This window comes from Streptomyces argenteolus (assembly GCF_042902585.1).
In the GTDB taxonomy this organism is placed as follows: Bacteria; Actinomycetota; Actinomycetes; order Streptomycetales; family Streptomycetaceae; genus Streptomyces; species Streptomyces argenteolus.
Map to the genome: position 1 here is coordinate 173,014 of NZ_JBIBEG010000011.1, position 57,671 is coordinate 230,684.

The 57,671-nt window shown below is 72.0% G+C and carries 12 protein-coding genes (2 of these 12 only partly in view); 6 read left to right on the plus strand and 6 right to left on the minus strand.

Going from position 1 to position 57,671, the window contains the following annotated elements; genetic code table 11:
- From ACFY8O_RS30475 to ACFY8O_RS30495, 5 genes are all read right to left on the minus strand, one after another.
- On the minus strand, positions 1-3,426 hold the start of the coding sequence (locus ACFY8O_RS30475; RefSeq protein WP_387908060.1) for an SDR family NAD(P)-dependent oxidoreductase. The gene continues 5,673 nt to the left of window position 1, outside the view; only the first 3,426 of its 9,099 coding nucleotides appear in the window; it begins with the start codon at positions 3,424-3,426; the stop codon falls past the left edge of the window.
- Positions 3,419-12,097 carry an SDR family NAD(P)-dependent oxidoreductase gene (locus tag ACFY8O_RS30480; RefSeq protein ID WP_387908062.1) on the minus strand — a complete coding sequence of 2,893 codons (8,679 nt, stop codon included), beginning with the start codon at positions 12,095-12,097 and terminating at the stop codon, positions 3,419-3,421. Before ACFY8O_RS30480 ends, ACFY8O_RS30475 begins: the two co-directional genes overlap by 8 nt.
- Positions 12,094-25,788: an SDR family NAD(P)-dependent oxidoreductase gene (locus tag ACFY8O_RS30485; RefSeq protein WP_387908065.1), complete on the minus strand. Its 13,695-nt coding sequence runs from the start codon at positions 25,786-25,788 to the stop codon at positions 12,094-12,096. The genes ACFY8O_RS30480 and ACFY8O_RS30485 overlap by 4 nt, the downstream gene beginning before the upstream one ends.
- Positions 25,789-25,790: 2 nt before the next feature.
- Positions 25,791-49,151 (minus strand): SDR family NAD(P)-dependent oxidoreductase, encoded by a 23,361-nt coding sequence (locus tag ACFY8O_RS30490; RefSeq protein ID WP_387908068.1) that lies wholly within the window; start codon positions 49,149-49,151, stop codon positions 25,791-25,793.
- 507 nt (positions 49,152-49,658) lie between these two features.
- Positions 49,659-50,039: a DUF4180 domain-containing protein gene (locus tag ACFY8O_RS30495; RefSeq protein ID WP_387908071.1), complete on the minus strand. Its 381-nt coding sequence runs from the start codon at positions 50,037-50,039 to the stop codon at positions 49,659-49,661.
- A gap of 691 nt (positions 50,040-50,730) precedes the next feature.
- Between ACFY8O_RS30495 and ACFY8O_RS30500 the strand changes: the two genes are divergently transcribed.
- The 6 genes from ACFY8O_RS30500 (at position 50,731) to ACFY8O_RS30525 (ending at position 57,096) form a co-directional block, all read left to right on the plus strand.
- Positions 50,731-51,960, plus strand: a complete 1,230-nt coding sequence (locus ACFY8O_RS30500) for a cytochrome P450 family protein (RefSeq protein WP_387908074.1) — start codon at positions 50,731-50,733, stop codon at positions 51,958-51,960.
- Between the two features lie 545 nt (positions 51,961-52,505).
- Complete coding sequence (locus tag ACFY8O_RS30505; RefSeq protein ID WP_387908076.1) at positions 52,506-53,201, plus strand: formylglycine-generating enzyme family protein; 696 nt, start codon at positions 52,506-52,508, stop codon at positions 53,199-53,201.
- Between the two features lie 55 nt (positions 53,202-53,256).
- On the plus strand, positions 53,257-53,925 hold the full coding sequence (locus ACFY8O_RS30510) for a 4'-phosphopantetheinyl transferase family protein (protein ID WP_387908079.1): 669 nt from the start codon (positions 53,257-53,259) through the stop codon (positions 53,923-53,925).
- Between the two features lie 1,065 nt (positions 53,926-54,990).
- Entirely contained in the window at positions 54,991-55,827 is an 837-nt protein-coding gene (locus ACFY8O_RS30515; RefSeq protein ID WP_387908082.1) for a helix-turn-helix domain-containing protein, read from the plus strand.
- 82 nt (positions 55,828-55,909) lie between these two features.
- Positions 55,910-56,380 (plus strand): cupin domain-containing protein, encoded by a 471-nt coding sequence (locus tag ACFY8O_RS30520; RefSeq protein WP_387908084.1) that lies wholly within the window; start codon positions 55,910-55,912, stop codon positions 56,378-56,380.
- Positions 56,377-57,096 carry an SGNH/GDSL hydrolase family protein gene (locus ACFY8O_RS30525; protein ID WP_387908087.1) on the plus strand — a complete coding sequence of 240 codons (720 nt, stop codon included), beginning with the start codon at positions 56,377-56,379 and terminating at the stop codon, positions 57,094-57,096. The genes ACFY8O_RS30520 and ACFY8O_RS30525 overlap by 4 nt, the downstream gene beginning before the upstream one ends.
- A 375-nt stretch (positions 57,097-57,471) precedes the next feature.
- Here ACFY8O_RS30525 and ACFY8O_RS30530 read toward each other — a convergent pair whose 3' ends face one another.
- On the minus strand, positions 57,472-57,671 hold the end of the coding sequence (locus tag ACFY8O_RS30530; RefSeq protein ID WP_387908089.1) for a hypothetical protein. 466 nt of this gene lie beyond the right edge of the window; the window shows 200 of its 666 coding nt (coding positions 467-666); the start codon falls outside the window, past its right edge; it ends in the stop codon at positions 57,472-57,474.

Below are 57,671 nucleotides of genomic sequence, written 5' to 3' on the forward strand. Positions count from 1 at the left end.
GCGCTCCTGCGGGTCGGTGAACTCCGCCTCGCGCGGTGACATGTTGAAGAACAGCGGGTCGAACCGGTCGACGTCATCGAGGAAGCCGCCCCACGAACTCGTCCCACCGGGCTCGGAGCGGTCCGCGTCGTGGTAGGCACCGACGTCCCAGCGGTCCTCGGGGACTTCGGTGACGCTGTCCCGGCCCTCGGCGAGGTTGCGCCAGAACGTCCGCAGGTCGGGTGCCTGCGGGTAGCGCCCGCCCAGGCCGATGACCGCGATCTCCGTGCCGCGCGCTGCGGATCGGGACGGGGGCGGCACGTCGTCCGCCGGCGGGGTGCGCAGGACCGCCGCCGCCCTTCCGGGGGCGGCGTACTCGGCGGACGGCTCTTCCGGTGCGGCGGGAGTGGGTGCCGTGGCGGCCAGGCCGTCCGGTCCCCGCAGCTCCCGCAGCCGGTCCTGGTGGACCTCCAGGAAGTAACGGCTCAGCTCGTTGACGTTCCGGTACTCGAAGAACAGCGTCTTCGGCAGGTTCCCGAAGGACGCCTCGAGCCGGGCGGTGAGGTTGATGGCCTGGATGGAGTCGATGCCGTAGCGCTCCAGCCGGCTGCCCGCTTCCAGGCGCTCGGCGGGCACCTTCAACACCTCCGCCAGCAGCGAGGTGATGTACGTGACGGTCCACCCCTCCAGGCCGTCGTCCGGGGCCGGTGCCGGCGGGCAGGCGGCTCCGGTGGTCACAGGTGCCGTGTGCTCTCCGGCGTGCTGCATCGTCAGCGCCTTCCTGATCCGGTCGGTGTGCCCAGCGGCAACGAGTACCTGGCGATGGTGCGTATGGAGGCACCGGGCGAAGGCTGCGATGCCGGCACGGCGCCCCAGCGGGGAGATCCCGAAGCGGTCGTACAGCACCGTCCTGGTGTCGGCGTCGGCACCCATGCCGCCCTCGGCCCACAGCGGCCAGTTGATCGACAGGGTGCGGCCCGAGCGGTGCCCGTCGGCCACGAGACCCTGGCGGTACCCCGCGAACCCGTCCATGAACGCGTTGGCCGCGGCGTAGTCGGCCTGACCGACGTTGCCCGTGACGGCGGCGCCGGAGGAGAACGCCACGAAGAAGTCCAGATCGAGATCCCGGGTCGCTTCGTCGAGGTTCACCAGACCGTTCACCTTCGGTGCCAGCACCTCGCGGAACGTCCGGTGGGACTTCCGCAGGATGAAGTCGTCCTCGACCACCCCGGCGCTGTGGATCACGCCGTGGATGGTCCCCGCGGTACGCCGGATCCTGTCGACCAGCGCCTTGACCGCGCCGCGATCGGCGACGTCGACCGGTTCGTAGGACACGTTCGCGCCCGAGGCCCGCAGCTGTTCCAGGACCCGGCGGGACTGTTCCCCCTCTGCGGAGCGGCCGACGAGGACGAGCGTGGCGTCCGTCACCTGCCCGGCGATCTCCTCCGCGAAGATGCGACCGAGGCCGCCCATGCCGCCGGTGATGAGGTAGACGCCCCCGGCCCGCCACGGCGAGCCGGAGGGCGCCTCCGGGAACTCCTCGTCCCAGGTGAGCACTTCACGTGTGGCTCCGCGCAGGCGCACGATGGCGTCGACGGGGTCCCGCCGCTCCCGCGCGAGGAGTTCGAGCCGTGCCGCGACGGGTGTCTCTGCTGCTACCACCACGACCTGTCCGGTGATCCGCGGGTTCTCCAGAGCCGCGGTCCTCAGCAGGGCGCCGAGACCGGCCAGCACACGGGACTCCGGCCGGTCGGTCAGCACGATCTGCAGGACGTACTTCTCCTGCGTGCCGTCCCGCAGCAGCTTCTGCGTGGTCTCGAACACCTTGAGTGCGTAATCCGTGTAGCGGGCGTCGGCGGTGGGGCCCGGGGAGCTGAGCGTCACCGTCTCGCAGTCCGGATCCGCCGCGGCACCGGCCGCGAGTGCACCTTCCTCGGCGATCACCACGGCCCGCCCGCTGACGGAAGGAACAGCCGTGCCGGGCAACGCCCGGTGCCGCCAGCGCGGAACGGCGAACACCTCGCCGCCCGCCCGCGCGGCGGGTGCCCCCTCGGGAGCCGTCTCCGGGCGCGTCGCCCGTACCGTCAGGCCCCGGACGCGCACCTGGACCCGTCCGGCGTCGTCGCACAGATCGAGGTCGAAGGAACGGGTGTCCCCGCCCGCCGTGTCCCGGGCACCGCGTCGGGCCCAGACCCACAGGGCTCGGCCAGGGGCGGCTAGCACCTCGACCCGGTCCACCCCGAACGGCACGAACACCTGCCGGCGGGCGTCCGGCTCCCCGGCCGTCAGGCCCGCGCAGGCCTGGAAAGCCGCATCGAGCAGGCTCGCCGGCAGACAGCAGCCGGCCGCGTCTCCGCGCGCCGCTGCGGGCAGCACCAGGCGCGCGAGCACCTGGGACTCGCCCAGGAGCAGATGGTCGATACCCCGGAACGTCTCGCCGTACGAGAGACCGGCCGACCGGAAGGCGGGGTAGATCTCCGCCGCCTCCAACCGCCCGCCGTCGCAGGCGGCGTGCAGCCCCGCCAGGTCCACGGTGGCCGGTGCCGTCGCGCACGGCCCCACCGAACCCGTGCACAGCACGGCGGCGTCGGCGCCCTCGTCGGCGACGGACATCTCGAAGGGGACCGCGTCCGCGGAGTCGGGCCCGAGCACCACCTGCAGGTCGCGCGGCGACGTGTCGACGCGCAGCGGCCGGATCCACACCACGTCCGTGAGGGCGACGCCGGCGCTGTCGGCCACCGGCCGTCCCGCGACGGCGGCAGCCCCCGCGAGGGCCAGCTCCAGGTACGCGGCACCAGGCAGCGTCCGCACCCCGTGCACCAGGTGGTCCCTCAGCAAGGGCTCGTCGCCGCTGAAGGTCGAGCGGTAACGCCGGCCCCCGGATTCGGAGGCCGCACGGTGCAGCAGCGGATGGAGGGGGACGGCTGCCTGCGACGGTACGGATCCGGACCGCCCTGGTGGCCCCGCCGCCACCCAGTACCTCTCCTTGGCGAACGGGTATGTGGGAAGGGGGATACGAAAGGGCCTCTGCGGGGCGTACACCTGGGCCCAGTCGACGGCACGGCCGCCGACCCAGGCCTCCGCGACGCGTCCCCACGCGCGGGCGGCGACCAACGACGTGACCAGGTCGCTGTCGGCCTCGCTCTGCTCCTCCCACGTCGGCGACTCGAGTGCCCGGCCGCGGAAGAGTTCGACCCTGCCCTGTCCCAGGTGGGTCCTCAGCCCCTGGACCACCCCGTCGAGGCAGTCAGCGGTGAAGGCCAACCGCCAGTCCAGCGCGGCCCGCCCCTCCTGGAGCGAGAAGGCCAGGTTCATCAGATCGAGCTGCGGCTGCTCCTCCACGAAGGCGAGCAGATCGCGTACCCGGGTGTCCAACTGCTCTTCCGCCGCTGCCGACAGGATGATCACGGCAGTCGATGACTCGGCCTGCTGTCGCGTGTCACGCATAGCGATACTCCTCCAGCACCACGTGGGCGTTCGTCCCGCTGAATCCGAAAGAGCTCACGGCGGCCCGCCTCAGCTCGTGGCCGTTCCGTGCCTCCCAGAACTGGAGGTCCTTGCTGACCGACAGCGGGCAGTCGTCGGCGTCGAGGAGTTCGTTGGGTGTGTCGACGTGGAGCGACGGTACGAGCAGCCCGTGACGCAGGCCGAGCAGTACCTTGTGGACGCCGGCGATGCCGGCGGCGGCGGACGTGTGTCCGATGTTGCTCTTCACCGAGCCGATGGCGCAGGATCCCGCGGCCACGCCCCGTTCGCGGTAGACCGTGCTCAGGGCGTCGAGTTCGATCGCGTCCCCGAGTCTCGTCCCCGTACCGTGCGTCTCGACGTAGCCGATCGAGGCCGCGTCGACACCGTGCCGGTCGTAGACCGAGCGGAACAGTTCCATCTGGCTGTTGGCGCTGGGCGCCGTGATGCCGTTGGTCTTGCCGTCCTGGTTCGTACCGGACGCCAGGACCACGCCGTAGATGTGATCGTGACCGGCTTCGGCGTCGCTCAGCCGCTTCAGCACCAGGGCGCCGACGCCCTCGCCCGGCACGAACCCGTCGGCCCCCTGGTCGAAGGACCGGCACTGCCCGCGCGCCGACAGCATCTGCGCCCCCGACATCCTGACGTAGGAGCCCGCCAGCAGGTAGAGCGAGACGCCTCCGACCAGGGCGATGTCGATCTCACCGCTGGCCAACGCCTGCTGGGCGAGATGCAACGCGACGAGCGAGGACGAGCATGCGGTGTCCAGGGCGATCGCCGGGCCCTTGAGGTTGAGGAAGTAGGCGATGCGTGCCGCGGCGATCGCGTTGCTGCTGCTCGTCGCGACGGTGTCCTCCTCGCTCCGGTTGGCTGCTGCCAGGAAGCTGTACTCGTTGCCGCTGATGCCCAGATAGACGCCGCACTTCTTCTTGCTCAGCGACCCGGGGTCGTAGCCGGCGTCCTCGAAGGCCCGGTAGGCCTCCTGCAGGAACAGACGGTGCTGGGGGTCGATGCCTTCCGCTTCGGCCGGCGAGATGTTGAAGAACAGCGGGTCGAAACAGTCCGCGTCCTCCAGATAGCCCATCGACTTGCAGTAGGTCTTTCCTTTTCGGCCGGGTCGGGGGTCGTAGTAGCGGGACACGTCCCACCGGTCGGCGGGCACTTCCCGGACGGAGTCACGGCCGTCGCGGAGGTTGGCCCAGTACTGCCGGAGGTTGTCCGCGTCCGGGTAGCGCCCGGACATTCCGACCACGGCCGCGCGGTCACCGCGACCTGCGGCGGGCGGAGCGTCCCCGGCCGGCGCTGCGGGCCCGGTGGCCGCCTCCCTCGGATGCTCGCGCGTCCCGGGGGAACGGTGCCGCGGAGGCACGGTTGCCGACGGGGACGTCCGTACCGGCTCAGGCACGGGCACGGGCACGGGTGCGGGCACCCGCGCTCTCACCGGCTCGGGTACGGGCTCGGGTAGGGGCACCGGCGCCGGTGGGTGAGGCGGCTCCGGGTCCGGGTCAGGGTCCGCCTGCGCCGCCGGCGCGGGGGTCTCCCGGGCCGGCATCAACTGCGCCACGTAGGCGGCCAACTCCGTCACCGTCGGGTAGTCGTACAGCCGTGTCGCCGTCAACGACGTCCCGTACGCCTTGTTGATCGCCTTGACCCACTCCACCCCGATGATGGAGTCCAGACCCAGCTCCACGAAGTTGCGCCGGGCATCGATCTCGCCCTCCGACAGGTACAGCACTCCGGCGAGCCCCGCCCTCAACTCCTCCCGCAGCACTTGCAAGGAGTAACCCGGCCCGCCATCCCGCTCCCCCGCCACCGGCGAAGTGGCCACCGGAGACACCGGAGAGGCCGAAGGGCCACCCGGCTCCGGCACGAACCCCGGCTCCGGCTCCAGGTCCGTGCCCGGGCCCGGGTCCGGCTCCGCCGCCGGCGCATCGGCCTCCCCGGCCGGCATCAACTGCGCCACGTAGGCGGCCAACTCCGTCACCGTCGGGTAGTCGTACAGCCGCGTCGCCGTCAACGACGTCCCGTACGCCTTGTTGATCGCCTTGACCCACTCCACCCCGATGATGGAGTCCAGACCCAGCTCCACGAAGTTGCGCCGGGGATCGATCTCGCCCTCCGACAGGAACAGCACCGCCGCGAGTCCCGCCCTCAACTCCTCCCGCAGCGCACTCGACGGACGCCCCGGCCCGCCGGCCCGCTCCGCCGCCACCGGCCGCGTGGCCACCGGGGAGACCGGAGAGGGGGAGGGAGCCGGGGACACGGAAACGGAAGGGGCGGGGGTCACCGGAGGAACCGCCCGCGCCTCCGCGCCACCGGTGTCGGTCAGTACGACACCGCGGGGCTTGGCCGGCGCAGCCGTCGCCGGGGCGACCGCTGCGCCCGCGTCCTGGAGCAGGATCCGCGGCTTCTTCCCCGGGACGACGGCACCCGGTGCGGGGAGCGCTGCGGGCGCCCGCAGCGCCACCGGTGCGGCCGGCTCCTTCGGTTTCCGTGCCGGTGCGCTCGCCCGCGCGGGCGCCCCTGCCGGAGCACGCCGTCCGTCCGTGGCCCAGTGCGGCGAGCGCGCGAAGGAGTAGCCGGGCAGCGTGACGGTCCGGGGCCTGTCGCCGGTGAACAGCGCCGGCCAGTCCGGGGATGCGCCCTGGCAGTAGAGCTCGGCCAGGACACAGCACACCTCCTGGTACCGCTCCGCCGGTACGCCGGGGGCCCGGATCACGTCCAGGAGCGCCCGCACCTGGACCTCCAGCAGCGAACGGTCCTGGTCGCGTGGTGCCTCGCCGCGCCTCACCAGGGGATGTTCCTGGCCCCTCCCCGCGGCGGACAGCACGGAGAGGGCGTCCGCCGCGCTGACGACGACTGCACAGCGGTAGGTGAAGTGGTGTCTGCCCTCCTGGAGGGTGTAGGCCGTGTCCCTCAGCCGCGGGTGGTCGAGCTCTCCCTGGGCTAGCGCCGACCGGAGCTCCTGGAGGTGCCTCCGCAGTCCGTCGGGAGTCTTGGCGGACACGAGCAGCAGCACCGGGGCCTGGGGGACCGGGGCCTGCGGGACCGGGGCCTGCGGGACCGGGGCCTGCGGGACCGGAGCCTGCGGGACCGGAGCGCGGCGGGCGGCTTCGGGGTAACTCTCCACCACCATGTGGACGTTGGTCCCGCTCATCCCGAACGAGCTCACCGCACCGAGCCTGGTGTCCGTGGGCCCGGCCGGCCAGGTCCTGGTCTCCTTGTTGACGTAGAAGGGGCTGTCCCTCCACGCGATGTAGTCGCTGTCCTGGTCGCAGTGCAGACTCGCCGGGACGACGCCGTGCCGGACCGACTGGACCAGGGTGATCAGGCCGACCAGTCCGGACGCCGCCAGGGTGTGACCGACGTTCGTCTTGGTGGAGGTCAGCGCGCAGAAGCCGGTCCTGTCGGTGAGCTCCCGGTACGCCTCGTTCAGGGCGTTCACCTCGACCGGATCGCCGAGCGGTGTTCCCGTGCCGTGCGCCACGATGTGCTCGATGCGCCCGGGGTCGATGCGGTGCCGGTCGTAGACCTGGCGGTAGAGCCGCGCCTGAGCCGCCCCGCTCGGCGCGGTGATGCCGTTCGTCCGCCCGTCGTAGTTCATACCGCTGCCGCGGATCACCGCCAGAATGCGATCGCCGTCGGCCTCAGCCCGGGACAGGCGCTTGAGGACGAGGGCGGGAACGGCCTCACCGAGGACCATGCCGTCGGCGCCCTTGCCGAAGGCGTGGCAGACGCCGCTCTCGGAGAGCATGCCCGCCTTGCTCATCTCGGTGTAGCCGCGTGCGGTGGTCGCCAGGCTCACTCCGGCGACCAACGCCGTGTCGCATTCGCCGCCGCGCAGGCTCGCGCAGGCCTGGTGGGCGGCTGTCAGCCCCGAGGAACAGGCGGTGTTGACGGCCAGCACCGGCCCGGAGAAGTCGAGGAGGTAGGCCAGACGCGAAGCCATGACCGCCTCGTGCTGGGCGGTGATGCCGCCCTCGCCTCCGGTCAGCTCGGGGTAGTCGCCCTGCTCGGCACCGACGAACATGCCGATCGTCCCGGCACGCAGCTTGCGTTCGCCGTAGCCCGCGTCCTCCAGGGCACGCCAGGCCTCCTGGAGCAGCAGTCGCTGGCGCGGGTCCAGGGTGCGTGCCTCGCGCGGCGAGATCTCGAAGAACGCGGCGTCGAACTCCGCGATGCCGGGGACGAAACCGCAGCGGACGGCCTCCTGCTGCTCCGCCTCCAGCCCGTCCCAGTCGGTGCGCCGGTCCTCCGGGACGGCGGTCAGCGCGTCCTTGCCCTGCAGGAGGTTCTCCCAGAACTCGTCGACGGACCGGGCGCCGGGGAAACGGCCGCTCATGCCGATGACAGCGATCGGTTCCGGTTCCGTGGGCGCCCCGGACCGCTGTGCCGGGGCGGTCGCGGACCGCTCGTCGGCTGCGGCGCCGGAGACCTCGGCGTCCGGAGTCCGGGAAGCGGCCGGGGCGCTGTCCGCGGCTGCGCCCCCCGCCGCGCCGGGCCTGCGCAGAGCCTCGCGGTGCTCGGCGACCAGATGCCCGACCAGCTTCTGCGGGGTGGGGTGGGAGAAGAAGACCGAGGGCAGCACCTCGATCGCGAGACTCTCCTCCAGGGTCCGGGCCAGCTTGACCAGGCTGACCGAGTCGAAGCCGAGCTCGGAGAGGCTCTCGTCGGCGTGGATCTGCTCGCGGGGTACCCGAAGTACGTCGACGATCGCCGTCTTGAGGGCCGCGAGCACCAGTGGTGCGAGGTCCGCGTCCTCGCCGGTCTTCGGCTCCGGAACGTCCGTACGGCGGGACGCGCCTGCGGGGGTGGCGGGTGCGGGGGTGGTGGGTGCGGCAGCGGGGACGTCGCGTCGTGCTGCCGCCGGCCCGGGCTCCGCGTCGAGCATGCGCCGTACGCGGGCCGGATCGCCGGCCATCACGATCTGCTGGGTCTGCCCCTGCCCCAGGAGCTGTTCGAAGAGCGTCAGTCCCTCGGCTTCCCCCAGCAGGCGCAGCCCGCTGGAGGAGAGGTACAGCTCGACGCCCTCCGCGTCGTCGAACCCCATACCGCCGCCGCTCCACAGGGGCCAGTTGACGGCCACCGTCGCGCCGGACAGCACCCCCCGGCGGACCTGCTGGTCGCGGTGGCGGGCATAGGACGTCTGGAAGCGGTTGGCCACAGAGTAGGCGCAGCCGCCGAAGTCACCGAGGACCGCCGACGTCGACGAGAAGTAGCAGACGAAGTCGAGGGGTTCTGCGGTCAGCACCTCGTCGAGCACGCGCGTGCCGTCCACCTTGGCGGACAGCAGGTCCTGGAAGGACCGGGCGTCGCCGGCGAGCAGCGAGGTGCCCTCGGTGGCGCCGGCGGCGTGCACCGCGCCGTGGATCGGTCCGAACCGCTCGCGCGTGGTGGCCACCACCTCCCGCATGGCCTGCCGATCGGCGACGTCGGCCTGTCGGTACAGGACCTCGCCGCCCAGCGACTCGATCCTCGCGATGCTGCGGCGCTTGCGGGCGTCGAGGGCCGAGCGCCCGGTCAGTACCAGGCGCGCCGACCAGGTCCTGGCCAGGTGCTCGGCGAGCAGGAGGCCCAGTCCGCCGGTTCCGCCCGTGATGAGGTACGTGCCGTTCGGCCTCAGGAGGTGCTTGCCGGCACCGAGCGGGCTCGGACGGACCCGGCTGGCATGGCGGACGCCGGCGCGGTACAGCGCGCTCCCGGACGTCCCGGCGGACCACTCGTTCCACAGGCATGCGAACCAGTCGCCTCGGGCTGCCCCGGCGGGCGGGTTCTCGGTCTCCCGCAGGATCGCGGCGAACGGCACGTCGGGCAGGACCCTGCCGAGGGAGCGCTCGAAGCCGAGCCACGATTCCGCGTACGCCCGCTCGACGCCGTCGCGGAACTCACCGGCCTGCAGGACACGCCCCACCGGCAGGCCTGACGCGGCGATGGCCTGCAGGAGATGCACGGTGGCGGTGTACGAGCCGGGCAGCTCTGCGTCGTCCAGCGACCACAGGTTCAGGACGCCGTCGACCGCGCCGTACCGCGCCCGGATGTCGTCGAAGACGCGGACGCAGTCGTCCGGGGACTGGTGATCGGCTTCGTAGGAGTGGTCGGACGTCCGGGCGAAACCCGGTCCGCGGGTGACGAACACCAGGGTGACCGCGGGGTCCAGCTCGCGTGCGGCCCGCGCCAGCTCGACGCGGTCCGCCGGGTCGGTGCAGAGGCAGACCAGGGTCTGCGGGGCGTCGGCCAGGCGGACGGCGGGGAGCGCTTCCGGTTCCCAGGACTCTGCGAAAAGGAGGGCTGCCGGCGGATGCTCCTCCCCGGTCGCAGCCCCACCGGGACGCGCTGCCGCACCGCGCGGAGCGAGGGCCGCGGCGGAACGCGTGGTGTCGATCCAGTACCGGTTCCTTGCGAACGGGTAGGAGGGCAGGGCCATGCGGGCCGGGCACCGGCTGCCGTGAAGCGCGTGCCAGTCGACGGTGCCGCCCCGGACCCACCAGGCCAGCAGTGCGGGGAGGTCCCCCCTGGCGAGCGCCTCGGACCCGCCCGGGCCCTCCGCCGCTCCGCCCGCCCGGCCGCGGACCGCCCCCTCGGCGTCCGGGCGCCCGTCGGCGAAGTCCCGGAGTCGGGCGAGCAGGTCCGGCATCGCATCCGTGACGAGACCGAGCCGTTCGCGCATGGCCTCGCGCCCTGTCTGGAGCGTGTGGGCGAGCGCGGGCAGATCGGTGGTCGAAAGGCCCTTCTGCTCGATCCAGTCCGCGAGTTGCGCCGCTTTCTGCCGCAGGAGCTCCGTGGTGCGGGCGGACAGGACGACCGGGACGGGGCCGTCGGAGGTGACCGCGGGCTCCGGCGCGTCGTCCGGGTCCGGCCGGTACTCCTCGACGACCAGGTGCGCGTTGGTTCCCCCCGCCCCGAAGGAGGAGATGCCGGCGGTCCGGGAAAGCTCGCGCTCCCGGCCGTCGACGGTGATGACCGGCCGCGGCCAGTCGGCGAGAGTCTGCTGGACCGTGAAGGGCGTGCCGTCGAAGTCGATGTTCGGGTTGAGTGCGGTGGAGTGGATCGAGGGGGCGATCTGGCCGTGCCGCATCTGGAGCAGCACCTTGGTGAGCCCGGAGATGCCTGCGGCGCTCTCGGCGTGGCCGATGTTGCTCTTGACCGATCCGATCGCGCAGGACCGGCCCTCGCGCACGTGTTCACCGAAGGCCCGGGTGAGTCCGGCGACCTCGATGGGATCCCCGAGAGCCGTGCCGGTGCCGTGCGCCTCGACATAGGTGACCGCGTCCGGTTCGATGCCGCCCTGCCGCCAGGCGTCGGTGATCACGCGCGCCTGGGTGGCCGGGCTGGGGACGGAGTAGCCGTTGGTCCGTCCGCCGTGGTTGACGGCGACGCCCCTGATGACCCCGTGGATGTGGTCCCGGTCCTTCACGGCTTGCTCCAGCGGCTTGAGCAGGACGGCGCCCACGCCCTCGCCCGGGACGTAACCGTCGCCCCCCTCGCCGAAGCTCGCGCACCGTCCCGTGCTGGAGACGAACCGGCTCTGCCCCAGGAGCAGGTACTTGTTGGGATGCACCGACACGTTGACCCCGCCGGCCACCGCCAGGTCGCAGCTGCCGGACCGGATGCTCTGGCAGGCCAGCTGAATGGCCGTCAGCGACGACGAGCACATGGTGTCGACGCTCATGCTCGGGCCCTGGAAGTCGAAGTAGTACGAGACCCGGTTGGCCACGGCCGCGAGGTTCCCGGACACGGCCACCGGGTTGTCGAGCACCTGCTCCTGGGCTCCGTACAGCTGGTATTCCGAGTACATGACGCCGACGTAGACGCCGATGGCGGGGGGGCGGCCGGAGTCCGTCGGAGCCTTCAGCCGGTCCGGGGTGTACCCGGCGTCCTCGACGGTCTCGTGGACGCACTGGAGGAACAAGCGCTCCTGGGGGTCCATCCGTTCCGCCTCGACGGGCGAGATGTTGAAGAACAGCGGGTCGAACTCGTCGACGCCGTCGATGAATCCACCCCACCGGCTGTACGTCTTGCCGGGGGCGTCCGGGTCCGGATCGAAGTACGCCTCGTGGTCCCACCGGTCGGTCGGGATGGTGGTGACGCAGTCGCGTCCGGCAGCGAGGTTCGCCCAGAACTCCTCGACGGTGCGGGCCTTGGGGTAGCGCCCGGCCAGTCCGATGATCGCGATGTCCAGTCCCTGCCGTGCGGGGCGCGCGGCAGCGGGGCGGGGCGCGGAGGGCGACGGCACCTCGGTCTGCTGCACCGACCACCTGGTCGACGCCAGGGGCTTGCGTCGCAGCGGGCCCGTGGACCGGGCTCCGGCGCGGACCGCCGGCCCACCGGCGGCGGGGAAGTCGGGGGCCGGGACCACCGGGTCCGTCGCGGCCTCGCCGAGCAGTCGCGCCAGGTCGGACCGACGGGTGGCGACCAGGTGCCGGGCCAGCTCACGGGGCGTACCGAACTCGAAGAACAGGGTGGTGGGCAGCGACCCGAAGACCGCTTCCATCCGCGCGGTCATGGCCATCGCCATGACCGAGTCGAGGCCGAAGCTCTCGAACGACGCGCGGGCGTCCACCCGGGCGAGGGGGAGCTTGGTGGTCTCGGAGAGGAGGTGCTCGAGGAACTCGCTCGCCTTCTCCTCGAGCAGGTCGCCGTCATAGTGGGTCACGAATTCGTCCCATCGGTGGTGAAAGTAGGGAACTTCCGCTGCGTCGGGACCGAGGCGTCCCCCAGGGTGTGGCCGCCAGGAGGAACCGCGACCAGGATCTGGCTGTACCGGGAGTGCAGCATCCGGTGGAAGCCGCCGATGCCGGCTGCCTCCGGCGGCCAGTTGACGGACTGGCTGTGCCCGTGGCGCTCACCACCGGCGACCAGGTCCTGCCGGCGGCGCGCGTAGGCGTCCAGGAACCCGTGGGCCGCGGCGCCGTCGACCTGGCCGGCTCCGCCGCCCGCCCCGCCAGGGGAGGAGACGGTCACGAAGAAGTCCAGCGGGAGCGACCGGGTCGCGGCGTCCAGGTTCACGACGCCCGCCGCCTCGGGGGCGAGGACGTCGAGGGAGTCGCGGCCCGGCGTGCCGGCGACGAGCTCGTCGCGGATGGCCCCGGCACCGAGGACGATTCCGTCGATCCCTCCGTGCCGCTCCAGAAGCCGCGCGACCAGTGCGTCCGCCGCGGAACGGTGGGAGATGTCGGCTTGCTCGTAGTGCACCGCGCTGCCGGCCGCCGGCTGCCGCAGCACCGCACGGGTCTCGGCGTCCAACGGCGACGGGCCGACGATGACGACGGTCGCGTTCCCCGTCTGTGTGGCGATCTCCCGCGCAACGGTCCGTGCGAGCGCACCGGACGCGCCGGCGACGAGATAGACCCCGTTCTCCTTCCACGGCGGCGGGTGGGGGGCTGCGCGGTCCTCGCACGCGGCCCAGGCCAGCACCTCGCGCCGGCCGTCGACGTACCGCACCAGGGTCTCCTCGGGGACGTCGCGGTTCTCCAGGATCCGCGGCACGGCGCGCTCGGGGGTGTCGGTCCGGTCCAGCACGACGACCTGCCCGGTGAGTGCCGGGTTCAGGAGGCAGGCCGTCCTGAGCACTGCCGCGAGGCCGGTGAGCAGCGTCGCGTCCGGTGTACCGGGAACCACAAGCTGGACATGGGTCGGGCCGGTGGCGCCGCGCTCCAGGGAGCGCAGGTGCCGCAGCACCTGCTGGCCGTACGCGGTGTACCGGCGTTCGGGGGCCCCGTCCTCGGTGGCCAGCACGAACACGTCGGCGTCGTCGCTCCGCAGGAGCGGCGCCAGGCCGGGCACTCCGGCGAGCAGCACGGCCGGGCGGGCGGCGAGCGCGGGCGGCCGGGTCGGTGCGGGTCGGGCCTGCCACTGTGCGCTGAGCAGGAGCGGCTGTCCGCCGGCCGCCTCCACCCCGGCCGGGGTGGTGTCGCGGGGTTCCGCTGCGGGACCGGGTGCCGCCCGTTCGAGGGCGTCCCGGTCGGAGGCGGCCGGGTCGAAGAAGAGTCCGCCGATCCGGATGCGGACCCGGCCCTGCTCGTCGGCCAGGTCGATGTCGAAGCCGGCGGCCCGCCCCGGGGCGGCCGGCTGTGCGCCGGGGCGCACCCAGGCCCACATCGAGGCCGTGCAGGCGTCGAGGACGAGGACCTCGTCGATGGCGCGGACCGTCGCGGGTCCGCTGCCGCTCCCCGCCGGGTCCGGTCCGGTCGGCCGGGCGAGGACGTCGAAGCACACCTGTACCGCGGCGTCGAGCAGGCCCGGATGCAGTACCAGACCGTCCTCGGTGTCGTGGTCCGGGTCGGGCAGCGCCAGCCGGATCAGGGCGTGGCCGGCTCCGGTCCAGATGTGCCGCACCGTGCGCCGCGCGGATGCGGGCTCGGGTCCGTCGTCCCGGTGGCCCTGGTGGTACTGCTCGCCGGTCAGGCCTGCACCGCGGCAGGCCCTTTGCAGAGCGGGCACGTCCAGCACCGTCTCGGCGGCTCCTTCGGCGAAGTACAGGACGCCCGTGCTGTGTTCGGCAGCGTCCCCGTCGCTGTCCCCGGCCGCCGGGGTGCTCCGGATCCGGAACCGGATGTCGCCGTCGGCCTCCGGGCGCAGACCGACGTGGGTCGCGCGGGGGCCGTCACCCGGAGCGAGCGGCTGCGCGAACACGATGTCGCGCAGCACCACCGGCGCGGCGGGATCGACGCTCGCCCTGCTGCTGAGGCAGCACGCGGCCACGGCCATCTCCAGGAAGGCCGCGCCCGGCACGGTGCGAGCGGCGTCGTCGCCCAGGAAGGGCTCCTGTCCGGTCACGACGGACGTGAAGCGTTGCTCGCTGAAGTCGGACGTGTTGGCGTGGACCAGCGGATGCAGGTGCGCCGGGCCGCCGAGCGCAGGCGGTGCGGCGTCGGACAGGTCGTCGAAGGCGTTGTACCGCTCGGCCGCGAACGGGTAGGCCGGCAACGCGACCCGCCGCGGAGTCGTGGTCCGGTGGAGGGACTGCCAGGTCACGGGCACTCCGCTGACCCACAGTTCGAGCAGCTTCTCGTACTTCCCCTTCTCGGCCCACGCCGCGATCATCACGTCGAGGTCGGAGTCCGCCGCGAACAGCGTCAGTGTCTGGGCGCCGTCGGAGACCGAACCGCGGACCACGTCTCCGCCGGCGAACTCGTCGGCCAGGAACCGGCCGAGCCGCTCGACCAGCTCGGGCACGGAGGCAGCGACGACGCCGAGGCGTTCCTCGCGTGCTTCGCGCCCGACCTGAAGGGTGTAGGCGACGTCCGTGAGCGCCAGGTCCGCGTTCTCGGGGCGGCCCAGCCACTCCACCAGGTGTTCGGCCCGTGCCCGCAGCTGCTCGGTCGTGCGGGCGGACAGGGGTATCACGGCGCGGGCACCGGTCTCGGCCGGCGGGCGCGGCACGGGGCTGTCGGGGACGTACTCCGCTATCACCACGTGGGCGTTGGAGCCTCCGGCACCGAAGGCCGACACGCCGGCGATACGAGGCAGCGCACCGCGCGTGCCGTCGTCCGCCGCAGGGGCCGGCCACTCGGCCGGTTCCCGCTGCACCACGAACGGGGTCTGCTCGAAGTCGATGTGCGGGTTGAGTTCCGAGGCGTGCAGGGACGGGGCCAGCGCGCCGTGCTGGAGTTGGAGCAGCACCTTGGTGATGCCGGCGATGCCGGCCGCGCTCTCGGCGTGCCCGATGTTGCTCTTCACCGAGCCGATCGCGCAGAACCCCCGGTCATCGGTGTCGAACGCCTTGCACAGTCCGGCGATCTCGACCGGGTCGCCCAGGGAGGTGCCGACGCTGTTCGCCTCGATGTAGCTCACGTCCCGCGCGTCGACCCCGGCGCGCCGCAGGGCCTCGCCGATGACCTCCGCCTGCCCCAGCGGTTCCGGAACCGAGTAACCACTCGTCCTGCCGCGGTGGTTGGCGGCGGTGCCCTTGATGACCCCGTAGATCCGGTCACCGTCCGCGACCGCCCGTGCCAGTGGCTTGAGCAGGACCGCCCCCACTCCCTCGCCCGGTGCGTAGCCGTCGCCTCCGGTGCCGAAGCTGGCGCAGCGGCCGTTGCTCGACGCGAGCCGGCCCTGGCTGAGGAGCACGTACTTGTTCGCGTGCAGCGAGAGGTTCACTCCTCCGGCCACCGCTGTGTCGCACTCCCCCGCCTCCAGGCTCCGGCAGGCCAGATGCACGGCCGTCAGCGACGACGAGCACATCGTGTCGACGCTGAGGCTCGGGCCGCGGAAGTTGAACACGTGGGAGACCCGGTTCGCCACGGATGCCGAGTTGCCCGGCACGACCGGCGCCGCGCCGTACTCCCGCGTCCGGGCGCTGTGGAGCTGGTACTCCTGGTACATCACGCCGACGAAGACGCCCACCGGGCCGTCGAGCCGGTTGCCTGTACGGTCCTTGCCGATGTCCCGGACGTACCCGGCGTCCTCCAGGGTCTCGTGCACACACTGCAGGAACAGCCGCTCCTGCGGGTCCATGATCTCCGCCTCGCGCGGGGAGATGTTGAAGAACTGCGGGTCGAAGTCGTAGACGCCGTCGAGGAATCCGCCCCACTTGCTGTAGGACTTCCCCTGAGTTCCCTTGCGCGCGTCGAAGAAGCGCTCGTGGTCCCAGCGGTCGCGCGGGATCTCGGTGACGCAGTCCTTGCCCGCGGCGAGGTTCTGCCAGAACTCCCGCACGTCGCGGGCCTGGGGGTAGCGGCCCGCCAGGCCGATGACCGCCACGTCGGGTGATGCCGTGGCCGGGGCCGGGCCGGCGGGGCGCGCCGCCGGAGCAGCGGACGGCAGGGGCCACGTCCGTCCCGCTCCGGGAACGGGCTGTTCCGGGGCGTCAGGTCCGACGGCGGGTGGCTGCCGCCGTCCGCCCGCCGAGGGGACCAGCTCCCCGATCTGCCGCGGGTGGGTCTGCAGGAGGTGGCGGGTCAGGGCGCTGATGGTCCGGTGCTCGAAGAACAGTGTCTTGGGCAGCGAACCGAAGACCTCCTCCAGGGCCCGGGTCATCTCCATGGTCATGACGGAGTCGACGCCGTAGTCCTCCAAGGACGCCTCGGCGTCTATCCGGTCGGCGGGCAGGTCGATGACCGAGGCCAGGAGCCGTTTGAAGTAGGCCACGGCCTGCTGCGTGGTGGTCTCGTCCAGGTCCCGCGCGACCGCTGCCGTCCTGGTCGTCGCGGGGGATTTTGCGGGCGCGGCGTCCGGCGCCGGCAGGGGCTGGGGTGCCGGGGCGTCCACGAGCAGTCCGGTGAGGAGGGTCTGCGCGATCCTCCGGCGGTCGCCCCACAGGACCATCACCTGGTCGGAGGACGAGGCCAGGGCCAGGTAAAGAGCGCGCAGCCCGTCCCCGTCCGGCAACGGCACCAGGCCGAAGCGCTCGTGCAGCGAGCGTTCCGTCGGCGCGTCGACGCGCATCCCGCCGTCGGCCCACAGGGGCCAGGCGACCGACAGCGTCCTCCCGCGCCGCTCGCCCCGGGCCACCAGCGCGTTGCGGTGGGAAGCGAAGGCGTCCATGAACGCGTTCGCGGCGGCGTAGTCGCTCTGCCCGACATTGCCCAGGGCCCCGGCGACCGAGGAGAACGTGATCAGGAAGTCGAGGTCCGCGTCCTGCGTGGCCTCGTCCAGGTGCACCAGGCCTGCGACCTTCGGTGCCAGCACCCGGGCGAAGGCGTCCGCGTCCTTCTTGATGACGAACGCGTCGCTGGTGAACCCGGCGGCGTGCAGGACGCCGTCGATCCGCCCGTACCGCTCCCTCGTCTCCTGGACGAGCGTCACGACCTCGTCCCTGACCGCCACGTCGGCCTGTACGTAGACCGCCTCCGCGCCGTGCCGGCGCAGTTGTTCCAGCAGCGCGTCCTTGGCCGCGTCGCGGGGCGAACGGCCGGCGATCACGATGCGGCCCCCACGGACGCGCCGCGCGATGTCCGTGGCGAAAACCATCCCCAGACTGCCGGCGCCCCCGGTGACCAGGTAGACGCCCCCGTCCTTCCAGGGTGCCGCCGCCGACCGGCGGTGGACGTCCTCCTCGCGCCACCTCAGGACCTCGCGGAGGCCACCGCGGTACCGCACCGCGAAGTCCGTGAGCACCGCGCGGTCCGCCGTGACCAGGGACGCGGCGCGCTCCGGGGTGTCCTCCGGGTCCACCAGCACCATCTGCCCGAGCAGTCGGGGATTCTCCAGTCCCGCCGATCTCACGACGGCGGCCAGCCCTGTCCACAGCGACGCGTCGACGGCCGGGGCGAGCAGCTGTACGCGGACCGGGTGGTGGGCCGGTGCCCCGAGCAGGCGTTTGACCTCGCCGAAGACCTGGAGCGCGTAGTCGGTGTAGCGGCGCCCGGCATCCGTGGCGCCCGAGGACAGCCGGACCACGCGCGCGGTGCCCCGCGCCTCCAGTACCGCGGCGACGTCGGGAAGTTCCACGACGAGCACCAGGCCCTCGGGCGCCGGGGCCGCGGCCGGCGCCGGGGCCGCGGCCACCCAGCGCGGAGCGGCGAACAGCTCGCGGGCGGTCGTGGCCATCGGCTGGGCGCGCAGCGCGACGCCCTTGAGCCGGACCCGCACCCGCCCCTCGTCGTCGCAGATGTCGATGTCCAGGCGACGCAGACCGGCGCCCTCGCGGCCCGCGCTGTCCCGCACCCAGGCCCAGGCCTCCGGTGGGCAGGGGCCGAGGATCTCGGCCTCGTCCAGCGCGAACGGCAGCTGCGGTTCCCCGCCCGCCGCCCCGGAGAGCAGACCGGCACACGCCTGGAGCCCGGCGTCCACGGTCGACGGGTGGAGGCCGTAGGCGTGCTGGGTGTCCCGCACCGCCTGCGGCAGCGAGATCCGGGCCAGGACCTGTCCCGCGCCCGTCCACAGCTGCTGGACACCTTGGTGACCGGGACCGTAGCTGATGCCGCGCGCCTCGGCGGTCGCGTACAGCGCGTCGGCCCCGGGTCCCGGGGTCGAGCACGTCTCCCGCAGTCGCGGCAGGTCGACGCGGACCTCGGTGTCCGCGGCCACGGGTCGCGCGGTCACGTGCACCACGCCCTCGCTGTGGACCGTGTCGGCGGTTCCGGTGACCGGGTCGCCCGGGCTGAGGATGGTGAATCCGACCGCGCCGTCCTGCTCGGGCCGCAGGCGGACCTGGACGGTCAGGTTCGGCTCGTGCAGGGTGACCGGCCGCGTCCAGGCCACGTTCCGGATGCCCGAGACGCGGTAGGGCTCGTCGACGGAGGCCGCCACTGCGGCTCGGGCCAGTTCCAGACAGGCGGCGCCGGACAGGACGGGCCTGCCCCTGACCTGGTGGTCCCGCAGGAAGAACTCCTCGCCGGTGTAGACGGACGTGAAGCGCTGGCCGTGGAGGGTGGAGCTGTTGACGTGCACCAGCGGATGGAGCTGCGCCGGGGCCGCCGCCTGGCCCGGCTCGGCCGCGGTGGCGTCGGCCAGCCAGTGGCGCTCGCCTTGGAAGGGGTAGGTCGGCATCGATATGCGGCGCGGCGCCGATGCTGATGCGCTGCGCAGCGTCGACCAGTCCACCACGAGGCCGGTCGTCCACAGCCTGACGAGCTCGCCGTAGTCGCGCCGCGCGAGCGCCGCGTCCAGCGTGCGGGTCTGCTCCGCGTCGGCGGTGAAGACGGCCAAGGTGCCCTGCCGGCGTTCCACCCGGCCCCGGTACAGGCCGGTGGTCACCGGCTCGCCGGACAGGAACGCCCGGAGCTTCGCGGTGAGTTCACCGGTCGTGGCCGCGAGGAGCCCGAGGCGTTCCTCGTAGGCCTCCCGGCCTGTCTGGAGGGTGTGGGCGATGTCCGCGAGCTCGGCCGTGGCGCCCTCCCCTGTCGTCCAGCGCAGCAGCTGATCGGCCTGTGCCCGCAGGGCGTCGTCCGTCCGGGCGGACAGGACGACGGCCGCGGGACCACCCGGAGCGGGAGAGCCTCCCGCGGGGCGGGGCGCCGGGAGGTACTCCTCCACGATGACGTGCGCGTTGGCGCCCCCCGCCCCGAAGGAGGAGATGCCGGCGATCCGCGGCGCGGGGGTGCCGTCTGCGCCCGTGGGGCGCCTCCACGGTGCCAGCTCCCGGGCCACGGAGAAGGGGCTGTTCTCGAAGTCGATGTGGGGGTTGAGCACCTCGGAGTGCAGGGAGGGCGCGAGCTGGCCGTGCTTCATCTGCAGCAGCACCTTCGTCAGCGCGGCGATGCCGGCCGCGCTCTCGGCGTGCCCGATGTTGCTCTTGACCGAGCCGATCGCGCAGAACTGCGTCCGCTCGGTGTGCTCGCGGAAGGCCTGGGTCAGACCGGTGATCTCGATCGGGTCGCCGAGTGAGGTGCCCGTTCCGTGCGCCTCGACGTAGCTGACCGCGTCCGCGGAGACTCCGGCCTCGCGGAGCGCATGGCCGATGACGTTGTACTGCGCGCGCGGGTTGGGCACGGAGTACCCGTTGGTCTTGCCGCCGTGGTTGACCGAGGTGGAGCGGATGACGCCGTAGACGGTGTCGCCGTCCTCGCGTGCGCGGGCGAGTGGCTTGAGCAGGACCGCGCCGACCCCCTCCCCCGGGACGTAGCCGTCACCGCCCTGCCCGAAACTCTCGCACCTGCCCCTGCTCGACGCGTACTTGCCGCTGCCGAGCATCAGGAACTTGTTGGGGTGCAGCGAGAGGTTCACGCCGCCCGCGACGGCCGCTTCACACCCCCCCGTCCTCAGGCTCTGGCAGGCCAGGTGCAGCGCGGTGAGCGACGAGGAGCACATGGTGTCGACGGCCATGCTCGGACCGTGCAGGTCGAAGGCGTACGACACCCGGTTGGCGATGGTCGACGCGCTGCCGGACAGCGTGACGTTCCGGCCGCGCGCCTGCTCCTGGGCACCGTAGAGCTGGTACTCCTCGTACATCACGCCGACGAAGACGCCGACGTTGCCGGGAAGGCCGCGGTCGTCGCAGCGGCTCAGCGCCTCGCGGGTGTACCCCGCGTCCTCGAACGTCTCGTGCACGCACTCCAGGAACAGCCGCTCCTGCGGGTCCATGAACGCCGCCTCGCGCGGGGCGATGTTGAAGAACAGCGAGTCGAAGCGGTCGACGCCGTCCAGGAAGCCGCCCCACTTGGTGTAGGTCCTGCCGGGCGCGTTCTTGTCAGGGTCGAAGTAGCGGCCGTGGTCCCAGCGGTCGGCGGGAATCTCCGTGACGCTGTCGCGGCCTTCGGCGAGGTTCTGCCAGAACTCCCGGATGTTGCGTGCCTGGGGGTAGCGCCCCGCCAGTCCGATGACGGCGATCTCCGTGTCCCCGCGCACCGGCTCGCGACGGCTGCGCCGCACGACGGCCGGGCGGGCGGGCCCGGGCCGTGCCCCGCCCCGCACGGTGCTCTCGGCCGCCGGGGTGGCGGACGGCTCGGGGGCTTCCGCTGCGAGCAGTTCGACCAGGCGCGGCCGATGCGCACCGACGAAGTATCCGGACAGGGCGCTGATGCTCTGGTGCTCGTAGAACAGCGTCTTGGACAGCGATCCGAAGACCCGCTCCAGCCGGTTGGTCAGGTTCATCGCCAGGATGGAGTCGATGCCGTAGTGCTCCAGGGCGTCGTCCGCGTCGATCCGCTCGGCGGGAACGCGTAGCTCGGTGGCGAGGAAGTCGACCAGGTACCGGCAGGCCCGCTCCTCCAGCGTGCCCCCCGAAGGGGCGCCGCCGGCGTCCTGCGCGGGGGTGGCGTCCGGGAGGCGGACGGCACCGGTCGGCTGGGTGCCGCCGGCTCGCTGGGCGGTCGTTTCGGCGGTGTACGCGCGGGAGGTGAACCCCCGCAGGCGGCAGCACGGCATCCCGGAGTCGTCGAGGAGGTCGATGTCCAGCTTGCGGATCCCGAGGCCGGGCCGGTCGTCGTCGCTGTACCGGACCCACGCCCACATCTGCGCGGTGCACGGCCCCAGGACGTCCAACTCGTCGAGCGCGAAGGGGAGGTGGAGCGGGGCGGGGCCGGCGTCCGCGCCGTCGCCGTCCCGGCCGAACAGGCCGACAGCACACTGCAGGGCGGCGTCCAGCAGGCTCGGGTGCAGCACGTACGCGTCCGTGTCGGCCGGCGCACCGGAGGGGAGTCGCAGTCGGCCCAGTGCCTGCCCGTCGCCGATCGCCACACTCTCGATGCCGCGCTGCGCGGGGCCGTAGTCGAGGCCCAGGGACCGGTAGACGCGGTAGCACTCCTCGGCGTCCATCCGGGCGGCACCGCACGCCTCCCGCAGCGCGGCCACGTCCACGGCCACCGGTGTGGCGGCGGCGAGGGCGCGCACGGTGCCCTGACTGTGCACGACGGGGTCCGCGTCCGGGTCCTCTCCCGGAACGCTGGAGATCTCGAAGGCCGCCTCCCTGGCGGGCGCGGCGTCCCCGGGCAGCGGAACGGTACCGGCGGGCGCGGCGTACAGCGTCGTCGTGACGTGTGGCGGGTGCTCGGCGACCGTGAGGGGCTGGGCCCACACCACGTTGCGGAGCACGGTCCGACCCCTAGGACTGTCGAGTGAGGCCTCCAGCGCGGCTCGGGCCATCTCCAGGTACGCCGCTGCCGGCAGCACCTTGCGCCCGTTGACGACGTGGTCGGTGAGGAAGAACTCCGCTCCGGAGAAGTACGAGCCGAACCGCTGGGCGTCGAGGGTGGAGGTATTGGTGTGGATGAGCGGGTGGTGCCGGCGGGCGGCGGAATCGGCGGGGCCGGCCGCCGCGGCCAGGTCGCCCACCCAGTAGCGCTCGCGGGCGAAGGGGTAACCGGGCAGCGGGAGCATGGGGGGCCGCCGGGGCCCGTACAGCTTGGCCCAGTCGACGCTCAAGCCCTTGACCCACAGACCGAGCAGCCGTTCGAACTTGCCCTTCTCGATCCACACGTCGACGGTCGTGGCCATGTCGCCGTCGTCACCGAGGGCGGCGAGGGCCTCGCGGTGCTCCTTGACGTTGCCGAGGTGCAGGTCGTCGACGTCCTGCTCCCCGGCGACGAACCCGGTGAGTTTCCGGGTGAGGTCGGCGGGCGAATCGACGAGGACGGCGAGGCGGTGGTCCATCGCCTCACGGCCGAGCTGCAGCGTGTGGGCGACGGCGCCGAGGTCGACAGTGGCGGGGTCCTGCGGCAGCAGCCAGTCGAGCAGGTCACGGGCCCGCTCACGCAGCCGCTCGGGGTCCTTCGCCGAGAGGACGACCAGGCGCGGGGTGCCCTCGGGTGCGGGAAGGGGCGGGGGGTCTGCTCGGCGGTACTCCGCCACGACGACGTGGGCGTTGGATCCGCCGGCGCCGAACGAGGAGACGCCCGCGATCCGGTCGCCTTCCGTGGTCCGCCCGTCGCCGCCTCCGACCGCGGGCCGCTTCCACGGGGCCGTCTCCCGCTGGAGACGGAACGGCGTCCGGGCGAAGTCGATGTTGGGGTTGGATTCCTGCGCGTGCAGGCTGGCCGCGATCTGCCCGTGCTGCATCTGGAGGATGACCTTGAGCAGTCCGGCGATGCCTGCGGCGGCCTCCAGATGGCCGATGTTGCTCTTCAGCGAGCCGAGGGCGCAGTGCTGCCCGGAGCCAGGGTCAGACGCGAACGCCTGTGTCAGCCCGTCGATCTCGATCGGATCGCCCAGCTCGGTGCCGGTGCCGTGCGCTTCCACGAAGCTCACCTCGCCCGCGGAGACGCCCGCCCCGGCGAGCGCCTCGCGTACCACCTCGGCCTGCGCGACCGGGCTGGGGACGGTGTAGCCGTTGGTCCGGCCGCCGTGGTTGATGCTGCTGCCGCGCAGGACGGCCCGGATGCTGTCGTTGTCGCGCTCGGCGTCGGACAGCCGCTTGAGCAGGACGACCGCCACGCCCTCCCCCGGCACGAACCCGTTGCCACCGGCCCCGAAGCTGCGGCACCGGCCGTCCTCCGACAGCATCCGCTTGCCGGACATCAGGGCGTAGTTCGACGGATGCAGGTAGAGGTTGACCCCGCCGGCGACTGCCAGGTCGCACTCGCCGCGGCGAAGGTGCTGCATCGCCTCGTGGACCGCGCTCAGCGACGAGGAGCAGAGGGTGTCGACCGGCAGACTGGGCCCGGTGAGGTCGAGCAGGTACGACACCCGGTTCGCCACCGAGGCGAACGAGGTCAACGGGTGCAGCTTCTCGTCGCGCCTCCACAAGTCGGGCCCGTACAGGTCGAACCCGGTCTTCGAGACGCCGGCGAAGACACCCACCTTCCGGCGATGAGCGTAGGCCAGCCGCTGCCGGGTATAGCCCGCGTCCTCCAGCGCGTTCCAGGACTCCTGCAGGAAGAGGCGCTCCTGCGGGTCCATGCTCATCGCCTCCTGCGGCGAGATGGCGAAGAACAGCGGGTCGAACTCGGCGAACCCGTCCAGGAATCCGCCCCACTTGCTGTAGCTCAGGCCCGCCGCCACCGCCTCGTCGCGGTCGGGGTGGTAGAAGTCCTCCAGCGGCCAGCGGTCCTCGGGGATCTCCGTGACGCAGTCCCGCCCGGCGGCGAGGTTCTCCCAGAACTCCCGCAGGTTGCGGGCCTGCGGGAACCGCCCGCTCATGCCGATGACGGCGATCGCGTCCTCGGTGGGAGCGGAGGTGGACGGGGTGACCGCGGGCGCCTGCCGCTCAGCGGGGCGGGCGGACGCCGGCCGCTCAGCGGGGCGGGCGGACGCCGGCCGCGGTGCCGCGGCGGCCTGCCGGGGTGCCGCAGTCCCCGTCCAGTCCAGACACCCCTGCCGGTGCGCCCGGAGGAAGTAGGACGCGAGGGCGTCCAGCGCATTGAAGTCGTACAGCAACGTCCGGGGGAGATCCGGGAAGACCGCGGCGAGCTTGCGGTTGAGCCGGGTGACGACGATGGAGTCGATGCCGTAGTCCGTCAGGGGCGTCTGGGCGTCGATCTTCCCGACGGGCAGGCCGATGACACCGCTGAGCAACTGCCGAAGCCTGCCGACGACCCGGTCGCGCAGTGCCTCCTCACCGATGCCTTCGGGCGGCGCGGCAACGGGAGCGGTGACCGTGGCGGGGGCCGGGGCGGATCCGGTGCTGGTCTCCGACTGCCCGAGCAGGGCCCTGCGGATGCGGGGGACGTCGCCCTCGACCGCCATCACCTGGCAGTGCTCCGACCCGAGGGACTCGTGGAAGACCCTGATGCCCGACTCGGTACGCAGAGCGTGCATGCCGGTCTGCTCCCGCAGGGCCTGCTCCGTCTCCGTGTCCACCGGCATTCCGCCCTCGGCCCACAGCGGCCAGTTCAGCGACAGGCTGCGCCCGGACCGCAGCCCCTGCGCGACCAGGCCGCCCCGGTGGTGGGCGAACGCGTCGAGAAACCCGTTGGCGGCTGCGTAGTCGCACTGGCCGACGTTGCCCGTGACCGCCGCGGTGGAGGAGAACAGGGCGAAGAAGTCCAGTGCGTCGTCCTTGGTGGCGGCGTCGAGGTTGAGGGTGCCCGCCGTCTTGGGGGCGAGGACCTCACGCAGTTCCTCGGCGCTCTTGTGCGCAACGAATCCGTCCCGGAGCACTCCGGCGCTGTGGATGACGCCGTGGATGGCACCGTGCTCACGCCGCACGCCGGCCAGGTACGCCTCGACACCGGCCGGGTCGGACACGTCGAGCCTGGTGTACTCCACCCGCGCCCGCGAACGGGAGAGGCCTTCGAGCAGATGGCGCCGGCCGCTGTCGAGGGCGGAGCGGCCACTCAGCAGGACGGTGGTGTTCTGTACGGACCGCAGCAGATCCCGGGCGAAGATCAGTCCGAGCCCGCCGAGCCCTCCGGTGACGACGTACGTACCGCCTTCCCGCCAGGACGCGGCCGTTTGCTCGAGGCTCACCGACTCCTGCCAGGTCAGTACCTCGCGCACGTCGTCGCGGAACCGCACGACGCGGTCATGGCCGCGCTCGCGACTGTCCAGGATCCGCGCGGCGGTGTCCGCGGGCCCGGCGGCCGGGTCGACGAGAAGCAGCTGGGGCACGATCCCGGGGTTCTCCAGGCCCGCACTCCTGACCATGCCGATCAGACCCGACAGCAGGAGGTCCTCCCCCTGCGGGGAGACCACGAGCTGCACCAGAGTGGGGCGCAGTTCCGGGTCGCCGGCCAACGGGCGGAGCGAGGTGAGCACCTGGGCCGCGAGCTCGGCGTAGCGGTCCGCGAGCCCCGTGGCCCCGGACCGCAGCAGGCGTACGTCGACCGTCGCGTCCTGCCGGCGCAGGGCGTCCTCCAGTGCCGACGGCCCGGCGAGGAGCACCACGTGTCCTGGTTTCCGTGCGGTCGCAGGGGTGTCCGCCGTCTTCCAGAGCGGGTGGCACCGCAGCAGCCCCGCCGGCGGGGCGCCCGTGGGCGATCCCGGTCCCGTCCGCTCCTGACGCTCCTTCAAGAACCTCTTGACGTGCTCCTTGGAGACGCGATCGGCCTTGAGATCCAGCAGAAGCCGCTCCAGCTGGCTGTCCATGATCAGCGCCCCTCGTTGTCGATGGTCCGGGCGGTGCCGTCGAGGACGGACCGTCGGAGGTGCTCGGCGGCGGCTGCGACGCCGACGGAGCCGCTCACCACCTCGTCCAGGAGGTCGTCGACCAGCGCATCCGGCAGGTCGTCCGCCGCCTCGCCGTCCGGGGCGACGGGGAGTGTGTCCGGCAGGCCGCCGTCGACCGGCCGCTCCGCGATCCAGTACCGCTCCCGGGCGAAGGGGTAGGTGGGCAGCGGGACGATGCGCGCCGCCCCTGCCGGGTGGAGGCTGCCCCAGTCGATCTCGAAGCCGTGCACCCACAGGTCGAGGACCTTGGCGTACAGGCCCTTGGCCAGCCACGTCCCGACGACCGCGCTCATGTCCGCGTCGGCGGTCAGAGCCGTCAGCGCCCGGTCGGTGCGTGCGGCCCGGCCGCGGTGCACCCCGGAGGCGCCCCCGGGATCCTCCACGAAGGCCTCCAGCCGGTCCTTCAACTCGGCGAACGAGCTGACGACCGTCCCCAGCCGCTCGCTCATGGCCTCGCGTCCCACCTGCAGGGTGTACGCGACGTCGGCCGGCGAAGCCCCGGTCCGCTCCGCTTCGGCCAGCGCGCCCAGCAGGCTGCGCGCCTGGTCCCGCAGCCGCTCCTCGTCCTTGGCGGACAGGACGACCACGACGGGACCGCCGGACCGGACGGTCCCGGGGTCCGGCTGGTCGGGGACGTACTCCTCGATCACCGCGTGGGCGTTGGAGCCGCCCGCGCCGAAGGACGAGACACCGGCCCGGCGGGGCACCTCGGAGCTGACGCCGTCGACGGTGACGACGGGCCGCTTCCATTCGGCGCCCTTGCGCTGGACGACGAAGGGCGTCGCGTCGAAGTCGATGTGCGGGTTGACCTCGTCGGCGTGCAGGCTGGGGGCCAGTTCCCGGTGCCGCATCTGCAGCACGACCTTGAACACGCCCGCGATGCCGGCGGCGGCCTCTGCGTGGCCGATGTTGCTCTTGACCGACCCGATCGCGCAGTACTGCCGGTCCCCTGTGTCTCGGGAGAACGCCCGGGTCAGTCCGTTGACCTCGATCGGGTCGCCCAGCGCGGTACCCGTGCCGTGTGCCTCGACGTAGCTGATCGTGCGGGCGTCGATGCCCGCCCGGTCGAGCGCGTCCCGAACGACCCGGCCCTGGGCCACCGGATTCGGCACGGTGTAGCCGTTGGTCGTCCCGCCGTGATTGATGCTGGTGCCGCGGATGACCGCGTGGATGTGGTCGCCGTCCCGCTCGGCGTCCTCCAGCCGCTTGAGCACGAGCGCGCCCACGCCCTCCCCGGGGACGAAGCCGTTGCCGCCGGCGCCGAAGCTGCGGCACTTGTCCTCGTCGGCGAGCATCTGCAGACCGCACAGACTGACGTAGCTGGACGGATGCAGGTAGAGGTTCACCCCGCCCGCCACCGCCAGTTCGCAGTCGCCGTGCAGCAGGTGCTCGCACGCCTCGTGGAGCGCGGTCATCGACGAGGAGCACATCGTGTCGATGGGCATGCTCGGACCGTTGAGGTTCAGCTTGAACGAGACGCGGTTGGCTGCCGACCCGAAGGAGGTGTAGGGCTGGGCGGTGTCGCCTCGTTGCCAGCGTCCGGGACCGTAGAGGTTGTGTCCGGCGCGGGTGATCCCCACGAAGACGCCGACGCGGGAGCGGTGTTCGCGCTCCAGGCGGCTCCGGCTGTAGCCGGCGTGCTCGAAGGCCCGCCACGCCTCCTGGAGGAACAGCCTCTCCTGCGGGTCGATCTCCGTGGCGTCGTTCGGCGTCATCTCGAAGAACAGCGGGTCGAAGTCGGCGAATCCGTCGAGGAAGGCGCCCCACTTGCTGTAGCTCCTCCCCTTCGCCGCGGCCTCCTCCTTGTCGGGCTCGTAGAAGCCGTCGAGCGGCCACCGGTCGGCGGGTATCTCCGTTACGGTGTTCCGGCCCTCGCGCAGCACCTCCCAGAACGCGTCGAGGTTCTCGGCCTGGGGGAAGCGCGCGCTCATTCCCACGATGGCGATGCCACCGGTGCGCGCGGGGAGCGGTGCGGGGCGACCCGGCGCGCGGGCGGGCCCGGGCCGCGAGGCCGGGTCGGCCGGCGCCTGCGCGGTGACCTGGGCGGTGGTCGCCGCGGCCCCCTGTTCGGCGGCCGGATCCCGGTCCACTCCCAGGGCGCGGGCCACAGCCTCGCCCCGCTCGGTGACCAAGTACTCCGTCAGCGCCTCGATCGTGCGGTACTCGAAGAACAGAGTGCTGCTCGTCTCCCCCAGATCCTTCTTGAGGCTGGTCAGCAGCTGAAGGATGAGGATGGAGTCGATGCCGTAGGCCGACAGCTGCTCTCGGGTGTCGAGGGATCCGGCCGGGATCAGGAGGGTCCGCGCGACCAGCTCCTTCAGATAGGTGCGGACGGCGTCGCCGAGTACCGCCCCGTCCGTGAGGGCTGCTTCGGCCGGCGCCTCCGGCTGCGCGGCGGCGGCCGGTGCTCCGGTGGGAGGTACGGGGAGCGGCTCGGGCAGCGGCGGGGCCGCTGAACGCTGCTGCGCGCCGAGAGGCCGCCGGATCACCCCGTCGCTGAAGCCGACCACCACCTGCTGGCCGAGAGGGTGCGCGTCGCGTGCGGGGAACTCGACGCCTTCGAACCCCTCCCACTCCATGACCGACTGCCAGGTCTCGGGCCGCAGGCCGGGCCCTCCGGTCTCGCGCAGATCACCGTCGTGCAGCCACCAGCCGTCCAGCAGCGCGAACGTGAGCATCCCGAAGACGGTGTGGCCGTCGATCTCGTTGACGACCATGCCCCCACCGGCCCGCAGCAGCGCTTTGCTGTTGCGCAGGGACGTCCGGATCTCCTCGGTGGCGTGCAGCACGTTGGTGGCGATGACCAGGTCGTACCCGCCCTCGTCGAACCCCTGCTCGGCGGCGGGCCGGCCGGCGTCGAAGATCTCGCAGCGCAGGAACGGACTGTGCGCGCCGAACTCCCGCCGGCCGTGCAGGAGGAACGCCTTGGAGAGATCGGTGTAGCAGTACTCACCGATGTGCTGCTGGTAGGGCTGGAGCCGGCGCAGGACCGTGGCAGTGGTGCCGCCCGTTCCGGCACCGATCTCGAGGATGCGGACGCGGGCTGCGGGGTCCTGCGCGATCCTGCCCTCGACGTAGGCGACGGCGCAGTCGCCCACCACGTCGTTGAAGTAGTCGGCGATCATGTTGTTCTTGTAGATCCCCTCGACCAGCTCCAGCGAGGAGCCGGGGAAGATCACGTCTACGGCGGGGACCGTGCCGGTGAGGACGTCCGGCAGCGCGCGCAGCGTCCTGTCGACCAGGTCGACGGACGCGCGCAGTTCGGGGTCGGCGAGCCATTCGCCCCGGCGGCGCTCCCATTCGGCAGCGGTGGCGTCGGGATCGACGGGGCCCGCCGCGGTCGCCCGGTAGCGGCCCTCGGACCCGCTCGGCGTGAGCCAGCCCTGACGCGCGAACAGCTTCAGGGTCTCCGACGCCCAGCGGTCGTACTTCGCCGGCATCCCGCCGGCCTGCCGCAGGGAGTCCGCGTCGACGGCTCCCGTCCCGATCCAGCCGCGGCCGTCCAGCGCGCACCACAGGAGCCGCAGGAGCAGCTCGTCCAGCAGCCGCAACGTGGACTTGGCCTGTGCCTCCACGGTCCGAAGCTGCTCTCCGCGCGCGGGCAGCAGCGGTGTGAGCGGCTCACCGCGGTACGCCGCCGGTTCCAGCACGCGGAGCGTTTCGTGATCGCTGAAGCCCTCGAACCGCCCGGGCTCGCTGGTGTTGAGGTAGGCCATCTGCCCGAGAGGAGCGGCCAGCAGCCGCTCGACCGCGTCCATCGCCAGCGCGGGGTCGATGTCTCCGAGGCCCTCAAGCCGGTAGATGCGCTCCCGCACGTGCTCCGGCACGTCCAGGCCGCTGCCGACGGAGCCCCAGAAGCCCCAGTTGACCACCTTCACGGCGTACGGACGGGTGCCGGCGAGCCGGCGGGCCAGGGCATCCTCGAAGGCGTTGCCGGCCACGTAACTGCAGTAGCCCCTGGACGGGTTGACCGACGCGATCGAGGAGAAGAAGAGCATGAAGTCGAGGCCGTCGGCGTCGAAGACCTCCGCCATGCACATGCTGGCGTCGACCTTCGCGCTCAGGCCCTGCCGGAACTGCGGCTCGGTCGTGTTGGGCAGGCTCTGGTCCACCAGGCCGAAGACGGACTGCACCACGCCGTGGACGGTGCCGAACCGCTCCTGGATCAGGGCGTGTGCGCTCCGCAGGGAGTCCATGTCGGCGGCGTCGGCCCGGACGTACCACGGAGCCCGTCCCAGCGCGGCCAGCCGGTCGATCTCCGCCCGGATGCCGGCGTCCTCCTCCCGGCGGCCGATCCAGACGACCTGTGCCCGGTAGCGCCGGATCAGGTCCTCGCTCCAGAGCCGGCCGATGCCGCCGGCCCCGCCCAGGACGACGTAGACCCCGCCCTCCTTGTACGGCGGGTGGGCCGGTTGGGGCAGCTCCACCTGGTAGAGGGCGCGACGGAACCACTGGCCGTCGCGCAGCGCCCGCACGGTCGGGGTCGGGGCGGCGAGCAGGGCCCGGGCGGGCAGCTCGTCGGAAGCGCCCAGGTCGAAGGCGCCCAGGCGCCAGTTTGGAAATTCCTTCGCCATGACCTCGGCCAGGCCCAGCACGGCTGAGTCGGCGGGCAGCACCGGTTCGCCCTGGCGTACGGGCTGGGTCTGCCGCGTGACCACGGTCCAGCTCAGCTCCCTTTCACCGTAGCCCAGTTCGAGCAACGCCTTGATCAGGCGGAAGAACGCGATCACGCCGGCGTCGGTCCGTCGCAGCAGCGCGTCGGACTCCTCGCCCGGGTCCGTCGGGGGGAGCCACACGAGGTGGCGGACGCCGCCCGCGCCCCGCACCTGCTCGGTCAGTGACACGGTGCTCGCCGAGCCGTCGGCGACGACGTGCGCGTCGGGGCACTCGGCCGCCAGGGCGGCGCGCTCCGCCGCGCTCCCGCCCACGACGAGGGTGCCGCCGCGGACGTTCTGTCCGGGGCCCGGCTCCGGGGCCCGTTCCCCCACCCACAACGGGGCCAGCGCCAGATGGCCGGTGCCTGCCCGCGGGAGTGGCGCGGGCGTGCGGTCGGCGGGCCGGGGGGACGCGGGGCCGCGGGAACCGCCCTCCGCGGGCAGCCAGTGGCGCTGCCGTAGGAACGGATACGTCGGCAGGGGGACGCGACGGTACGTGCCGCTCTCGAAGAGCTGCTCGTAACGGAGCTGGTAGCCCTGCAGGTAGAGGGCGCATACGGCGTCCAGGTGCTCCCGGCGGGCCGTCCCGGTCACGCCCGTGGCGCACGCCCGCAGGCTGCTCTCGCCGAACTGCTCCAGAGCGCGCTGCGGGGTCACCGCGTTCTCCGTGAGGTCGGCGGTGCGCACCTCCTCCTCCCGTCCGTCCGTGAGCCAGCGGTCCAGCGACGCCGCCAGATGGGCGGTGTCGCGGACCACGCACGCCAGCCGGACCGGGCAGTGGCGCCGGCCCCGCAGCAGGGTCGCGCTGACGTCGCCCAGGTCCAGGTCGGGATGGCGGCGCACGTGCGCGGCCAGCCGTTCCGCCTGCGTCCGCAACTGCTCCGGGGACAGGGCGGACAGCACCACCAGGTGCTCCTGAGCGTGCGCGGTGTCGCGGCGCGCCGGCTCGGGGGCTTCCTCGACCACCACGTGGGCGTTGGTCCCGCTGAACCCGAAGGAGCTGAGTGCCGCGCGCCGGGGCCGGCCCGCCTCGGCCGTCCAGGGGCGGTGCTCGGTGTTGACGTAGAACGGGCTCCCCGTGAACTCGATGTGGGCGTTGCCCTGTTCGAAGTGCAGGCTGCGGGGCAGCTCGCGGTGGCGAAGGGCGAGCAGGATCTTGATGAGTCCCGCCATCCCCGAGGCCGGCGCGGCATGCCCGATGTTGGTCTTGACCGAGCCGATGGCGCAGTACTCGCGTCGGTCGGTGTAGTGGCGGAACGCGCGGGTCAGCGCCTGGAACTCGATGGGGTCGCCGAGCTGGGTGCCGGTGCCGTGCGCCTCGACCAGCTGGATGCCGGCGGGGTCGATGCCGAAGGTGTCGTAGACCTGGCGCTCCAGGCGTTCCTGCGCCTTGGCACTGGGCGCCGTGATGCCGTTGGACGTCCCGTCCTGGTTGATGCCCGATCCGCGGATCACGCCGTGGATGTGGTCACCGTCGGCGAGGGCGTCCCGCAGCCGTTTGAGCACGACGACGCCGACGCCCTCGCCGGGGACGAAGCCGTCCGCACCCTCCGCGAAGGTGTGGCACTGGCCTGTCTCCGACAGCATCCCGGCCTTGTGGGCGTTCAGATAGTAGTCGGGGGCGCACTGCACGGACACGCCGCCGACCAGGGCCGCCTCGACCTCGCCCGTCCGCAGTGCCTGGCACGCGAGGTGGAGGGCGACGAGCGAGCCGGAGCACGCCGTCTCCACGGCGATGGCGGGGCCCCGCAGATCGAGGAGGTACGACAGGCGGGCCGGGATGATCGCCGCGGCGTTGCCCCACATGGCCTGGGCCGGGGCGTCCTCGCTGGAGCCGGGCAGGTAGTCGCTGACCTGGGTGCCGATGTAGACGCCGCAGGACCGGCCTCGGAGGGCGTCGCCCGCGTGACCGGCGTCCTCCAGTGCCTTCCACGCCTCCTCCAGCACCACCCGCTGCTGGGGGTCCATATAGGCGGCTTCGAGGCCGGATATCTGGAAGAACAGGGGGTCGAACTGGTCGATGTCGTCCATCAGCGAGGCGAACCGGGGGTGGGACGCGCCCGGCGCCACGAAGGACGACATGTCCCAGCGGGAGATCTCGCCGACCATGCTGCGTCCCTCGGCGAGGTACTGCCACAACTGGTCGGTGTCCTTGGCCGTGCCGAACCTCCCGCTCATGCCGATGACGGCGACCGGCTCGCCGGCCGGGTCGGTGACCGCCGCGGGCACCGCCGCTCGCGGCAGGCCGGTCGCGGCGGGCGGGGTGACCGCGGGCACGGCTGCCACGGGCGCTGCCGGTGCGGCGGGCGGGGGTGGCGGCGGGGGAACGGCCGCCGGGACCGCAGCGGGTACCGGCGCAGCCGGGAGCGGCGCCACGTCGAGGTGGTGCTCCGCCACGTAACGCGCCAGCGCGCGCACCGAGCTGTGGTCGAAGAGGTCCGTGACGGAGAGCGAGATGCCGAGGTCGGCGCTGAGTTGCTGTGTGAGTTCGACGCCGAGGATGGAGTCCACGCCGTAGTCGGCGAAGGAGTCCTCCTCGGAGATCTCCCCCCGGTCCAGACCCAGCGACGTCTGGAGCCGGGTGACGATCACGGACCGCACCCGCTCCTCCGTGTCGTCCGCACTCCGCGGTGCGGGGTCGGACGCGCCTGTCAGCGCGCCGGCGTCGGCCACCACGATCTGGTGGCCGGCGTCGTGCACGGGAGCGGCGGGGAAGGACACGGCGCCGAAGCCCTCCTCCCCCAGCACCCGCTGCCAGGTCTCAGGGGCCAGCCCGGGGCAGCCCGGTATGCGCAGTTCGGCGTCGCCGTAGCGCCACCAGCCGTCGAGCAGTCCGAAGGTCAGGTGCAGGAACGGGGTGCGCGACGCCAGTTCGTTGAGGACCAGGGCGCCGTCCGGGCCCAGCAGGGCTCGCGCGTTCCGCGCGGCAGCCCGGACGTCGCGGGTCGCGTGCAGGACGTTGGTGGCGAGGACGATGTCGTATCCGCCTCCGCCCATTCCCTGTTCCTCCGGGGCGCGCTCCGCGTCGAACAGCTCGAACCGCAGGTACGGGTGGTCGGCGGCGAACTCCTCCCGCCCGTGGCGCAGGAAGTACTGGGAGACGTCGGTGTAGCAGTACTCCGCCATGTTCGCGCGGTAGGGCGTCAACCGGCTCAGCACCTTCTCGCTGGTGCCGCCGGTGCCGGAGCCGATCTCGAAGATGCGGACGCGGTGCTCGGGGTCGCGGTCGAGCAGGACCTCGACGCGGGTGGCCACCAGATCCGCCACGAGCTCGTTGAGCGCCGTGGCGCTGTCGCAGTCCTGGTACACGCCCCGGACCAGTTTCATCGACGACGCGGGGAAGATCACCTCGGTCGCGGCCCGTCGGCCCGCGAGAACCTCGGGCAACGCGCGGACCACCGGATCCAGCAGGTTGACGTAGGGGTTGGTGCCCGCGCTCCGCCGGCACACCTCGTCCCAGCGCTGCCACACCTCGGCACTGTCGAGACGCGCCCGGCCGGTCAGGGTGTAGCGCTCGGGGCCGTACTCCAGGTAGCCGTGCTCCGCCAGGATGCGCAAGCTCTCGGCGAGCCAGCGCTCGTAACCACCGGCGGGATCGAGGGCGGCCCTCAGGCCGGCGACCGGCCCGGCGGCGCGGTCCATCCCCAGCGTCCGCAACTGCAGCAGGAGCAGTGCGCAGAGCAGATCGTCGTCGAAGCCCCGGGCGCTGCCGGAGTCCGCGAGCACGCGTTGCAGCCGCTCGTCGACCGGCCCGTCGGACCCGGTGGGGCGGGGGGCGTCATCGGCGCTTCGAACAGCCGTGGTCTTCTCCAGGGCGAGCTGGTGGTACGGCCCGGAGAGCAGGAGGTCCAGCGCCGCCATCCCTTCGGCGGGTTCGATGGAGCCGATGCCGCTCTGTTCCATCCGCTGCTGGTACGCGGACGAGGCGACGACGCCGACGCTGCCCCAGTAGCCCCAGTTCATCACCTTCACCGTGGTGGGGCGGGTCTGCTGCCACAGCCTGGCGAAGGCGTCCTTGAAGACGCAGCCGCTCACGTAGTTGCTCTGCCCAGCGGACCGGTGGAAGGAGTTGGTCGAGGAGAAGAACAGCGCGAAGTCCAGCGGCTCGTCCGCGAAGACCTGCGCGATCCTGACGCTGACGTCCACCTTCGCGCGCACGGCGGCACGGAACCGTTCCTCCGGCATCCTGGCCACGCTCTGGTCCAGCAGCGCGAGCGCCGAGTGGACGACGCCGTTGATCTCGGGGAAGCGCGCCTTGATCCGTGCGACGGCGGACGCCAGCGACTCCCTGTCGGTGGCATCGGCCTGCAGGTACCAGGGCGCCGGACCCAGACGGGACAGTTCAGCGATCCTGTCCCGGATGGCGTCGTCCTCGGCGCGGCGGCCGATCCAGACCACCTGTGCCCCGTAGGTGCGTACGACGTGCTCGGTCCAGACCGCGCCGAGGCCGCCGGCGCCGCCGATGACCACGTAGACCCGGTCGCGCCGGTACGGGACCGCGTGCGCGGGGGGCGCGTCGGACGGCACCGGTGCCAGGACCTGCCGGAACCAGCGCCCGCCGCGGTGCGCCCAACTGCCCCCGGACGGTTCCGCCGGCAGCCGCAACGCCTCCCTCAGCACGTCGTCCCGCAGCGCCTCCACGTCGGCCGACCGCACCCGCCACCGCGGGTTCTCCTTCGCCAACGACCCCAGCAGGCCGTGCACGCCGGCGTGGGTCGGGTCGACGCGGTCGGTGTCGACGACCGACTGGCTGCGGACGGTCAGGGCGGTCCACCGCAGGTCCCGCTTGTCGTAGCCGGCGGCCAGCAGGGCCTTCGCCAGGCGGAATCCGGCGTACACCCCCGCGTCCTGGCCGGTGATCAGGTCCTCGTTCTCCGGCAGCACCGTCGTGCCTCCGCCCGCGATCCACACGACGCCGTCGTAGGGCCCACCCCGCGCGAGCCTTTCGCGCAGACCGTCGACGGTGTCCTCGGCCCGCAGCAGGACCACGTCCACGTCCTCCCCGCGCCCGGTGAGGGCAACGGCCAGTTCCTCCGGGTCCGCACCGACCAGCAGCGTCCGGCCCTGCGGCCCGTCGCCGTCCGCGGACAGGGCGGGGTCCGCCGGCTCCCAGCGCGGTTCGAGCAGCAACGGGCCCCCGGCGCAGGGCCGGGCGGGCTGCCGGGACGTCGGCGGCGGTCCGGCCACCGAGCGCAGCGGCCGGGTGCTGAAGGCCCGGAACCGCAGGCGGACTTCGCCCAGCGCGTCGCACAGGTCGACGTCGAACGTGTCGCCGCTGTCGGTGGTGCTCCGGAGCCACGCCCACATGACCGGTTCGCAGGGGCCCAGTATCTCCACCGCGTTGACCGCGTAGGGAAGGCGGAGGCCGGTGCCGTGGCGCAGGCCGATGGACGCCTGCAGTGCGGCGTCCAGCAGTCCTGGGGGCAGCACGTGGGTTCCGGGACCGTACGCGGGCGCCTCGGGCAGCGCGAGTTCGGCGAGGACCTGGGCGTCCCCCACCAGGAGTCGCCTCAGTCCCTGGAAGGAGGGCCCGTATGCGATGCCCTGGCGCCGGTAGACGAGGTACGCCTCCGTCGCGGCCATCTCGTAACGGCCGCACTCGGTCCGCAGTGTCGCGAGGTCGAGGCGCGGACGTGTCGCCGGGGCGGCGCCGGACTGGATGCGGCCCTGGCTGTGCACGACGGGCCCGTCGGCGCCGGGCGAAAGAATGCGGTAGGGGCTTCCCCCGGCGCCGTCCGGTTCCAGTTCGACGTAGAGGTCGAGCGGCGTGTCCGCGACCCTCACCGGCCGCAGCCACACGACGTCGCGGAGCGTGACCGCGACCGCCGGGGTGTCCCGCCGGGCGGGCAGCGCGGCGTGGGCGGCGCGGGCCAGCTCCAGGTGGGCGACGCCCGGCAGGACCTTCTCGCCGGCCACGACGTGGTCGCGCAGGAAGGACTCCGATCCGGTGAGCACCGTGTCGAACCGGCGGCCCGTCGCGTCGGCACGACCGGGCGCGGCGGCGAACAGGCCGCCCGGCGCGGGCCGTGTCGTGCGCGGGCGCCACAGCCGCTTGCGGGCGAAGGGGTAGCCGGGCAGCGCGACCGGGGTGGTGCGGCGGCCACCGAACAGCCGGCGCCACTCCAGGTCGTACCCCTGGCAGTACGCCCGCGCCGCAGCCCGCAGCGCGTCCCGCAGAGTGCTGTCGTCCCGGTCCGGTTCGGCTGCCGCCTCCAGCAGGCGCTCGCCGGCCCGCCGGGCCGCGGCGCCCGGTGCGAAGTCCTTGGGCACCTCGCCGGTGAAGACGTCGGGGTCCTGCCCGCCCGCACCCCGCGCACGCAGCAGGCGCACCGCCTCGGCGCGGTCGCGGGCCACCACGGCGTAGCGGTGCCGGAAGTGGGACCTGCCGTCCAGCAGTGTCGCGCCGACGTCACGCAGGCCGTGCTGGTGGCGGGGGTCCTCCAGGAAGTCCACCAGGTCGGCGACACGCTGCCGCAGCGACTCCTCGGACTTCGCGGACAGGGCCAGCAGGTGAGCGGGCATCTCCATGACCTCGTCCTCTTCGCGTACCGGGCGGCTCTCCACGACCATGTGCGCGTTGGTGCCGCTCATGCCGAAGGAGCTGATAGCGGCGATCCGTCTGCGCCCGGCGGCCTCGGGCCACGCCCGGTTCACCTTGTTGACGAAGAACGGGCTGTTCTTCCACTCGATGTACTCGTTCTCCTGGGCGCAGTGCAGGGATCCCGGGATCGTCTCGTGGCGCATGGCCTGCAGGACGCCGATGAGGCTGACGAGTCCGGAGGCGGCGAGCGTGTGACCGACGTTCGGCTTCACCGACGTCAAGGCGCAGTACTGCCGCTTGTCGGTGAAGCCCCGGAAGACGTCGTTGAGGGCGTTGACCTCGACGGGATCCCCGAGCCGCGTGCCGGTCCCGTGGGCGACCATGTACTCGATGTCGCCCGGGTCGATGCCGTACCGCCGGTACGTGTCGCGCAGCAGCGCGCTCTGGGCATCACCGTTCGGAGCGGTGATGCCGTTGGACCGGCCGTCGTAGTTGATGCCGCTCGCGCGGATGACGCCGTGGATCCGGTCGCCGTCGGCCACCGCTGCCGACAGCCGCTTCAGCACCACGACGGCGACGGCCTCGCTGAGGACCATGCCGTTCGCGCGCCGGTCGAAGGCGTAGGTGACGCCGTCCTCGGACAGCATGCCGGCCTGCCGGGTGCGGGTCAGCAGTTGTGAGGTCGTGATCAGGCTGACCCCGGCGGCGAGGGCGACGTCGGACTCGCCGTTGCGGATGCTCGCACAGGCCTGGTGCGCGGCCACCAGCCCCGACGAGCACGCCGTGTTGATGGCCATGACGGGACCGCTCAGGTCGAGCAGGTACGACAGGCGTGCGGCGAGGATGCCGTCGTGGTTGGCGGTGACGCTGCCCGCCGCGGGGTCCGGGGTGTCGTAGTCGCCCTGCTCGACCCCCACGAACATGCCGACCCTGCGGGTCGCCGCGGGCGTCCAGCCCGCGTCCTCCAGGGCGCGCCACGACTCCTGGAGCAGCAGCCGCTGGCGCGGGTCGAGGGTGCGGGCCTCGTTGGGGGAAATCTCGAAGAACAGCGGGTCGAACTCGTCCGGAGCGGACACCTGACCGACGCGGACGGCCGCGAAGGGGCTGTCGTGCGGCTCGCCCCACAGGTCGAGGCGCTCCCGGGTGACCGGGCGGACGACGTCGCGGCCCTCCGCCAGGACGGACCACAGCTCGGCGGGGTTGTCGGCGCCGGGGAACCGCCCGCTCATGCCGATGACAGCGATGGCGTCGTCGTCGGCCGTCCGCTGCCCGAGCCCGCCGGGGTCCGCGTCCGCGTCCGGTACGGGTCCGGCGGCGTGCTCCGGCCCGGTGCCGGGCCGCGGCCGGTCGGCGGGGCCCGGCTCCTCCCGCGGTGCGGCCTGCTCCGGGGCAGGAGCGGCCGGTGCGGCGGCAGGCTCGTGAGCGCCGCGGTCGCCGTAGAACGCGGCCAGGAGATCGCGGTGCTCGGTGGCGAGGTGTTCCCGCAGTTTGCGCAGCGTGGAACGGCTGTAGAAGAGGGCGGGGGTGACCTCGATGCCGTAGTGCCTGCCCAGCCCGGTGGCCAGGCCTGCGAGACTCACCGAGTCGAATCCGTAGTCGGCCAGGTTGTCGTCCTCGTAGAGCCGGTCGGGGGACAGGCCGACCGCGGCGCTGACGATCCGCCGCAGGTCGTGGGCCAGGCGTTCCTCGATGTCGGGGGTCGGCCCACCGGTCGTGCCGCCCACCGCAGCGGAGACGGCCGGCGGGGTCGCGGTCGCCTCCGGTGGCGTCGGGGTGCCGACGGGCGGCGTCAGCCCCAGGAAGCGCGCCACCCGGGTCGGCTTGCCGACCAGGATCAGGTGCTGGGGGGCGTCCTGGGACAGCAGCCGCTCGAACAGGGCGAGGCCGACCGGGGTCTCCAGGAAGTCCTGGCCGCTGGACTTCAGCAGCATCGTGGTGGTGTCGTGGTCGAAGCCCATGCCGCCCTCGCGCCACAGCGGCCAGTTGACGACCACGGTCCGGGCGGAAAGCCGGCCCGCCCGCGCCTCGGCGTCCCGGTGCCGTGCGTAGGCCATCTGGAAGCGGTTGGCGACCGCGTAGTCGCAGGTGCCGAAGTCACCGATGACGGCGGCGGTGGAGGAGAAGTAGCAGACGAAGTCCACGTCGTCGCCGGCCAGCGCCCCGTCGAGGGCCATCGTCCCGCGGATCTTGGGTTCGAGGACGTCCGCGAAGGGCCGCAGGTCCTTCCGCAGGACACTGCCCTCCCCCTGGACACCGGCCGCGTGGATGACGCCGTGCAGGGCCCCGAACCGCTCCCGCGCCTGGGCCACGGCCCGCTTCATGGCGTCCGTGTCGCAGCTGTCCGCCTGGACGTACAGGACCCGCTGTCCGGCAGCGAGGCCGCGCAGCGCCTCCTGGCGTGTCGCGTCCAGCGGGGAGCGGCCGGTCAGGACGACACTGGCCGCGTAATGCTCCACGAGGTGCCGGGCCACGATCAGCCCCAGCCCACCGCAGCCGCCGGTGATCAGGTAGGTGCCGCCGTGCCGGAGGGCGCCGGGGCGGTCCTCGTCGAGTGCGGCCTCCCGCAGGCGGCTCACGAAGCGGCCCCCCGAGCGGTACAGCGCGCTGACCGGCCGCTCCTGACGCAACTCGGCGAGCAGCCGCTCCAGCCAGGCGGCGGCGTCCGCGGGCCGCAGCGGATCGGCGGCGTCCTGGAGCACGGCCGCCACGGACAGGCCGGGCATCACCAGGCCCAGGGAACGTTCGAAGCCGAGATGTGCCTCCAGCAGAGCGCGCTCCCGGCCGTCGCGGTACTGCCCCGCCACCACGAAGCGCCCGGCCTCGACCCCGGCGCCGGCGAGTGCCTGCACCGTCAGGACGACGTCGCTGAAGTCGTCGGTGGCGGCGCCGGGTTCGAGCGCCTCCAGACTCACGACCGCGTCGATGGGCGCCGGCCCCGCCGCGATGTCCCGGAAGGCCTCCAGGTAGTCCTGTGCCACGCCGCGGCGGACCTCGTAGCGGTGCGGAGCCGGTTTCCGGAAGGCGTCGCCGTGTCCGATGAAGGCCGTGTGCAGGCCGGGGCTGAGGGCCTGGACGGCCTGCGCCACCGCCGCCTGGCGCTCCGTCCCGGTGCACAGGAAGACGATGCCCCGCGGCGCACCCGTGGTGCTCGCGTCCAGGGGCGCCGGCTCCCAGTCCTCCACGAAGGCGAGCGGCCGGGTCTCCTCCTCGGTGGCGGGGCGGGGTGCGGGCACCGGGGTGCCCGCCGCCCGCGGAGGCAGCGGCGCGAGCGCGGGGGGCGCGTCGAGCCAGTGGCGTTCCTGGACGAACGGGTAGGTGGGCAGGGAGATGCGACGCGGTTCGGCGCCACGGGCCAGGGCGGCCCAGTCGAGGGCCAGGCCCTTCACCCAGACGTTGGCCAGCTTGTCGAGACGGCCCTGTGCGAGCCACTGCTGCACCAGGTCACGCATCTCCTCGTCCGCTTCGAGGAGGGCTACGGCGTCCTTGTTCTGCCGCACGCCTCCCCGGAAGACGTTCGCGGCCTCCGGCTCACCGTCGACGAACGCGCGCAGGTGTGCCCGCAGCGCCTCCGGCCCGTCCACGACCAGGGCGAGGCGGTCCTCCATGGCCTCACGGCCGGTCTGCAGGGTGTAGGCGAGGTCCGCCGGATCGGCGTCGCGGCCGGGTCCGTCCAGCCATGTGAGCAGCCTCCGTGCCCTCTCCCGCAACCGCTCGTCGTCCTTGCCCGACAGCACGACCAGCTCCGGCCGCGGGGGCCGGGCCGCACGGCCCGGGTGCTCCTGCCCGTGCGGGTACTCCTCGATGATCACGTGGGCGATGGCGCCGTGGGCCCCGAACGACGAGACGCCGGCGATCCGGGGCAGCGACTGCTGCACCCCGTCGACGATGCGGGTGGGCCGCTCCCACGGCTCCAACCGGTGCTGGACGTAGAAGGGCGAGTTCGGGAAGTCGATGTACGCGTTCAGCTGCTCGGAGTGGAGGGAGGGCACGAGCATCCCGTGCCGCATCTGGAGCAGGACCTTGGTCACAGCGACTATCCCGGCCGCACCCTCCAGGTGACCGATGTTCGACTTCACCGAACCGATCGGGCAGTACTGCTTCTTGTCGGTGTGCTTGCGGAACGCCCGGGTCAGGCCGCTGATCTCGATCGGGTCGCCGAGAGAGGTGCCCGTGCCGTGGCCCTCCACGTAGCTGATGTCCTCGGCCGACAGCCCGGCGTCGTCCAGCGCGGCGGCGATCATGTCCGCCTGCGCCAGCGGGTTGGGCACGGTCATGCCGTTCGTCTTGCCGCCGTGCACCGTGGCGACGCCGCGGATCACCCCGTGGATGTGGTCGCCGTCCGCGACCGCCTGGTCGAACGGCTTGAGCAGGACGCACCCGACGCCTTCGCCCGGTACGTATCCGGTGCCGCCCTCACCGAAGGAGCGGCAGCGTCCGTCCTCGGCGAAGAAGTTCATCTGGCTGAGCGAGACGTACTTGTTGGGGTGCAGCGACAGGTTCGCGCCACCGGCGAACGCGAGCGTGGAGGAGCCGTTGCGGATGCTCTCGACCGCCATGGCGATCGCGTAGAGCGACGAGGAGCAGGCGGTGTCGACGGTGAGGCTCGGCCCGTGCAGGTTGAAGAAGTAGGAGACGGCGTTGGAGGCAGCGGCGCGGTCGGACAGCACGACGTCCTGTCCGCTGTACAGCTGGTACTCGTTCCACATCATGCCCAGGTAGACACCGACCTTGCGGGCCTTGTCGGGGCTCAGGGACTGCCGGGTGTACCCCGCGTCCTCCATGGCTTCCCAGGCGGCCTGGAGGAACAGCCGGCTCTGGGGGTCGGTCAGCGCGGCCTGCTGCGGCGACATGTTGAAGAACAGCGCGTCGAAGTTCTCGGCGCCGTCGATGAAGCCGCCCCACTTGCTGCTGCTCTTGCCGGGTGTCTTCTCGGCCGCGTAGTACGCGTCTTTGTCCCAGCGGTGCGGCGGGATCTCCTCGATGCAGTCCTCGCCGCGCTCCAGCACCTTCCAGAACTCGTCGAGGTTGCCCGCCCTGGGGTACCGGCCGCTGATGCCGATGACGGCCACGTCGCGCGAGCGGCCTGCGGCGCGGCCGACCGGCTCCTGCGCCCGCGCCGCCGTGCCGGGGTCGGCCGCGCCGGACCGCACCTGCGCGGACCGGTCCCGCGACGCGGGCTGCGGGGCGGGCACAGCGGCCGGGAGTGCGCTCGAGCCCACCGGCCGCGGAGCCGCCGCGGCGGGCTGCTCCACTCCGAGCAACTCGGTCAGGCGCGCTGCCTGGTGCTCGGTGAAGTACTCCGCGAGCTCCTGGACCGTGCGGTACTCGAAGAAGAGCGTCCCCGGTATGGAGGCGAAGTCCTTCTGCAGGAGCCGCATCAACTCCATGATCTGGATGGACTCGATGCCGTACTCCCCCAGCTCCGCCGCGGGGTCGAGCCGTCCCTTGGGAATCCGGAACACCTGCGACAGCCGCTCCCTGAGGTATTCGACCGTCCGGGCGAACAGCTCGCCGGAGCCTTCCCCGGCCACGGGTTCCACGGCCTGGGTGACGGTCGCGGGCTTCGCTGCGAGCGCGGCCACCGGCGCCGGCCGGAGCGCGGCCCCGGCCGGCTGCCCACCGCCGCGCTCGGCCCCCTCGACGCGCAGGACGTTCTCGATCTTCCGACGCTCGCCCTTCGTCACGACGACCTGGGTCTCCTCGGACATCAGGATCTGCAGCAGCGCCCCGATGCCCTCCTCGGTCCGCAGCCCTCGCAGACCCGAGTGGTCGCGGTAGAGGGTCTTCGCGGGACCGTCCTCGGCGAGCTCGCCGAGCATGCCGCCCTCGTCCCAGTACGGCCAGTTGACCGAGATGCTCCGGCCGTGCCGCAGCCCTTGCGCCCGCAGCTCCTCCCGGTGCTGGACGTACCCGTCGAGGAACCGGTTGGCGGCGGCGTAACTGCCCTGTCCGAAGTCACCGACGTAGGCGGCGATGGACGAGAACACGAGGAAGAAGTCGAGCGGGTGCGCGGCGGTCAGTTCGTCCAGGTGCAGCGTCCCGCGCGTCTTCGGAGCCAGTACCGCGTCGAAACCGGCCCAGTCCACGTCCATGACGCCGGTGCCGCCGATGACACCTGCACCGTGGAAGACGCCGTCCAGCGTGCCGAACCGCTTCCGGGCGGCGGCGAGCGCCGCGTCCACACCGGCCCGGTCGGCCACGTCGCAAGCGAGGTAGAGGACCTCCGCCCCGGCGGCCTCCAGTGCGGTGATCTTCTCCCGCAGTGCTGCGTCCGGCTCCCGGCGGCCGAGCAGGACGAGCCGTGCCCGGCACTGCGCGGCGAGGTATGTGCCGAGGTGCAGCCCCAGGGCCCCGGCGCCCCCGCTGATCAGGTAGACGCCACCCTCCTTCAGCGGCAGCTCCGCGGCGCCGCGCGGACCCGCGGTCCACGGCCGCAGCACCCGCTCCGAGCGGATGCCGTCGGCGTCCCGGATCTCGTGCCAGCCCCGCGGTGCGGTGCTCTCGGCCCTGCCCAGTTCCCGCAGCACGCTGTCGACGGTGGTGTCGGCGTCCCGCGCGTCGGGGATCTGCAGGCTCTCCACCCGGAACAGGTGGTCGACCACCGTCATGGCCCGGCCGAAGCCCATCAGTGCCTCGCCCGCCGCACGCTGCGGCCCTGGCTGTGCCGGCAGCACCGCCAGGTACTGGATCTCCAGTTCGGGGCCTGCCCGGTGCACGGCCCGGAACAGGTGCAGCAGACCCTCCAGCTCGATCGTGAGGTCGGAGGGGTCGCCGCTCAGCGGCCAGAAGTTGACGACGGCCCGCGGCAGCTGACCCCGATCGTGCAGCGTCCGCAGGAGCCGTTCGAAGTCCTCGGGGCTGCGGCGGTCCACGGTGAACCGGTCCGGTACCGACTCCTGGAAGGCGGTGCCGCTCCGGACCCGCACGACGCGGCCCGCGTACGTCGCCGCCAGCCGGCTCGGGCGCAGGTCCTCGTCGTCGAGGAGGAGCAGGGTGCGCCCCGCGCCCACGGGTTGCGCGTCGTGGGCGGAGGGGCTGTCCGCCCGGGCCCACCGCGGCACGTAGTAGTGCAGCTTCTCGCTCTTGTCGGCCGCGAACTCCTTGAACACCAGGCCGGTGAGGCGGACGCACTCGGTACCGCTGTCGTCGCAGATCACGAGATCGACGCTCATCGCGCCGTCCCGGGCGATCCGGTGGATGGTGGCGTGGCAGTAGGACCGGCGCGGAATGGGCGCGAACACCGCCAGCTCTTCGAGGCTGAACGGGATGCGCAGCACTCCGTCCTGCTCACCGATGCCCCGCAGGGTGTTGAGCGCCGCGTCGAACAGCGAGGGGTGCAGGGTGAAGCGGGAGTACTCCTCCTCCAGGCCGTCGTCCAGCACGATCCGGGCCAGCGCCTCGGTCTCGCCGCAGTACAGCGTCTCCATGGCCTGGAAGGTCTCGCCGTATCCGAACCCCAGGTCCCGCAGGCTCGCGTAGATCTCGGCGTGCTCGCGTCGGCCGGTGCACCGCGCCTTGATCGCGTCAAGGTCGATCGCGCCTCGCGCCCGTGCGGCCGGGTCGGCGGAGTAGCCGGCCCGGCCCTGGGAGAAGACGGTGCGCTCTCCCACGGTCCCGTCGTGGATGACGAACTCCAGCACGTCCGGTTCGAGCGGGGTCAGCTCGATGTGCACGGGCCGGGAGGCACCGTCCAGGACGACCGGACGGCCCCAGATGATGCCACGCAGGACGACCTCGTCGGAGCCGGTGGCGAGCCGGGATGCGGTGTACGCCATCTCCATGTGGGCGACGCCGGGCAGCAGGATCTTCCCGCCCACGACGTGGTCGCGAAGGAAGAACTCGTTCGCCGAGAGCTGCTTGCTGTAGCGCTGCGCCCGGAGGGTGGAGTCGTTGGTGTCCAGCAGCGGGTGCACGGTGGCGGACGCGGGCAGGGCGTGTGGTGTCGCGCCGTCGGACCTCGCGGTGTCGGCCCAGTAGGTCTCGCGTGCGAAGGGGTAGCCCGGCAATGACACGCACGGGAGCGGCCGGACGTCGAACAGGTTCCCCCAGGCCAGCTCGTAACCCTGGCAGTAGAGGTCGGCCAGGGCGCGGACCGCGTCCCGGTACCGGACGTCGTCGGCTCCCGTGCGGACCCGGCCTATCAGCTCGTTGCCGTGCTCGGTGAGCGCGTTCTGTGCACGGAAGTCCCTTCCCGCCAGCCCGCGGAAGACCTGGGGGTCCTTCTTGCCGTCGAGTATCCGCTGCAGCAGCAGCTCGGCGTCCTCGGGGGTGGCCGCGACCAGCGCACAGCGGTGCGCGAAGTGGTGCCGCCCGGCGAGCAGCGTGCTGCTGATCCGTCCCAGCCCCGCCTCCTCGGCGCCACCGGCCCGCAGGAAGGCGAGCAGGTCCTCGACCCGGGTGCGCAGCGCGTCGTCGGTCTTCGCCGACAGCGCGAGCAGGTACGAGGGCCGGGTCACCGCCGACCGCGGGGCCGATCCGTCGCCGTGGCTCTCCACCACGACGTGGACGTTGGTCCCGCTGATGCCGAATGAGCTGACGGCGCCCACCCGCTCACGCCCCGGTTGGGCCGGCCAGGGCCGGGCCTCCTTGTTGACGTGGAAGGGGCTGCGCGCCCAGTCGATGTACTCGCTCTCCTCACCGGAGTGCAGGCTGGCGGGCACCGTGTGGTGGCGCAGGGCCTGCACCAGGGCGATCAGGCTGACGACGCCCGAGGCGGCCAGGGTGTGCCCGACGTTCGTCTTGACCGAGGTCAGGGCGCAGTACCGGGTGTTGTCGGTGTAGCGCCCGAACGCCTCGGTCAGCGCGTTGACCTCGATGGGGTCACCGAGCCGGGTGCCGGTGCCGTGGGCGATCACGTACTCGATGTCGGCCGGGTCGACCCCGAACCGCTGGTACACGGAGTCGAGCAGGGCTACCTGCGCGGACTGGCTGGGCGCGGTGATGCCGTTGGTCCGGCCGTCGTGGTTGAGGCCGCTGGCGCTGATGACCGCATGCACCCGGTCGCCGTCCGCGAGGGCTTTGGCCAGCGGCTTCAGCACGACGGCGGCGATCGCCTCCCCCATCACCATGCCGTTGGCCCGCTTGTCGAATGCGTAGCAGACCCCGTCGGGCGACAGCATCCCGGCCTGGGTGGCGTGCTCGTGGAACTGGGACCCGGCCAGCAGGCTGACCCCTGCGGCGACCGCGGTGTCGCACTCACCACTGCGCAGGCTCAGGCAGGCCTGATGCACGGCGGCCAGGCCGGCCGAGCAGGCGGTGTTGACGGTCAGCACCGGCCCGGAGAAGTTCAGGAAGTAACTGAGACGGGCGGCCAGGATTCCGTCGTGAGCGGAGGTCAGCGTCTGCTCGTCCCGGGCCAGGGCCGGGTAGTCGCTCTGTTCGGCGCCGACGAACATGCCCATGGTGTTGTCCCGGAGCTGCTGCGCCCCGTACCCGGCGTCCTCCAGAGCCCGCCAGGCCTCCTGCAGCAGCAGCCGCTGCCGCGGGTCCATGTGTTCGGCCTCCCGGGGGGAGATCTCGAAGAAGAGCGGGTCGAATTCGGCTTCGCCGGGCAGCCATCCGCCCCTGACTTCCGAGGCGCCCGCGGTCCCCGCCCAGCTGCCCAGCCTGTGCGCCGGAAGCGGCGCCACCGCGTCCCGGCCCTCGGCGAGCAGTTGCCAGAACGCCTCGACCGTGCGGGCCTGCGGAAAGCGCCCGCTCATGCCGATGACGGCTATCCGGTGGTCGCGGCCGTCGTCGGCGTCGGCGTCGGGAGCCGCCGCGGGGCGGAACCCGGTCGCGGGCTCCTCTCCTTCCCCGGTGCGCGTCCGCTCCGCGGAGGCGGCGGGCCCGTCGGTGGCCGCGTACTTGCCCGATACGGAGTCACCGTACTGCTCCTCGAGCAGATGGTCCCTCAGCATCTCCAGGGTGAAGTAGGTGTAGAAGAGCGACGGCGCGACGTCGATGCCGTAGTGCTCGCTCAGCCGGAGAGCGAGCTGTGTGTTGCCGACGGAGTCGCACCCGAGGTCGGCCAGCCGGTCCGCGGGGTTGATCTCGTCGGCGGCGAGTTTCAGCACGTCGCCGACGAGGTTCCGGAGGTCCGCCTCGACCCGTTCACGGACGTCCGTTCCCGTCCGCTCGGTACGGTGCTCGGGCTCGGTCAGGTCCGCCACGCGTTCCTCCTCCGGGGGGTGTTCCGATGCGTCGCTCCGCGCGGGCAGCGGTGCCCCGGGGGCGGTGGTCTCGTCGGCGGCGTCCGGCGTGATCCAGAAGTGGCGCCGGTCGAAGGCATAGGTCGGCAGGCGGAGCCGCCGTCCCGGGACCGCCCGGAACAGTTCCGCCCACCGGCGGTTGCGCCCAGTGGCGAACGACTCCGCCAGGTCCAGCAACCGCTCGCGGTACTGGGCGGCGGAGAGGTCGGTGGCGGCGTCCAGGACGTCCTCCGCGGCGGGCTGCGGTGCTCCGGCCGGCTCACCGCCCGCAGGGGTGTCCTCGGGCTCGTGGAAGCAGTCGTCGGCTCGCCCGGTCTCCAGCAGCACGGTCAGCTTCGCGCGGAGGTCGTCCCGGTCGCGCACGACCAATGCGGTTCGGCGGGCGAGGTGTTCGCGCCCGAGGAGCAGCGTGGCACCGAGGTCGGCCAGGTCCGCCTGGGCACCGTCGCCGTCGAGCCACTCGCGTAGGTCGCGGATCCGCCGCCGGAGCGCCGTGCTGGTCCTGGCGGACAGGCAGACGAGGTAGGCGTGATGGTCCTGCGGGACGGCCGGTGCGGTGGGGGGCGCCTCTTCGAGGACGACGTGGGCGTTGGTGCCGCCGATTCCGAAGGAACTGACGCTCGCGCGGCGAGGCAGCGGCTCTCCGTCCTCCGATCGCGAGGGCTCCCACTCCTGCTGCCGGTCGGCGATGTAGAAAGGCGTGCCGTCCAACTCGATCCGAGGGTTCAGCCGTTGGAAGTCGAGCAGTCCGGGTATGCGCCGGTGCTCCATGGCGAGCAGCGCCTTGAGCAGTCCGGCGATCCCGGCGGCGGCCTCGAGGTGGCCGATGTTGGGCTTGACCGAGCCCAGCCCGCAGAAAGGATTCTCCGGCACATCCGCGGTCTCGCCGCACGCCTTGCGGAAGCCCTCGACCAGTCCCGCGATTTCGACCGGATCGCCGGTCGGCGTCCCCGTGCCATGCGCCTCCACGTACCCGATGGTGGCCGGGGAGACCCCTGCCCGGGTGATGGCGTCCGCGACGACCTGTGCCTGCGCCTCGTCGCTGGGGTAGGTCAGGGTGCGGGTCCTGCCGCTGTGGTTCACCGCGCTGCCCTTGATGACGCCGTAGACGTTGTCACCGTCGCGTAAGGCGTCCGCAAGGGGCTTGAGCAGGACGATGCCGCCGCCCTCCCCGCGGACGTAGCCGTCGGCCCGCTCGTCGAAGGGACGGCACGATCCGGTGGGCGACAGCATGCCGGCCTTGGCGAACGACGTGTGGCGGCCCGAGGTCCGGACGAGGTTGATCCCGCCGGCGAGCGCGAGGGCGCACTCTCCTTGGTGCAGCGACTGGACGGCGAGGTGGAGGGCGTGCAGCGAGGCGGATGACGCCGTGTCCACGACCACGCTGGGCCCGTGGAAATCGAAGAAGTGGGAGACCCGGTTGGCGATGACCGCACCGGCCGTTCCCGTGGAGTGATGCGCCGCGACTTCGCGCAGCTGCCGCTCCTGGAGCTCCTTGTAATCGGAGTTGAAGGACCCGAAGAACACCCCGACGTCCCGTCCGGACAGCGCTCCGGGCGCGATGGCCGCGTCCTCGATACAGGACCAGGCCAGTTCGAGCATGATCCGCTGCTGCGGGTCGGTGCTCTCCGCCTCCAGCGGGGACAGGCGGAAGAACTGCGCGTCGAAGGCGTCCACATCGTCGATCAGGCCGGCCCACCTGCTGGGGCCGGAGTGCTCCGCACCTCCACCGGAGATGTCCGCTGTCCCGACTCTCCCCATGTCCCAACGGGCCTGCGGCACTTCGCCGACCTCGGACCGGTTGTTGCTGATCACGTCCCAGAACTGGCGGTGGTTGGCCGCTCCGGGAAACCGGCACGCGACTCCGATGACGGCAATGGGGTCGTACTGCGGCATCAGTGGAGACTCCCCTTATCATTCGCGATGTTTTGGCGCAGCACAAACGACCGCCCACTACCGAACCTGGGCGCGCCGAACCGGCAGGACTTTCCCGTGGTGAGCTGTTTCCGACGGTGCACGCTGCTCGGACGCACCACGGCAGACCGTCGGCCTGCGCCGGCGGCATGGCGCAGCCTGCGTTCGCGAGCTCCGCGCGAACATGGTGTCCGCTGTTCTTCCCTGCGGGGGTGCGCTTTCACCAGCCGCGATGCGGGCATGCCGATCGCGCCCGGGAAACCCCCGAGATGTGCCGGGGACCACGTCGCCCCCTACGGCCCGAGGTCAGCGACTGCGGTGACTCCAAGGGCCTGTCCGCTCTCGCTCCGGTGACGTCACGCGAGGTGGCGTGGGTGCGGTCGTCACGCCCCGGTCACCGGATGCGGGTGCCGCTCGATGTGCGTCTCGAGCCTCCGTTCAGCACCGCCCGGGGACCGGACGGCCGAGGCTTTCCGAGACCCACCGCCCTCAGGTCAGGCGAGCGCCGGTGGCCTGCAGGCGGGCGTCGAGGGCCTCGATGTCAGGCACGAACCAGATGTGGCTTGCCGTATTGGATTCATGCACCAGAGCCCGCAGTGCATCACTGGCCTCCAGATAGTGGGAGATATCCCCGACGACGGCCAGCCGGATTTTATAGTTGACAAACTTCTGCATGATCTCGCCTGCGATACGGGTGCTGAGCGAGAAGAACTCCTCGTCCAGGCGACTCACAGGTACGACCACGATCTCGGCGTCGAGCAAGGCCGCGCCGATCAGGTTCAGTGCATCCTGCTCAGTCGCCACGACAGGACCCGCGGGATCACACATCAACACCTGAACCCCATGCCGTTCCTGCAGTTCATCTGTCAATGGTCAGTCCCCCAAGTGAGGCAATCGCGAGCAGATATCGCTGGAGAAAATTAGCACACGCTTTGATCACGGGCCAAGGTCACATAAGTCACCTTGTATGATTGAGCCATCTTCCTGCTTTCAGGTTTATGGACTGGCTGAACCGGGCTGCGCAGTCGCCACCCCTCGCGGGGGCCATGGTCCCTCCGTAGCGTTTTCGCTGACCAGAGCGGTGTTCGACCGGTGGATGACCCCGCACCGGTAGACATGGGGTGGCGGACGGACGCACGGCGGCACCGACGCGGCTGAACGGAAGATCAGGCCAGTGCGTGGATGGCCGAATCCGGCCAGCAGCATTCCCGGAGCCGGCGTCCCCGGGGGCGCAGCAGCGCGAACTCCGCATCACCCGCCGCGCCGAAGTTTGCGGAGGTCGTGGGCGGGTAGCGTCCGCAGGTCTTCCCGAAGAGCTCCTCCCCCGCCCTACGCACAGTACCCTCAGCAAGGGTCCGGCGATGCGGGCCGGAGCGGTTTCTGAGCTTTCCCGGCGAGGCTCGGGACATCATTTCGCGCGCGAACCCGAGGATGCCTTTCCCTATTCACCGGAGAGGTCTTGCGAGACGACATCGTTTAGTGGTCGACTGCCCGCACCGACTCTTCGCCCAAGTGTTCACGCCTTGCGCACCCACGTCATTGTTCACACACGGGAGGAATAATGCCCAGGGATCACAGCGGCCTGGCTCCGCTCCAGCTCGACGAGAAGGAGTTCGAGCAGGATCCGCATGCCGTGTACGACGTCCTGCGCTCCGAGGCACCGGTCCGCGAGATCATCGCGCCGGGCGGGACCAAGGTCTGGCTCGTCACGCGCTACGAGGACGCGAAGTCCGTGCTGACCGACAACCGTCTGTCCAAGAATATCGAGGCCGGCCAGAAGGTGATCCAGCAGAACACCGACGGCGAGACCGGCATGGTGTTCGCCAGCGAGTTGGCGGCGCACATGATGAACGCCGACCCGCCGGACCACACCCGGCTGCGCCGGCAGGTCAACAAGGTGTTCACGCAGCGAGCAGTGGAGAAACTGGGTCCGCGGATTGAGCAGATAACCACGGAACTGCTCGATGCCATGGAAGGCCAGGACCAGGTGGACCTGATGCGCGCCTTCGCCTACCCGTTGCCCATGGCGGTGATCTGCGAGCTGCTCGGCGTGCCTGCCGGCGACCAGGAGCGCTTCCAGGGCTGGGTCCCCACCCAGCTCTCCGGCGGGGACCCGGAGAGCATGGCGCAGGCCACGACGGCACTGCTCGGATACCTGCACGAGTTGGTCGAGAGCAAGCGGTCGCAGCCGGCGGACGACCTGCTCACCGGTCTGGTGCGTTCCAGTGACGACGGCAAACTGAACACCCAGGAACTGGTGTCGATGGCGTTCCTGCTGCTGGTCGCAGGGAACGAGACCACGGTCAACCTCATCGGGAACGGGGCGTTCGCGCTGCTGCGCCACCCCGATCAGCTCGCCGCGCTGCGCGCGGACCGCTCATTGCTGCCCGGCGCGGTCGATGAGCTCCTTCGCTACGAGAGCCCGGTCAACACGTCGTCGCTGCGGTTCACGACCGAGCCGATCGAAATCGACGGAGTCGTCATACCGGAGGGCGAACTGGTGGTGGTCGCTCTCACGTCGGCCAACCGGGACGAGTCCCAGTTCCCCGATGCCGGCAGCCTGGACATTCACCGTTCCGCGGGCGCCAACCTGTCCTTCGGACACGGCATCCACTACTGCGTCGGAGCACAACTGGCACGGCTGGAGGCGCAGATCGCCTTCGACCGGCTCATCGACCGCTTCCCGCACATCCGGTTGGCAGCCGACCCGGCGGACCTCCGTTGGCAGCCGGGGACGGCGCTGCGCGGGCTGACATCCCTGCCGGTGTCGCTCCGCGCCGAGCGGAGCTGACCGGCGGTGTTCCCGGTGCGGGCTTCCCGCACCGGGGAGGACCCGGGTGTAACCTGCCTGGCCGCCCAGCTCCTTCGCGCCGGGCCTTCGCGGCCTGCACCGCGAGCGCACGCTCCCGGTGGGGGGCCGCACCACCTCCCCATCGCCGGTCGCGAGTTGAACGACCCCGGGGGGGTGCGTCGCGGCACACCTGACTGTCCGCACCGGCTCATGGCGTCGCTTACGCGGATGTCAACGAGCCCCACGGCTCCGGGTCACCACCGAATGCGGGGCGGGTCCTGCCACACCCGCGCCGAGTTGCAGCCCTACGGCCCGGCCTGAAAAGATCTCCCTACACCCCCGGTTGCGCCCGCTGCGGCAGACTGCAGGAGTGAGGGCAACCGCACGTGGTTCGCGGCCCGTCAGGGAGCACGCGGCGCGAGACGTCGCCCCGGCCGCACCCGTCGTCCGGCCGAACGACCATGAGTCCGTGATGACTTCTGCGGGTGCCTCGACGGTGATCGCACGTGGCGGACACGAACCGAATGTGTAGGAGTAGGGCTGCGATGAACCGTGAAGCAACGACGCCACGCCGGTTGGCCGTCGATCCCATGATCGACGTGCCCGCCGGAGAGATCGCGCTGCGGGACGAGGGCACGATGACGGACTGGACGGTCGAGGTTGCCGCCTTCCAGCTGGCACCTGGTCCGGTCACCCGCGAGCTGTACACCGCGGTGCTGGACGAGGCGCCGGAGAGCGCGGCGGGGCCGCGCACGCCGATGACCGAGGTCTCATGGCTGGACGCCGTCCGGTTCTGCAACCTGTTATCGCAGGCTGTCGGACTCAGCCCCTGCTACACGATGGGCGACAGCCGCGACGCCGAGGACGTGGTCTGCGACTGGTCGGCGGACGGTTACCGCCTGCCGACCGAAGCCGAGTGGGAGTACGCCTGCCGGGCCGGGAGTTCGGAGCCCCGCTACGGAGAGCTGGACGAGATCGCGTGGTACCGCGGGAACTCCGGGGGTGAGCTGCACGAGATCGCGATGCGGGAGCCGAACGCGTGGGGCTTCCACGACATGATCGGTAACGTCTGGGAGTGGTGCTGGGACGTCTATGACCCCCGTGTCTACGGCTCGTACCGCGTTTTCCGCGGTGGCGGCTTCTTCGACGAGCCCAGGGGATGCCGGGCGTCGTGCCGTCGCAAGAGCCACCCGACCCTCGCCATCGAGGACCTCGGGTTCAGGCTCGCCCGCTCACGGTGAGCGCTGCGCACAGGAGGAGAGCCCGGGAGCGAGACCGTGAACGCGGGGTGCTGTGGTGATCGCTGAGCTGTTGCCTCCGCCCATCGGCACGGGCAGCGCCTTCGTCGACTACGACGCGGCGCTGACCGCCCTGTACCCGCAGGAGGCCGCCGCCGTCGCGAGCGCCCGGCCGAAGCGCCTACGGGAATACGCGAACGTCCGCCTGTGCGCGCGCCGCGCCATGCGCGAACTGGGCGTGCCGCCGGCGCCTGTGCTGTCAGGTGTGCGCGGCGAACCGCTGTGGCCCGATGGCATCGTCGGCAGCTTGACGCACTGTCCCGGGTTCCGGGCCGCCGCCATGGGCCGCTCCTCCGCGTTCGTGGGTCTCGGCATCGATGCCGAGCCCGACCTTCCCCTGGCGGAGGACCTGCTGGAGTTCATCACGCTGCCCGAGGAGCGGGCGCGGGTGGTCGCGTTGACGCGATCCTCCCCCGGCGTCTGCTGGGACCGGTTGTTGTTCAGCGCCAAGGAAGCGGTGTTCAAGATCTGGTTCCCGCTCACCGGGCGAGAACTCGACTTCTCCGAGGCGGACATGCGCATCGACCCCGATGAAGGCACCTTCTTCGCGCGACTGCTCGTCCCGGGCCCCGTCGTCGACGGGGAATGTATCGAGGAGTTCGACGGCCGGTGGCTCTCCCGCCGGGGCCTCCTGCTCACCGCGATCGCCCTGCGGCGGAGGACGTGACGGTGACCCGTCGTGGTCCCTGGGCCCGCGCGCGCAGCGGGGAGACCAGCTCGCCCCTCCACTGCCCGCACGGCATCCCGGGATGTACCCTCACCCGTCGGCCGCCGGGCATCCCAGGCGCTGCTCGCTGAGGCTCGGCCTGCGCGCGGCGAGTGCACGCGCCAGGGCCACGTACGGCTCAGCCGGTCCACGCCGGCCGCGACGAGACCGCCAGGGGCCCGCACCGTCGCGTGCCAGGGACCCGGCTTCGGGCGGGACGCGGGGTCCCTGACGCCCGGGAGCTCCAGGGTCGGTCCAGCCACGATGTGCGCGGCGAGGGACCGCGGCGTCGGCGCCAGGTGGACGGTCGGTGGGCGAGCGTGCGAAGGGCCCCGGCGCTTTCGCGCCGAGGCCCTGATGAGAGGGGCGCGCCGATCCGGAACGGCGCACCGTCGGCTGGGTTTCGGCGGTCCGCCGGTCCCTCTCCAGACGAGCGTCATCGCGTAGATCTCGACGCGGGAGTCGTCCGGCAGGGAGACCGAACGGACCGTCTTGCCACGGTCGAGCTCGGCGGCCGTACCGAAGAGCCGAATGGACGGCCCGTCGACACCGCTCCCCCGCTTGATGCGGTGCGGCATGTCGAGGACGACCGTGCTGCCGTTCGGCGCGGAGCCCGCCCAGTCACCGAAGGTCACCGGTGCCTCCGTGCTGCTGCCGTCCGCGTAGTGCACGGTCAGCGTGGTGGTCACAGGACCGTTGTGCGCCGAGCCGACCAGCCGCAGCGCACCGTGCTGCCCCGCGGGCAACAGGAGCGCCTGCCCGCCGACCACCCCAGGCATTTGCCGACGTCAAACCCAAACGCGCACACGGCAAGTGGCACTACGTATGGGTCCTGCCAAAGAAGGCCGCCCGCTGAGCCCGCAGCCACTTCTCTCGGCCGGGGACACCATCTGCAACTACGTGCCCAGCCAACGAGCGGTCGCATCGCCCGTCGGACCTGCTGAGTACGGAATAGACCAGCGGGATCGTCACCAACCGCAAACGCCGATGGTCTTCCTGGCCTGTGCGGCTCGTACACTGACGAGAATGGCGGACCCCACGGCCCCCGGGATCGGTGCGCGTCCGGCGCCCGTCCTGAGGAAGTACGTCGACTCGTACGTCGGCTTCGACCTCCGTGGGCTCCCGACGGGGGTGCACTGCGGCCCGCCGAGCCGGGCGCTCACTGCGGTGATCAGCCTGTCAGATCCTCTGGAGGTGGCGGCGGGCGTCGACGACGGGTCACCGGTAAGCCGCTTCGGCAGCGTGGCCGGCGGTCTGATGTGCCGGTCCGTCGCGATTCACCATGACGGACGCCAGCAGGGTGTCCAGGTGTCGCTGACACCGCTCGGGGCCCGGGCCGTCTACGGCATGCCCGCAGCCGAGCTCGCCCACCGGTTGGTCCCACTTGACGAGCTTCTCGGAGCGCTTGCCGGTGAGTTGGCCGACCGGCTCCGTTCGGCGACAACATGGGCGGCGCGGTTCACCGTGCTGGACGAGTTGCTCCTCCGAGCTGTGAGCCGTGGCGCCTGCGACGACCACGTGCGCCGGATACGCCCCGAGGTGGCCGAGGCCTGGCGCCGTCTCGTCGCCGCGCGGGGTTGCGTCCAGGTCGGTGCGGTCGCCGCGGAACTCGGCTGGAGCCGTCGGTACCTCACCGAGCGGTTTCGCGGTGAGGTGGGCCTGTCGCCGAAGACCGTCTCCCGAGTCCTGCGCTTCGAGCACGCGCACGAACTTGCGGCGGCACAGGACCCGCTCCCCTGGAGCGAAGTGGCAAGCGTCTCCGGCTACGCCGACCAGGCCCATCTCGTGCGCGACTGGCGCGAGTTCACGGGCCGCTCGCCGACCGCCTGGCGACGCGGCGAAGTACTCCTCGGAGCCGGGTAGCCGCCACCCGTCCACCCGTCGAGCCTGCTCCCCTTCCCTTTTCTTCAAGACCGCCCGCTCACTGCCGTGGACGATCGTCGGCATGAGACTCGTCAACCACGAACGCAATGCCATGGACCTGCGGACCACCCCCGTACACCTCGGACTGGGGGCGACAGCGAGACACGTCGAGGGCTTCGCCTGGGACCCGGAGGTGCTCCAGGCCTACAGCGCCGCGGTCGCGGCAGACGGCGCTGAGGGCCGGATGGTGATGATCTTCGACGGCGAAGGGCTCGGTGACCACTGGGAAAGCCACCCCGCAGGGGACGAGCTGGTCGTGTGCCTCAGCGGGTGCGTGACGGTCACCCGCGACAGGGACGGAGTGCCCGGCCGCGTTCGGCTCGGGCCGGGCGAGGCCACCATCAACCCGGCCGGGGTATGGCACGTCGTCGACATGGAGGGGCCGGCGTCCATCCTGTCCGTCACTGCGACCCTCGGCGCCGACCACCGTCCTCGGACCGACGCCCACCCCACCGAACCCCTCGGCACGCCCAGCCCGGCGGAAGCGCCGTGACGACTCGCCTCGCGTGCCTCGGCGACAGCATCACCCGCGCACAGTTCAGCGCCGACTACCTGGACCTTCTCGGACGACGCCACACCCCCGGTGACGTGCAGCTTGCCCGTTTCGCCGCCAACGGCGACTTCGCCCACAACCTCTTGCAGCGCCTCGACGCTGTGGTCACGAACCCACCCGATGTGATCACCGTGCTGATCGGGACCAACGACGCCCGAGCAAGTCTTGCCGGCTACCCCGTCGAGCAGGCCATGAAGCGCAAACAGCTCCCCGAGCGCCCGTCGGCCGGCTGGTTCCAGCAGTGCCTGGGGGCCGTCGTCTCTCGTCTGCGAGCGGAGACCGACGCGACGATCGGTCTGCTGTCCCTGCCGGTACTCGGTCAGCAACTCGACGGAGCAGCGGCACAGGCATCGCAGGCCTACAGCCGGCTGATCGCCGAGGTCGCCGCAACCCACGAGGTGGCCTACCTTCCGCTCCACGAACGCCAGATCGAGGAACTGCGCCAAGCGAACCCGCCGCCGATCGCGTACCGGGAGGTGACGCCCGCAGCGGTCGTCGGCGTGCTCGTCCAGCACGCGCTGCTGCGCCGCAGCCTCGACACGATCGCACGGCGGCGAGGTCTCGTGCTCACGACCGACCACATCCACCAGAACAGCAGCGGCGCCACCCTTGTCGCTGAGGTCATCGACGCCGGACTGCTGACCCGGAGCGCGTAGCTGATCCCGGCGCACCGCCAGTCGGATGCCATCTACCGCGCGAAGGTGGCATCCGACCCAGGCGGTGAACGCTGACGCCAGCCGGCTCGTCCGGCTGCGTGACCACCGCAAGAGCGCCTGACTCACGGTCCCGTGGCGCTGCTGTCGTCGACCGTGGCCCCCCTTCGGAGCCGGTGGCGCTGTCGCCGACGAGGAGCGTGTGGCACAGAGCTTCGGGAGTCGTGGGCCGGCGCGTTGCGTGTGCCTTCTTCCCGGACCATCGGCGCTGCTACACCTGCCTCGCAGGAGGGTGAGGCATCCATCACTGCGCCGGCCCCTGTCGCCGTGAGGTCAGCGGTCCCCACAGGGGCCGGAGGAGCCCGGCGTGGTCGACATCTACGACTTGGCGAACACCTCTGCGTACGAGTAGACCGGGAGGCTCCCGGGACCTGTCACGCGAAGTACCGGCACACCATCGGCCACCTTCTCGCTCTGCGCTTCGCCTTCGGAGATCCAGTTGACCTCGACGCTGAAACGGACGTCGTGATTTCCGGGGAACAACTGCAGGCTGAGCTGCTCCGGATCGCTGTCGGAGA

What these genes read in the sequence shown, in the direction of transcription:
- ACFY8O_RS30490 (WP_387908068.1), bottom strand. Translation starts at nt 49,151, where the DNA reads ATGCCGCAGTACGACCCCATTGCCGTCATCGGAGTCGCGTGCCGGTTT.
- ACFY8O_RS30515 (WP_387908082.1), top strand. Translation starts at nt 54,991, where the DNA reads ATGGCGGACCCCACGGCCCCCGGGATCGGTGCGCGTCCGGCGCCCGTC.
- ACFY8O_RS30505 (WP_387908076.1), top strand. Translation starts at nt 52,506, where the DNA reads ATGAACCGTGAAGCAACGACGCCACGCCGGTTGGCCGTCGATCCCATG.
- ACFY8O_RS30500 (WP_387908074.1), top strand. Translation starts at nt 50,731, where the DNA reads ATGCCCAGGGATCACAGCGGCCTGGCTCCGCTCCAGCTCGACGAGAAG.
- ACFY8O_RS30485 (WP_387908065.1), bottom strand. Translation starts at nt 25,788, where the DNA reads ATGGACAGCCAGCTGGAGCGGCTTCTGCTGGATCTCAAGGCCGATCGC.
- ACFY8O_RS30520 (WP_387908084.1), top strand. Translation starts at nt 55,910, where the DNA reads ATGAGACTCGTCAACCACGAACGCAATGCCATGGACCTGCGGACCACC.